This window comes from Brevibacillus borstelensis, assembly GCF_003710865.1.
In the GTDB taxonomy this organism is placed as follows: domain Bacteria; phylum Bacillota; class Bacilli; order Brevibacillales; family Brevibacillaceae; genus Brevibacillus; species Brevibacillus borstelensis.
The window spans coordinates 1-56553 of the sequence record NZ_RHHO01000016.1; the positions used below are offsets into that span (position 1 = coordinate 1).

Annotated in this window: 56 protein-coding genes, 3 pseudogenes and 1 riboswitch (1 of these 60 only partly in view); of the genes and pseudogenes, 7 read left to right on the plus strand and 52 right to left on the minus strand. The window is 51.9% G+C overall.

Features of this window, described 5'->3' with window-relative positions; all coding sequences use genetic code 11:
• Positions 1 to 153: 153 nt before the first annotated feature.
• A complete protein-coding gene (gene groL / locus EDM54_RS08035) occupies positions 154 to 1776 on the minus strand; it encodes a chaperonin GroEL (protein WP_003389756.1) in 1623 nt (540 codons plus the stop codon).
• Positions 1777 to 1841: 65 nt separating this feature from the next.
• The gene (groES, locus tag EDM54_RS08040; protein WP_003389758.1) at positions 1842 to 2126 is read right to left on the minus strand and encodes a co-chaperone GroES; all 285 of its coding nucleotides are present in this window, start codon (positions 2124 to 2126) and stop codon (positions 1842 to 1844) included.
• A gap of 263 nt (positions 2127 to 2389) precedes the next feature.
• Here groES and EDM54_RS08045 point away from each other — a divergent pair, with 263 nt between their 5' ends.
• Positions 2390 to 3724, plus strand: coding sequence for a CAP domain-containing protein (locus EDM54_RS08045; protein ID WP_122958040.1), 1335 nt, complete (start codon positions 2390 to 2392; stop codon positions 3722 to 3724).
• Between the two features lie 115 nt (positions 3725 to 3839).
• Here the strand turns inward: EDM54_RS08045 and EDM54_RS08050 are convergent, their stop codons facing one another.
• The 6 genes from EDM54_RS08050 to EDM54_RS08075 all read right to left on the minus strand — a co-directional run bounded on the left by EDM54_RS08050 (position 3840) and on the right by EDM54_RS08075 (position 7873).
• Entirely contained in the window at positions 3840 to 4388 is a 549-nt protein-coding gene (locus tag EDM54_RS08050; RefSeq protein ID WP_227278554.1) for a hypothetical protein, read from the minus strand.
• Between the two features lie 84 nt (positions 4389 to 4472).
• Complete coding sequence (gene tatC, locus EDM54_RS08055) at positions 4473 to 5246, minus strand: twin-arginine translocase subunit TatC (protein ID WP_024985082.1); 774 nt, start codon at positions 5244 to 5246, stop codon at positions 4473 to 4475.
• Between the two features lie 21 nt (positions 5247 to 5267).
• On the minus strand, positions 5268 to 5618 hold the full coding sequence (locus EDM54_RS27230) for a twin-arginine translocase TatA/TatE family subunit (RefSeq protein ID WP_003389763.1): 351 nt from the start codon (positions 5616 to 5618) through the stop codon (positions 5268 to 5270).
• A gap of 42 nt (positions 5619 to 5660) precedes the next feature.
• Positions 5661 to 6662 (minus strand): molybdopterin-binding protein, encoded by a 1002-nt coding sequence (locus tag EDM54_RS08065; protein WP_039071570.1) that lies wholly within the window; start codon positions 6660 to 6662, stop codon positions 5661 to 5663.
• Entirely contained in the window at positions 6656 to 7171 is a 516-nt protein-coding gene (locus EDM54_RS08070) for a MogA/MoaB family molybdenum cofactor biosynthesis protein (RefSeq protein ID WP_003389765.1), read from the minus strand. Before EDM54_RS08070 ends, EDM54_RS08065 begins: the two co-directional genes overlap by 7 nt.
• A gap of 105 nt (positions 7172 to 7276) precedes the next feature.
• Positions 7277 to 7873, minus strand: a complete 597-nt coding sequence (locus EDM54_RS08075; RefSeq protein ID WP_122958041.1) for a 5-formyltetrahydrofolate cyclo-ligase — start codon at positions 7871 to 7873, stop codon at positions 7277 to 7279.
• Between the two features lie 187 nt (positions 7874 to 8060).
• Between EDM54_RS08075 and EDM54_RS08080 the strand changes: the two genes are divergently transcribed.
• On the plus strand, positions 8061 to 9995 hold the full coding sequence (locus EDM54_RS08080) for an ABC-F family ATP-binding cassette domain-containing protein (RefSeq protein WP_122958042.1): 1935 nt from the start codon (positions 8061 to 8063) through the stop codon (positions 9993 to 9995).
• A 33-nt stretch (positions 9996 to 10028) separates the two neighbouring features.
• Here the strand turns inward: EDM54_RS08080 and EDM54_RS08085 are convergent, their stop codons facing one another.
• The 7 genes from EDM54_RS08085 to EDM54_RS08115 all read right to left on the minus strand — a co-directional run bounded on the left by EDM54_RS08085 (position 10029) and on the right by EDM54_RS08115 (position 16846).
• Positions 10029 to 12293 carry a hypothetical protein gene (locus tag EDM54_RS08085; protein ID WP_174768852.1) on the minus strand — a complete coding sequence of 755 codons (2265 nt, stop codon included), beginning with the start codon at positions 12291 to 12293 and terminating at the stop codon, positions 10029 to 10031.
• Positions 12294 to 12508: 215 nt separating this feature from the next.
• Positions 12509 to 13585, minus strand: a complete 1077-nt coding sequence (gene tsaD, locus EDM54_RS08090; protein WP_031932568.1) for a tRNA (adenosine(37)-N6)-threonylcarbamoyltransferase complex transferase subunit TsaD — start codon at positions 13583 to 13585, stop codon at positions 12509 to 12511.
• The gene (rimI, locus tag EDM54_RS08095; RefSeq protein WP_003389771.1) at positions 13575 to 14039 is read right to left on the minus strand and encodes a ribosomal protein S18-alanine N-acetyltransferase; all 465 of its coding nucleotides are present in this window, start codon (positions 14037 to 14039) and stop codon (positions 13575 to 13577) included. The genes tsaD and rimI overlap by 11 nt, the downstream gene beginning before the upstream one ends.
• Before the next feature lie 2 nt (positions 14040 to 14041).
• Complete coding sequence (gene tsaB / locus EDM54_RS08100; RefSeq protein ID WP_003389772.1) at positions 14042 to 14764, minus strand: tRNA (adenosine(37)-N6)-threonylcarbamoyltransferase complex dimerization subunit type 1 TsaB; 723 nt, start codon at positions 14762 to 14764, stop codon at positions 14042 to 14044.
• Positions 14764 to 15216 (minus strand): tRNA (adenosine(37)-N6)-threonylcarbamoyltransferase complex ATPase subunit type 1 TsaE, encoded by a 453-nt coding sequence (gene tsaE, locus EDM54_RS08105; RefSeq protein WP_081924360.1) that lies wholly within the window; start codon positions 15214 to 15216, stop codon positions 14764 to 14766. The genes tsaB and tsaE overlap by 1 nt, the downstream gene beginning before the upstream one ends.
• Positions 15217 to 15220: 4 nt before the next feature.
• Positions 15221 to 16246 (minus strand): thiamine-phosphate kinase, encoded by a 1026-nt coding sequence (gene thiL / locus EDM54_RS08110; protein WP_122958044.1) that lies wholly within the window; start codon positions 16244 to 16246, stop codon positions 15221 to 15223.
• 120 nt (positions 16247 to 16366) lie between these two features.
• Entirely contained in the window at positions 16367 to 16846 is a 480-nt protein-coding gene (locus EDM54_RS08115; protein WP_024985088.1) for a SprT family protein, read from the minus strand.
• A gap of 115 nt (positions 16847 to 16961) precedes the next feature.
• Here EDM54_RS08115 and EDM54_RS08120 point away from each other — a divergent pair, with 115 nt between their 5' ends.
• A complete protein-coding gene (locus EDM54_RS08120; protein ID WP_003389776.1) occupies positions 16962 to 17297 on the plus strand; it encodes a hypothetical protein in 336 nt (111 codons plus the stop codon).
• A 201-nt stretch (positions 17298 to 17498) separates the two neighbouring features.
• On the plus strand, positions 17499 to 17621 hold the full coding sequence (cmpA, locus tag EDM54_RS08125; protein WP_122958045.1) for a cortex morphogenetic protein CmpA: 123 nt from the start codon (positions 17499 to 17501) through the stop codon (positions 17619 to 17621).
• Between the two features lie 35 nt (positions 17622 to 17656).
• Here the strand turns inward: cmpA and EDM54_RS08130 are convergent, their stop codons facing one another.
• The 13 genes from EDM54_RS08130 to EDM54_RS08190 all read right to left on the minus strand — a co-directional run bounded on the left by EDM54_RS08130 (position 17657) and on the right by EDM54_RS08190 (position 28088).
• Positions 17657 to 19819, minus strand: a complete 2163-nt coding sequence (locus tag EDM54_RS08130) for a Tex family protein (protein WP_122958046.1) — start codon at positions 19817 to 19819, stop codon at positions 17657 to 17659.
• A 225-nt stretch (positions 19820 to 20044) separates the two neighbouring features.
• Positions 20045 to 20833: an RNA polymerase sigma factor SigB gene (gene sigB / locus EDM54_RS08135; protein ID WP_003389779.1), complete on the minus strand. Its 789-nt coding sequence runs from the start codon at positions 20831 to 20833 to the stop codon at positions 20045 to 20047.
• On the minus strand, positions 20808 to 21293 hold the full coding sequence (rsbW, locus tag EDM54_RS08140; protein ID WP_024985090.1) for an anti-sigma B factor RsbW: 486 nt from the start codon (positions 21291 to 21293) through the stop codon (positions 20808 to 20810). Before rsbW ends, sigB begins: the two co-directional genes overlap by 26 nt.
• The gene (locus EDM54_RS08145; protein WP_003389782.1) at positions 21293 to 21619 is read right to left on the minus strand and encodes an STAS domain-containing protein; all 327 of its coding nucleotides are present in this window, start codon (positions 21617 to 21619) and stop codon (positions 21293 to 21295) included. Before EDM54_RS08145 ends, rsbW begins: the two co-directional genes overlap by 1 nt.
• Before the next feature lie 24 nt (positions 21620 to 21643).
• Positions 21644 to 22642, minus strand: coding sequence for a PP2C family protein-serine/threonine phosphatase (locus tag EDM54_RS08150; RefSeq protein ID WP_003389783.1), 999 nt, complete (start codon positions 22640 to 22642; stop codon positions 21644 to 21646).
• Positions 22643 to 22669: 27 nt separating this feature from the next.
• On the minus strand, positions 22670 to 23074 hold the full coding sequence (locus tag EDM54_RS08155; protein WP_122958047.1) for an anti-sigma regulatory factor: 405 nt from the start codon (positions 23072 to 23074) through the stop codon (positions 22670 to 22672).
• A 186-nt stretch (positions 23075 to 23260) separates the two neighbouring features.
• Positions 23261 to 23611 (minus strand): type II toxin-antitoxin system PemK/MazF family toxin, encoded by a 351-nt coding sequence (locus EDM54_RS08160; protein WP_003389786.1) that lies wholly within the window; start codon positions 23609 to 23611, stop codon positions 23261 to 23263.
• 3 nt (positions 23612 to 23614) lie between these two features.
• Positions 23615 to 23914 (minus strand): CopG family ribbon-helix-helix protein, encoded by a 300-nt coding sequence (locus tag EDM54_RS08165; protein ID WP_024985091.1) that lies wholly within the window; start codon positions 23912 to 23914, stop codon positions 23615 to 23617.
• A 165-nt stretch (positions 23915 to 24079) separates the two neighbouring features.
• Positions 24080 to 25282, minus strand: a complete 1203-nt coding sequence (gene alr / locus EDM54_RS08170) for an alanine racemase (protein ID WP_024985092.1) — start codon at positions 25280 to 25282, stop codon at positions 24080 to 24082.
• A 3-nt stretch (positions 25283 to 25285) separates the two neighbouring features.
• Positions 25286 to 25726 carry a hypothetical protein gene (locus EDM54_RS08175; protein ID WP_003389791.1) on the minus strand — a complete coding sequence of 147 codons (441 nt, stop codon included), beginning with the start codon at positions 25724 to 25726 and terminating at the stop codon, positions 25286 to 25288.
• A 396-nt stretch (positions 25727 to 26122) separates the two neighbouring features.
• Complete coding sequence (locus EDM54_RS08180; RefSeq protein ID WP_122958048.1) at positions 26123 to 27157, minus strand: outer membrane lipoprotein-sorting protein; 1035 nt, start codon at positions 27155 to 27157, stop codon at positions 26123 to 26125.
• Positions 27158 to 27406: 249 nt separating this feature from the next.
• Positions 27407 to 27796, minus strand: a complete 390-nt coding sequence (gene acpS / locus EDM54_RS08185; RefSeq protein WP_003389793.1) for a holo-ACP synthase — start codon at positions 27794 to 27796, stop codon at positions 27407 to 27409.
• Between the two features lie 124 nt (positions 27797 to 27920).
• Positions 27921 to 28088: a gamma-type small acid-soluble spore protein gene (locus EDM54_RS08190; protein ID WP_003389794.1), complete on the minus strand. Its 168-nt coding sequence runs from the start codon at positions 28086 to 28088 to the stop codon at positions 27921 to 27923.
• Between the two features lie 214 nt (positions 28089 to 28302).
• On the opposite strand from EDM54_RS08190, the gene EDM54_RS08195 reads away from it, so the two are divergent.
• Entirely contained in the window at positions 28303 to 28554 is a 252-nt protein-coding gene (locus tag EDM54_RS08195; RefSeq protein WP_024985093.1) for a glutaredoxin family protein, read from the plus strand.
• A gap of 22 nt (positions 28555 to 28576) precedes the next feature.
• Here EDM54_RS08195 and EDM54_RS08200 read toward each other — a convergent pair whose 3' ends face one another.
• The 6 genes from EDM54_RS08200 to EDM54_RS08225 form a co-directional block, all read right to left on the minus strand.
• Positions 28577 to 28912 carry an ArsR/SmtB family transcription factor gene (locus EDM54_RS08200; protein ID WP_003389796.1) on the minus strand — a complete coding sequence of 112 codons (336 nt, stop codon included), beginning with the start codon at positions 28910 to 28912 and terminating at the stop codon, positions 28577 to 28579.
• Between the two features lie 258 nt (positions 28913 to 29170).
• The gene (locus EDM54_RS08205) at positions 29171 to 30493 is read right to left on the minus strand and encodes an arsenic transporter (protein ID WP_170208352.1); all 1323 of its coding nucleotides are present in this window, start codon (positions 30491 to 30493) and stop codon (positions 29171 to 29173) included.
• A 158-nt stretch (positions 30494 to 30651) separates the two neighbouring features.
• The gene (gene pstB, locus EDM54_RS08210) at positions 30652 to 31404 is read right to left on the minus strand and encodes a phosphate ABC transporter ATP-binding protein PstB (RefSeq protein WP_024985095.1); all 753 of its coding nucleotides are present in this window, start codon (positions 31402 to 31404) and stop codon (positions 30652 to 30654) included.
• 36 nt (positions 31405 to 31440) lie between these two features.
• On the minus strand, positions 31441 to 32298 hold the full coding sequence (gene pstA / locus EDM54_RS08215; RefSeq protein ID WP_003389799.1) for a phosphate ABC transporter permease PstA: 858 nt from the start codon (positions 32296 to 32298) through the stop codon (positions 31441 to 31443).
• Positions 32298 to 33254, minus strand: a complete 957-nt coding sequence (pstC, locus tag EDM54_RS08220; protein WP_003389801.1) for a phosphate ABC transporter permease subunit PstC — start codon at positions 33252 to 33254, stop codon at positions 32298 to 32300. Before pstC ends, pstA begins: the two co-directional genes overlap by 1 nt.
• Positions 33255 to 33335: 81 nt before the next feature.
• The gene (locus tag EDM54_RS08225) at positions 33336 to 34337 is read right to left on the minus strand and encodes a PstS family phosphate ABC transporter substrate-binding protein (protein ID WP_003389803.1); all 1002 of its coding nucleotides are present in this window, start codon (positions 34335 to 34337) and stop codon (positions 33336 to 33338) included.
• Between the two features lie 180 nt (positions 34338 to 34517).
• Between EDM54_RS08225 and EDM54_RS08230 the strand changes: the two genes are divergently transcribed.
• A complete protein-coding gene (locus EDM54_RS08230) occupies positions 34518 to 34712 on the plus strand; it encodes a DUF378 domain-containing protein (RefSeq protein ID WP_003389804.1) in 195 nt (64 codons plus the stop codon).
• 77 nt (positions 34713 to 34789) lie between these two features.
• On the opposite strand, the gene EDM54_RS08235 is transcribed toward EDM54_RS08230, so the two are convergent.
• From EDM54_RS08235 to EDM54_RS08285, 12 genes and pseudogenes are all read right to left on the minus strand, one after another.
• Positions 34790 to 35332: a GerMN domain-containing protein gene (locus EDM54_RS08235; protein ID WP_024985096.1), complete on the minus strand. Its 543-nt coding sequence runs from the start codon at positions 35330 to 35332 to the stop codon at positions 34790 to 34792.
• Between the two features lie 39 nt (positions 35333 to 35371).
• Entirely contained in the window at positions 35372 to 37111 is a 1740-nt protein-coding gene (locus EDM54_RS08240) for an N-acetylmuramoyl-L-alanine amidase (protein WP_039070421.1), read from the minus strand.
• 347 nt (positions 37112 to 37458) lie between these two features.
• Positions 37459 to 38133, minus strand: coding sequence for a hypothetical protein (locus EDM54_RS08245; protein ID WP_238986217.1), 675 nt, complete (start codon positions 38131 to 38133; stop codon positions 37459 to 37461).
• Between the two features lie 28 nt (positions 38134 to 38161).
• Positions 38162 to 38425 (minus strand): hypothetical protein, encoded by a 264-nt coding sequence (locus EDM54_RS26915; protein ID WP_255320305.1) that lies wholly within the window; start codon positions 38423 to 38425, stop codon positions 38162 to 38164.
• Positions 38426 to 38864: 439 nt separating this feature from the next.
• A complete protein-coding gene (locus tag EDM54_RS08250) occupies positions 38865 to 39641 on the minus strand; it encodes an arylamine N-acetyltransferase family protein (RefSeq protein ID WP_003389807.1) in 777 nt (258 codons plus the stop codon).
• Positions 39642 to 39889: 248 nt separating this feature from the next.
• A pseudogene (locus EDM54_RS08255) lies at positions 39890 to 41260 on the minus strand (M28 family peptidase).
• A gap of 164 nt (positions 41261 to 41424) precedes the next feature.
• Positions 41425 to 41910: a hypothetical protein gene (locus EDM54_RS08260; protein ID WP_003389809.1), complete on the minus strand. Its 486-nt coding sequence runs from the start codon at positions 41908 to 41910 to the stop codon at positions 41425 to 41427.
• A gap of 24 nt (positions 41911 to 41934) precedes the next feature.
• Entirely contained in the window at positions 41935 to 42195 is a 261-nt protein-coding gene (locus tag EDM54_RS08265) for a hypothetical protein (RefSeq protein WP_003389810.1), read from the minus strand.
• Between the two features lie 134 nt (positions 42196 to 42329).
• Positions 42330 to 43976 carry a peptide ABC transporter substrate-binding protein gene (locus tag EDM54_RS08270; protein ID WP_003389811.1) on the minus strand — a complete coding sequence of 549 codons (1647 nt, stop codon included), beginning with the start codon at positions 43974 to 43976 and terminating at the stop codon, positions 42330 to 42332.
• Positions 43977 to 44301: 325 nt separating this feature from the next.
• Positions 44302 to 45036 (minus strand): NPCBM/NEW2 domain-containing protein, encoded by a 735-nt coding sequence (locus EDM54_RS08275; protein ID WP_003389812.1) that lies wholly within the window; start codon positions 45034 to 45036, stop codon positions 44302 to 44304.
• 218 nt (positions 45037 to 45254) lie between these two features.
• A pseudogene (locus EDM54_RS08280) lies at positions 45255 to 46886 on the minus strand (peptide ABC transporter substrate-binding protein).
• A gap of 163 nt (positions 46887 to 47049) precedes the next feature.
• Positions 47050 to 48711 carry a peptide ABC transporter substrate-binding protein gene (locus tag EDM54_RS08285; protein ID WP_122958050.1) on the minus strand — a complete coding sequence of 554 codons (1662 nt, stop codon included), beginning with the start codon at positions 48709 to 48711 and terminating at the stop codon, positions 47050 to 47052.
• Between the two features lie 156 nt (positions 48712 to 48867).
• On the opposite strand from EDM54_RS08285, the gene EDM54_RS08290 reads away from it, so the two are divergent.
• Positions 48868 to 49395 (plus strand): DinB family protein, encoded by a 528-nt coding sequence (locus EDM54_RS08290; RefSeq protein ID WP_024984015.1) that lies wholly within the window; start codon positions 48868 to 48870, stop codon positions 49393 to 49395.
• A 188-nt stretch (positions 49396 to 49583) separates the two neighbouring features.
• Here the strand turns inward: EDM54_RS08290 and EDM54_RS08295 are convergent, their stop codons facing one another.
• The 6 genes and pseudogenes from EDM54_RS08295 to EDM54_RS08320 form a co-directional block, all read right to left on the minus strand.
• Positions 49584 to 51239 (minus strand): peptide ABC transporter substrate-binding protein, encoded by a 1656-nt coding sequence (locus EDM54_RS08295; RefSeq protein ID WP_122958051.1) that lies wholly within the window; start codon positions 51237 to 51239, stop codon positions 49584 to 49586.
• A 273-nt stretch (positions 51240 to 51512) separates the two neighbouring features.
• Positions 51513 to 52356, minus strand: a pseudogene (locus tag EDM54_RS08300) (pentapeptide repeat-containing protein).
• Between the two features lie 271 nt (positions 52357 to 52627).
• Positions 52628 to 53467 (minus strand): MetQ/NlpA family ABC transporter substrate-binding protein, encoded by an 840-nt coding sequence (locus EDM54_RS08305; RefSeq protein WP_003389820.1) that lies wholly within the window; start codon positions 53465 to 53467, stop codon positions 52628 to 52630.
• 46 nt (positions 53468 to 53513) lie between these two features.
• Positions 53514 to 54179 carry a methionine ABC transporter permease gene (locus EDM54_RS08310; protein WP_003389821.1) on the minus strand — a complete coding sequence of 222 codons (666 nt, stop codon included), beginning with the start codon at positions 54177 to 54179 and terminating at the stop codon, positions 53514 to 53516.
• A gap of 1 nt (position 54180) precedes the next feature.
• Positions 54181 to 55194 carry a methionine ABC transporter ATP-binding protein gene (locus EDM54_RS08315; RefSeq protein WP_003389822.1) on the minus strand — a complete coding sequence of 338 codons (1014 nt, stop codon included), beginning with the start codon at positions 55192 to 55194 and terminating at the stop codon, positions 54181 to 54183.
• 85 nt (positions 55195 to 55279) lie between these two features.
• A riboswitch (SAM riboswitch) is annotated at positions 55280 to 55396 on the minus strand.
• A 93-nt stretch (positions 55397 to 55489) separates the two neighbouring features.
• Positions 55490 to 56553, minus strand: partial view of a Ger(x)C family spore germination protein gene (locus EDM54_RS08320; RefSeq protein ID WP_003389823.1) — the 3' portion only. It continues 88 nt past the right edge of the window; the window shows 1064 of its 1152 coding nt (coding positions 89-1152); its start codon lies beyond the right edge, outside the window; the stop codon is at positions 55490 to 55492.

Below are 56553 nucleotides of genomic sequence, written 5' to 3' on the forward strand. Positions count from 1 at the left end.
CGGCCTCGCGGTCGACACCCTTGCCTTGAGCTAACGGTTGGTACAGCCAACCCCCGTTCGGGACTTTCACCCTATAGCTATCGCCCATGCTGGGCGCACCAAAAAAGAGACAGACCCGCAAGTCTGTCTCTTTGCGAAACGGATGGCCGTTTCTTACATCATGCCCATGCCGCCCATGTCAGGCATGCCGGCAGGCGCTTTGTTTTCTTCTGGTTTGTCTGCCACAACTGCTTCGGTAGTGAGCAGCATAGCCGCTACGGATGCAGCATTGGACAGAGCGGAGCGAGTAACTTTCGCAGCGTCTACGATACCTGCTTCGAGCATGTTTACCCACTCTTCAGTAGCAGCGTTGAAGCCGATGCCCACAGGTTCTTTCTTCAGGCGCTCAACGATAACGGAGCCTTCCAGACCAGCGTTGGCAGCGATTTGGCGAACTGGCTCTTCCAGAGCGCGCAGAACGATCTGAACACCAACCGCTTCTTCGCCTTCAGCTACAACTTTTTCTACCGCTTTGATAGCGTTGATCAGGGTAGTACCACCGCCAGGCACGATACCTTCTTCCACAGCAGCGCGAGTGGAGTTGAGGGCGTCCTCGATGCGGAGTTTCTTTTCTTTCAGTTCGGTTTCGGTAGCTGCACCGACCTTGATCACTGCTACACCGCCAGCCAGTTTTGCCAGGCGCTCTTGCAGTTTTTCACGATCGAACTCGGAAGTGGTGTCTTCGATTTGTTGACGGATTTGAGCAACGCGTGCATCGATATCAGCCTTGTTGCCTTCGCCTTCCACGATCGTAGTGTTTTCTTTGGTAACAACAACTTTGCCAGCGCGGCCGAGTTGCTCCAGCTTGGTGGATTTCAGTTCGAGACCCAGCTCTTCTGTGATGACTTCGCCGCCAGTGAGGGTTGCGATGTCGCCCAGCATAGCTTTGCGGCGGTCGCCGAAGCCAGGAGCTTTTACAGCAACAGCTGTGAAGGTACCGCGCAGTTTGTTTACTACGAGAGTAGCCAGCGCTTCGCCTTCTACATCTTCTGCGATGATCAGGAGCGGTTTGCCGCTTTGTACAACTTGCTCCAGAACAGGCAGAATTTCTTGGATGTTGGAGATTTTCTTGTCAGTGATCAGGATGTAAGGGTTGTTCAGAACCGCTTCCATCTTGTCGGTATCAGTGATCATGTAAGGAGAAGCATAACCGCGATCGAACTGCATACCTTCTACTACATCCAGCTCAGTAGTGAAGCCTTTGGACTCTTCAACGGTGATTACGCCGTCTTTGCCCACTTTTTCCATCGCTTCAGCAATCAGGTTGCCGACTTCTTGGTCGTCAGCGGAGATCGCTGCTACTTGTGCGATAGCGGATTTGCTCTCTACCGGCTTCGCGATGGATTTGATTTCTTCAACAGCTGCGCGAACAGCTTTCTCCATACCGCGGCGGATTACCATTGGGTTAGCGCCGGCAGTTACGTTTTTCAGACCTTCGCGAACCATGGCATAAGCCAGAACAGTTGCAGTTGTCGTACCGTCACCAGCGATATCGTTGGTTTTGGTTGCTACTTCTTTAACCAACTGCGCACCCATGTTTTCGTATGCGTCTTCCAGTTCGATTTCCTTTGCGATGGTCACACCGTCGTTGGTGATCAGCGGGGAACCGAATTTTTTCTCCAGAACCACGTTGCGGCCTTTTGGACCGAGGGTTACTTTAACGGCATTTGCCAGTGTTTCAACACCGCGAAGCATCGCGCGGCGAGCATCTTCAGAGAACTTGATTTGTTTTGCCATCAGAACTCAACCTCCTGCGTTATGTGTTTACGGTTCGTACCGGTCTTGCCTTATGTGAAAGAGCCTTAGCCGATGATCGCCAGGATATCGGATTCGCGAAGCACGAGGTATTCTTTGTTATCCACTTTCACTTCGGTGCCGGCGTATTTGGAGAAAATAACCTTGTCGCCTTCTTTTACTTCCAGAGCGATGCGCTCTCCGTTGTCGGAAACGCGACCAGAACCGACTGCGACTACACGACCTTCTTGCGGTTTTTCTTTCGCAGTGTCAGGGAGAACGATACCGCTAGCGGTCGTCTCTTCTTTGGAAATTGGTTCGAGTACTACACGGTCACCCAATGGCTTCAGCACAAAAAACACCCTCCTCAAAAATGTAGGTTCAAGAAGTTTTGCGTTGTTAGCACTCAATCAAAGGGAGTGCTAACACCCAATTCCTATAATAATGAATCGCTATGTACTTTGCAAGTATTTTCCCTCACAAATTTCCAATCTCTTGTTCCAGGCTCGTCACTAGCCAGATATGCCTGGCCCTTCTTCTTTGTTCTATCAATCCGGCTCGTTCATATAAATAGAGAGAACGTAGAATCAGATCCACTCTGAAGGAGGAATACTGCATGCGGAAATGGCTCTGGATCGGCGTGTTCGCTCTCTCTGTGGCAGGAATCGGCCGCCTCTTGTCTCCTGGCTCGCCCTTTATCCTCGCCTCGGTCCAACCGGTGAAGCTCTACTGGGATGGAAAGGAAGTAACCGATGCGGACAAGCCCGGCTACTATCGGGACAAAACCGGATACCGGCCCGCTACGCTGGAATACAAAGGCACCACCTATATCCCTTTGTCGCTTGCCGGCTATCTTGAAGGCAAGCCGGTCCACCTCGATCAAACCAATTCGGCTGCTTTTGTCGGACAAGCTCCGGCCCCAAGGGGAGCTGCTGGCAGCCGGCAGGAGGACAAGCCGCCGCAAAAGCAGCAGCCGGTTCAAACACCTCCGGGTTCTCCGGCTGCAGCGGTGCCAGCATCGGCTGCTGCTTCCGCCCAAACGGCAAACAAGTCCGCAAACAGCCTGTTTGGCATCAAATTGGGCATGCCTGTCGCCCAGGTGACAAAACTGCTCGGCCAACCGGGACGGCAGGAGCCGAGCGGCCTTGGCTATCAATGGTACATCTACAACCAAAATCCGGCTCGCTACCTCCAGGTAGGGATTGCGAACGGAAAAGTGGTCGACCTGTATTCCAATGCCCCGGAAGCAAAGCTCGGCGAGGTGGGAATCGGCACCAGCCTCTCTTCTTTGAGCCGAATGTACAAGCTGCAGCACACTGTCTCTTTCTCTTATCAAAAGGCCAGCGTCCAGATTACCAATCAAAAAAATCAGCGTCCGCTGGTAATTCAGGACGGCACTCCGCGTATCTTTTATCTGGACAACCAGAACAGCGACAAGGTAACGGCCATTCGGCTGATCGATACGCTGATGCTGCTGCGGGGCGGTTTTTACGAAACGCGCTGGACCTATTCCGGGGCAGCCCCCGACTTTGACCCGCCTCCGTTGAGCATCAAGGAGCAGGAACAGGTGGATGCAGCCAGAGAGAGACAAATACTCGACCTGGTGAATGTCATCCGTTACCGCTACAAGCTTTCCCCGCTTCGCTGGAATGAGCAGGCTGCACAGGTAGCCCGAGGCCATAGCGTCGATATGGAAAACCACGACTTTTTCGACCACGTCTCCGCTACGACCGGGATGGACCCGTTTGAACGGCTTCGCAAAGCGGGACTTTCCTACAGCATGGCGGGCGAAAACATAGCGGCTGGCTATCCCGACTCCATCGAAGCCCATGAAAGCTGGATGAACAGTCCCGGCCACCGGAAAAACGTCCTGGAAAAGAACTTTACCCAGCTTGGCGTCGGGGTCGTTGCCGACTACTACACCCAAGCGTTTGTCACTCCCAAGCAATAAAACCGGTAAAATGGCTTTTCAACGCCACAAAAACGCCCGACCAGTCCTTGCGACGGCCGGGCGTTTTGCTTCCCCTTCCGCTTCCTTTCTACTTCGCTGCTCCCCTGTACTGGCACTACGGCAGGAGAAGCAGCTTCTTCAACTTGCCGATCTCCCCCGAAAATTCAACAACCAATGTTTCCGCTTCCTTCGTATGCAGGATCATCCAGGGCCGGCGGCTGCTATCCTTTGGCATGACGACGAACATGTTGGCGATCATCGTATCGATTCCCGCCTGTTTATGAAGCAGCTTTTGCGGCGGCGCCAGCGGGATTTTGACAATCATGGCGTGGGACAGAGCAGGCTGAAGGTCCTGCACCCGCCCGCTGACGCTTTTCAGGAGACTTTGCGCTTCGGTTTGAAATTCGCTCGTATTCTCGAGAGTTTTGATGACGCGCTCCTTGTCCGTATCAAACAGCTCTACCTGCTCGGCTGCCAATGGGTCAGCAGCTTCAGTCCCCTTTTGAATCTCGCCGTTTTCCGCTTGATTCAAAGTAATGGCCCTTTTTACAGAGTCATGCAGGAATCCGATCCCTGCGCCTTCGGCAGAAGCATTTGAAGAAGCGCTTGGCATTGCCGTCAAAAAACTAAATAGCGCCACGATCAAAAAGGCAGCTTTCCACATCTTCCGTCACCTCCCAAACTTTCCCGTTTAGTATGTCCAAGCAAAAAAAAATCTCCCGCCCTGGGGGCAAGAGATTTTTCACGTTCAGCGGACAGCCTCATCCGCTTCCATGTTGTATTCGTTGTTCCACTTCTCTTCTTCCGCAAGCTGCTTACGGTACACGATCTTGGAGAGCCAGATGCTCACCTCGTACAAAAGCAGCAGCGGGACTGTGACCAGAATGTCGCTGACAATTTCCGGCGGCGTCAGGGTAATGCCGACAACCGCAAGTCCAAAGTAGGCAAATCTGCGCATTTTGGCCAAACGCATCGGATTCAATAACCGCAGCCGCGTGAGGAAGATGACGATAATCGGCAACTGGAACAAAATCCCAAACGGAATGACCAGGTTAAACAAAAAGCCGAAGTACTCTGCGATCCCGTAGCTAGGCTTGACGTCCATCCCGAGCGACATGCCTGTCACGAACAGCATGATCATCGGAAAGACGACATAGTACCCGAACAAAACCCCGATGATGAACAAGAAGAAAGCGGCAGGGATAAAATACAGCGTCACCCTGCGCTCATTTACTTGCAGGCCCGGGGAAACAAATCTCCAGATGTGAAACAATGCGACCGGCAGTGTCACCACCGCCCCCACCAGAAAGGCAAACTGCATATAGACGCGCAGCGTGTCGGACGGATGCAGGGAGATAAGCGGAACTCCTTCGGTGATCGGTTTCTCTTTCAAGTATTCGATCAGCGGGCCGGCGCAAAAAAATCCGGCGATCAAAGCAACAAAAAATACTGCCAGCACCCAAATGATCCGTGTACGAAGCTCGGTCAGGTGCTCTACTACCGTCATTTCGCGATCTTCCAACATGGCACCCACCTTGTCCGGCTACGCCTTGTGTTGTGCGTTCTCTGCTTGCAGGCGCTCCTGCTCCAGTTTTTCCCGGATTTCTTTTTCCAGGCGCTCACGTTCGAGGCGTTCGCGAATTTCCCGCTCCATTTTCTCGCGGTCAAAGGCATCCTTCTCTGTGACGACAGCTGTTTTTGCTTGCTGCTGCTGATCTTTAGGCTTAGCCTCTTCTTCCTCGTCATCGTCTCTTGTCAGGCCGCGGGTCGCATTCTTGAACTCCTTCAGGGTATGACCGACTGCCCGTCCGAGCTCCGGAAGCTTTTTGGGCCCAAACAAAACCAGCGCCAGCACCAAAATTAAAATAAGACCAGGAATTCCAATCGTACTCATGCACTTCACTCCTTTTTTCCTGTCATTTGACAGTGTAACCAGCTAACACTTGCGCAATCCGCCATATCCCAAACGGGTCATGTCCTGTTCGGCAATTTTTTCTCCGGCCAGGATGCGTGGCAGGAAGACGTCAAATGAAGTAAACGGTTCGTGCATTACCGCTCCCGGCAAACCGAGGATCGGTATGTCTCCTTTATACGCTACCATCAGCATCGAACCGGGAAGCATCGGTGTGCCGTAGCGTACGACTTTTGCACCGGTTCCCGCGATCGCTCCCGGAGTGCGGTCGTCCGGATCCACAGACATGCCGCCTGTCACCAGGATCAGATCGACTCCTTCCTCAAGAAAACGGATAATCTCTTGTTCAATCAGTTCTTTGTCATCGGGAGCAAACCGCTGTTCGACCACGACGGAACCAAGCGCTTCTACCTTGGATCGGATGGCAGGACCGAATTTGTCGGAAATTCTGCCCGAGAAGACCTCGCCACCTGTAGTCACCAAGCCGACACGCTTTTTCAGGAACGGCTTCACTTCCACGATCGGGCCGGAAAACTGGCGTGCCAGTTCCTCCAATCGCTCAATTCGCGCTTCTTCCATAATCAGCGGGATGATTCGGGTAGCGGCCACCGTTTGCCCCGGTTGCACCACCTGATCGCCGTAAATGGTGGAAAACGCGATGCCCTCCAGCTCATTCAGCTCGTGAACAGCCTCTTCATGTACTTTGGCCAACCCCAGATGCTTGGCTTTCATCGACACTTTGCCTTCGTAGGGCTCCGTCAAGACAAGCCCTCCTCCCGAAACGGCACGGGCAATCCTCAAGCCGGCTTCTTCTTCGTGGATAAACCCTTCCGGCATTTCAAGGACGTAAATATGCTCTTTGCCGATGGAAAGCAGCGGCTCGATATCCGCTTCTGTGACGACATGTCCTTTTTTAAACAAGCGTCCCTTAAACTCTCCTGGGAGAATCTGCGTCATGTCGTGCGGGAGCATCATGCCGATCGCTTCTCGAACAGGCACTTCCTTCAGCTTCGGTTTTTCTACCAACCCAATCCTCCCCAATCTTCATTGGCTCCTCCGGTTCCCTGCAAGATGTGCAAGGCGTCAGACAGCATGTCCCCGATGGCGTTGAAGCAAATCTCGACGCCCTTTGGATTGCCTGGCAGGTTGATAATCAGCGAATTTCCCCTCGTTCCGGCTACTGCACGGGTCAGCATTGCGCGGCGGGATTGCTGCAAGCCGGCGCGGCGCATTTCCTCGGCCAATCCCGGAACAGGTCTGTCGATGACCCACGCTGTCACCTCGGGAGTGACGTCCCGCGGGCTCAAACCCGTGCCTCCTGTCACAATCAACAAGTCGCATTTCTCACGATCTACGCACTCGATCATGTTTTCCTTCAAATCTTCCATATCATCAGACACAGCACGGTAGACAGATACATCAACCTGCAGCCATTCCTTTACAAGCGTGCGGATAATCGGGATGCGATCGTCTTCGCGCTCTCCCCTTGCAATGGAATCGCTTGCGGATATTACACCTATTTTCCAGTTGGTCACAGCCCATTCCTCCAATAGTTCTTGCTACTGTATTGTACACTGTTTTTTTTCACATGTAGATAGGGCAGGGGCAAATGACGCAATCTCGACACAAAGCAGTCACATTTACGATAGGTCTGGCTGGCCTGTTTCTCTGATCCCTGACTCCGTCGCAAGAAAATCGAGCGAAATGTCGTGGGGTTCCATCGGCACCGCCTTTTGTACCTGCAGGTCAAACGAACAGCCGATCAACAGCGGCCTGTGCGGGAGGGAGGTAAGAAAGCGGTCGTAATAACCGGCACCGTACCCCATGCGCCCACCCCTGCGGTCAAAAGCGACACCGGGAACAAGCACAGCGTCCAGGTCTTCGGCTTTTCCTTCCGCAGCCAGGCCGGGATCGGGTTCGAGTATGCCGTACGTTCCCCGCTTCAGCATATCAGGCCCCGTATAGATGTAGGGAACAATTCGCCGCTCCGCCGGAAGCGTCAGCGGCAGCCATATCTCCTGCCCACGCTCAAGCGCTTTTTCCAGGAACGGGACGATATCCAGTTCTTCGCGAAACGGATAGTACGCCATGACCGTACGGCAGCGGCGCAGTCTGTCAAAGGAAAGCAAATGACGGCACATTTGTTCGGAGCGGGCCTGGCGTTCTTCCGGACTGACAGATGCTCTTTGGGCGAGAATTTCTCTGCGAAGTTCCCTCTTATGATCGAGAAGCTCCATGTGATTTCCCCTCTCTTTTCTCCCGGCCACTCCCATATCGGTCGGGGTTGTCCCTTTCTGGTCTCTAAGCTACACTGATACAGACAGGAGCAGAGCATGCTTGGCCGCTTGCAGAAGCGCCAGGATCAGCAATCTGTGCCACGCAGGCCGACAGATCGTTTACGGTATTGATAAAGAGGTGGAAGCAATGATCTTACTTCAAGCTGAACATATACAAAAAACGTACGGGATTGAGACCATTTTACAGGACATTTCGTTGCAAATTCAAACAGGAGAGCGCGTCGGACTGGTCGGAGTCAATGGGGCCGGAAAATCGACACTAATGAAGATTTTGGCCGGGCAGCTCAGCTATGACAGTGGAACCGTCCGAATTCCGAAGGATGTCACGCTCGGTTACCTGGCGCAAAACGGCGGGCTGGAGTCCGAACGCTCCATTTGGGAGGAAATGCTCTCCGTCTTCACTCATTTTCAAAAGGAAGAGCAGGAGCTTCGCAAGCTGGAGACGCTGATGGGCGATCCGGCCGTTCTGGCTGACGAAAAACGGTACCAGCAGATACTGGAGGATTATTCCCGCCGCTCCGAGGCATTCAAGGAACGCGGGGGGTACGGCTATGAGGCGATGATTCGCGGCGTCCTGCATGGACTCAGATTCGCCGATATGGACTATCAGACGCCGATTTTCACCCTGAGCGGCGGGCAAAAGACCCGGCTTGCCCTGGCGAAGCTGCTTTTGCAGGCTCCTTCGATCCTGCTGCTGGATGAGCCGACTAACTACCTGGATATTGAGACGCTCACCTGGCTGGAGGGCTACCTGCAAAATTACCAGGGCGCCATCCTCGTGGTCTCCCATGACCGATACTTCCTGGACAAGCTCGTCACCGTCGTCTACGAGATCGAGCGCACCCGTGCGACCCGGTACACGGGGAACTACAGTCAGTTTCTCGACCAAAAGGCGGCCCGGCTGGAGCAGGAATTAAAGCGCTACGACAAGCAGCAGGAGGAAATTGCCAAGCTGGAGGACTTCATCGCCCGGAACATCGCTCGGGCGACAACGACCAAGCGGGCCCAAAGCCGTCGAAAAACCTTGGAGAAGATCGACCGGCTGGAGAAACCGATCATGAACAACAAGTCGGTCAACTTTTCCTTCGATGTCGCCAAAATGAGCGGCAACATCGTGATGAAGGCGGCCAATGTCAGCATCGGCTACCCGGACGCCGTGCTGTCCCGACACCTCACCTTTGAGCTGGAACGGGAGGAGCGCGTCGCTCTCGTCGGTCCCAACGGAATCGGAAAATCGACTCTCCTGAAGACGATCGTGGAGCAACTGCCAGCTATTACAGGCAGCATCCAGTTCGGCAGCAATGTCACGATCGGCTACTACGACCAGGAGCATCGGAATCTGAATGACCAAAATACGGTGCTCAATGAAATCTGGAACGACTATCCGCTGATGCTGGAGCGGGATGTCCGTACCCTGCTCGGAAACTTTTTGTTCAGCGGCGACGACGTGCAAAAGCGCATTTCCGATCTGTCGGGCGGCGAAAGAGCACGTGTTTCGTTGGCCAAGCTGATGCTGAAGCAAGCCAATTTTCTGATATTCGACGAGCCGACCAACCACCTTGATATTTTCAGCAAGGAAGTGCTGGAAAACGCCTTGTACGACTACCCGGGAACGATTCTGTTCGTCTCCCATGACCGTTACTTCCTCAATAAAATCGCCACCCGGGTACTGGAGCTCTCCCCGGATGGCGTGACCAGCTATCTCGGCAACTACGATTATTACGTAGAAAAGAAGCAGGAGCTGGCCGAGCTGGCAGCTGAACAGCAAGCGCAAAGCACGAAGAAACAAGCCTCCTCTGCTGCAGACCTGCAGGAGAAATCGAGCTATGAGCGCGACAAGGAGGCCAAGCGCCGCGAGCGCCAAAGACTGCGCCGCCTGGAGGAAATCGAAGCGGCGATACAGGAGCGGGAGGCCGCCATTTTGACCTGGCAGGAGGAGCTGTGTCTCCCGGAAATCTACAGCGACCACGTCCTGGCCAAGGAGCGCAACGACAAGATCGAGCAGACAAAGGTGGAGCTGGAGCAGTTGTACGATGAGTGGAGCGAGCTTTCAGAGAGTTAGCCTGCTCCCGGCTCCCGTAAAAGCAAGACGTTCTCAAGAGCTGGAATAGCGTTCCTCGACTGGCTCGCACAAAGCGGTGTACAGAGTCGGTACGACCAGGTAGATGATGCATGTGGCCGCGGTAATGATGCCGGAATCATTCAGGAGCAGGCCGGCCAGCGAACCGGCGATCACTCCGGAGAAGCCTTTGACCAGCAACGGATAATCGCTGGCGAAATGGCGCAGATACTTGTCACTGCGCAGCGCCAGCAGCCCCAAAACGAGCAGGGACACGACAAAAACCCGGCTCCACACGGAAATACGAATCAGCCTGAGATTCATCTCCAGCTTGCGTTCCACGATATGCATCACTTCCGTCCAGTCACCGGACAAAAGCTGGCTTGCGACTCTCGTAATATGAGTCGGCGGCTGGCTGGACAAGAGACTGACAGATGCGAGCAACGCAATACCGACCAGCATGCCTCCTGCGAGCAGCAGGAGGCTTTTTTTGCCTGGGCGCCACCCCTGCAGCCGAATGAGCACGACAGCAAAACCGATCAGTCCCGCCAAGAAACCGCCCGCGTCCGCCCCCCACGCCGGAGCGGCCATATAGGCAAGGACGAGCAGAAAGAGAGGCACGATTACCCACAGAGCAGACTTATTCTCCCGGCCTGGCGCTTTTTCGGCTGTTTTCGAATCGCTCCACTGGTACAAGGCGGCTGCAAAAAGGATGGTGCATCCGATCAGCACTCCTTCGTATTCATTCCCCAATCCGTAAAAACGAGCGCCGATTACCGGGTCATACCCCAGATACGAGCGGCGCATCGCCGGGGCGCCGCTCCAGCCATCGATCAACAGCAGGGCGACTGTCAACCCGGCCACGACCGCAAGCGCTGCCGGCAGCGGCCTTCCCTCCATCAGCCAGGCACCCGCCATCGCTGCCAAAATGAGCTCGCCGAGAATGACCGGCGGAGATACCCGCCAACCGGCCAAGCCTTCGAGCAGGAACAGCAGGGGAAACCACAGCATGGAGAGGAGAGCAAGACGCATAGCCCTGCGCCCCCATTGCAGGCTCTCTCCGCTTTTCCCCCTTCCCCAAACCCAGAGAGCGGCCGCTGCCGCCAAAATGACGATCTGCAGCATGACGTAGGTGTAAAGCACAGAACTGCGATTGGCGTAAATATGGTGGATTTGTTCCACCTCATAGGCGAGCTCGCCGATCCCTTTTCCCGTTTCCTTTTTCATGACATGTCCAGCCAGCCCATCCGGCACGGAAACCTGCAGAAAGGCAAGCACTGTCGGGAGAATATCAAGCCCGCTGACCAATCCGGATTGCCTCGTTGTCGCAGAGGTGAGCAGCCCTGCCTCTCCCCCCTTCCAAACAAACACAGGCGGCAGCAGCATTTTGGCTTGTACCGCTTTCTGGTTGGGGACCGGCGAGAGCAGCATCACCATTTGTCCGGGCTTGCGCGACGAAAGCAGCCGGTCAAGAAACCCGCCCAAGTCCTTCAGCACCTGCTCGTACTGTTTGGCAAACCGCTCCGGCGCCATATCGTCGGCTACCTGATACAAGCGCGCCAAATCAGCCAGTTGGATCGAGATCAATCCAGAGGCCGTCTCCCTGTCGATGCTCTGGAGCAAGTAATCGTAGTTCGTTTTAACCCCGTAAGGATAAGAAGGCGCTTGTATCGCCGTTTTGTCCGAAAGATTTCCAAACGGCACCCCACCGCGCTCGTCCATCGCGAACAGAACGGCGTGCCGGGTCCTGATGTCATCGTAGTCTCCGCTCCCGTAGCTGATTACAGACAGATTGTGCCGAGCCAGTGTCTCTCCCAGCAAGCCGATTCGGGAGGTAAACGGCTTGTCTCGATTCTCTGCCTGCAGCCGGTAAATGCCGGGAAAAACGATGCGATAGCGCGCTACAGGCTCCACCTCAGGCGGGCTTACTTCCACCATCCGCTCGCCGGCTGTTTCGTACTTGGAAAGATACTCTTCCGGGTGGTAGGCTGTGCCGCTCCGGTCCGTGTAAAGAGCCTGTCCGCCGCTGCCCATCAGCAAATAGGAGTTGGCTGCCGATCTCGCTCCGGGCGAACGGATAGACAGCGCTCCGGCCTCGGCTTTTCTCAGCCAATTATCCACATGTGGATACTTCCTGAGCCGCTCAACATCCTGAAAGGAGAGCCCCTCCACAAACAGCGCTATCACCTGCCGCTTTTGGAGATTCTTCTTTGACTCCACAGCAGCAGCTGCGTAATCCTGTCCGAGCTGCGACGACCATAGCAGGACAAATAGTGCGGCGAGCAGCAACCATTTTTTCATCAATCTTCCCCCACTGTTGATAAAATTTTCTGTTTATCCACATATTCCACAGATTCATCCACAGAAAAAACGTGATTTTCCCGGTAAATGCCTCGTGTTATCACCAGTATTCACAGGTGTGGGGAAGACAAACCTCAAAAATTATCCAGAAGCTGTGGATAATGATGAGGAAAAGAAAGACTGCTCCCCCAAGTGAGCAGTCAGGATTATGCGTTTTATGACAAGGGCAGGCCCGGCACACCGTTTAAGTCCAGCCGTGCAAAGCGCCCCTTTTGATACGAAATGTATCCCGCTGCGGCAATCATCGCCGCGTTGTCGGTACATAGGGAGAGCGGCGGGATGACCAGTGGAAGGCCTTCCTCCCCGCATCTTTTCGAGAGTCTTTCCCGCAGCCCGCGATTGGCTGCTACTCCCCCTGCAAGCAATACTTGCCTGGCTCCGTATTCCTTTACCGCACGGATTGTCTTTTCCACAAGCACCTCTGTCACAGAGTCCTGAAAGCTTGCAGCGAGGTCTTGCGGACTGATGCTTTCTCCGCGCTGTGACGCATTGTGCAGCGTGTTGAGTACAGCCGATTTGAGACCGCTGAAGCTGAAATCATAGGAATTCGGCTCCAGCCACGCGCGAGGAAGCGGAATGCTGGGAGTTCCTTCGTGTGCCAAGCGGTCAATGTGCGGACCGCCCGGGTACGGCAGCTGGAGGGCGCGCGCAACCTTGTCGTACGCCTCCCCGGCAGCGTCATCCCGCGTCTCACCTAAAATTTCGTAATGTCCATGCTCTTTCATCCAGACGAGCTCTGTATGCCCCCCGGACACGACCAGAGCGATCAAAGGAAACTCCATCTCCGTGACCAGCCGGTTGGCGTAAATATGGCCGGCAATGTGATGCACCCCGATCAAGGGGATTCCACGGGCATACGAGATCGCCTTTGCGGCAGCTACCCCTACCAGCAGGGCGCCAACCAGGCCCGGTCCGTAGGTGACGGCGATGGCCTGGATGTCATCCAGCGTTTTCCCCGCCTCCTGCAAGGCTTCCTCAATCGTCAGGGTAATGTTCTCCACGTGCCTGCGCGAGGCTACCTCCGGCACGACACCGCCAAACCGCTTGTGTATATCTGCCTGCGAAGCGATGATGTTGGACAGGACTGTCCGGCCGTCCTGAACGACGGAGGCCGAGGTTTCGTCGCAGCTTGTCTCGATCCCCAAAATGTTTACCGGACGACCAGACTGCTGCTGAGCCAGATACGCCTGCTGCACCCGTTCTTCATAGCGTGATGGTTTTCTATTCTTCATGCAATGTCACCCACATTATGAGAGCATCTTCATCGTTATCGGAATAATAACGCTTCCGACGTCCTTGTTCTGTAAAGCCCAGCTTGGTATACATATTCCGCGCCACGGTGTTGGACGGGCGCACTTCCAGCGTCATGCTTCTCGCTCCGAATACATAGGCGAGCCCCATCATCTGCCGCATCAACCGCTCGCCTACCTTTTGCCCGCGGCAATCGGGATGGACGGCCACGTTTGTAATGTGAGCCTCGTCCAGTACAATCCACATCCCGCAATAAGCGATGACCTGGCCATTCATCACGGCTACGACATAGCGGGCATTTGGGTTGATCGTCAGTTCATTGACAAAGGCATCACGCGGCCAAGGTGTCGGAAACGCCAAACGCTCCAATTCCCAGACCGCGTCTACGTCTTCTAGTGTCATAAAGCGGAATTCTATATCAATCTGCTCAGTCATTGCTATTCCTTCACCCCGCATGCGGGGTTTTGGGCCAGCCACTTGGCTTCGGCCTCTGCCAGCTGCAAGTATTCGGGAACCATTTCGTGCGGATGACCACCCTCTGCGAGCTTGCCCAGAGCAGCAAGACCGATGTGGGCAGCTCGCGGATGATTGTGGGTTGCAGGCGCAAAAAGGGCTTGTTCACCCAACTGCTCCGCGATCGTCTCCCGGTGAATGCGCAAATCCTCTCCCATAAACAGAACGCGCTCATTCCCAGCCTGTTCCTTTAACGAAGCGAGCCAATCGCGAAGCAGCACCAACCGCTCTTCGGCTACTACAGACAGTTCCGCCCAGTCTTTTGTCCGGAAGGCCCCTGTATAGACCTGTCCGCGCCTCGCATCGAAGAGCGGGACGATCAAGCCGGAGAAGCCTCGCGCATTCATAGCGACAGCCTCAAGGCTGGAGACGCCGATCACCGGTATTTGAAGCGACCAGGCCATGCTTTTTGCCGTGGCCACACCGATCCGTACACCCGTATAAGAGCCTGGCCCTTTTGCAACTCCGATGCCAGCCAGCTGTTCCGGCAATGTTCCCGTTTCATCCATCAACTCGGAGATCGCGTCCATCAGGCGGACAGAGTGGTTTTTCTGCTGATTCGTCGTCAATTCAGCCAAGATCCTGTCCTCTTCGACTACGGCCACGCTCAACACGAGATTGGATGTATCCATTGCAAGTACCCGCATCACCAATCAATCTCCTCACACAATTTCACATAGCGATCCCCCCGGGGAATCAGTTGAATCCGCCGGGCATCATCGCCTTCCGACCGCAGGATGACAGTCAGCCGTTCCGGCGGCAGCACGTCCTCGATCAGAGAAGCCCACTCCACCACAGTGACGCCTTCCCCAAAAAAATAATCGTCCAGCCCGAGCGAGTCCACGTCCTCTCCCACCCGGTAGACGTCCATATGATACAGCGGCAAACGCCCTTCATATTCCTTGATAATCGTAAAGGTGGGGCTGTTGACTGTTCCTTTCACCTCAAGGCCGCGAGCCAGTCCCTGGGTGAAGGTCGTCTTGCCCGCCCCCAAATCCCCCTCCAGGGCGAGAAAGTCGCCGGGGAGCAAGCGGACACCCAATTTTTCCGCAAAGCGCAAGGTCTCTTCTACGCCTGACGCATTCCATTCGTACTTCATCCTGTCACCCTTTCCTGGCATCGGCCTTGCCAAAATGGTTAAATCCCGCTTTCGCAACCGGCTCCCAGCGCGAATTGCGGTTCATCACTACCGATGGTCCGCCCGCTTCCACCCGCCCGATCACGGTAAACGGGATCCCCTGCTGCGCAAACAGCGCTCCGATCCTTTCTTCTTCCACCGCTTCAATCGTTCCTGCAAGCTGATAGTCTTCTCCTCCGTACAATGCCCAATGGAGAGGATCTTTTCCCTTGTGAGACGCATACATGCGGGTTGTTTCCGCTACCGGGATCAACTCCGCTTCGATCCGCAGACAAACACCGCTGGCTTCGGAAATCTCCCACAATTCAGAAGCAAGTCCGTCACTGACGTCGTTTAGCGCTCCTGGATTCGCAGAGGCTGCCAAAATGCGTCCTGCGGCAACCTGGGCCACCGGTCTCTGGTGAAAAGCAACCAACGGCTGCCACATCTCCTCTACAGCTTCTCCCGTTTTTGCCGTTTGCAACAACAGATCCAGGCCGGCTGCCGACCCGCCTACATGCCCTGTCACAAATACAAGCTGACCAGGCTTCGCTGCTGACCTGAGCAACGCCCGTCCCTTTTCCACCTCACCCATCACCGTGACAGACAGTGAAAGAGCGGCGGGGCTGGACACCGTATCGCCGCCAATCACACGTACGCCGTAGGCCTCGCACGCAGCGTAAATGCCGTCGTAAATCTGCTGACACTCTTTTGCTGTCCAATTTGGCGAGACGGCAATGCTGATCAACGCGTATTTGGGAATGCCCCCCATGGCGGCCACGTCGCTGATGTTGCTGATGACGGCTTTGTAGCCGATGTCGCTCGGGTTCATCGTCTCTTTGAGGAAATGGACAGTCTCTACCATGGCGTCGCAGCAGGCTACCACTTCCCTGTCTGCTGGCAGCGAAAACACCGCCGCGTCATCTCCGATCCCTACGCTGAGCCCGTCGCCTGTTTGGCCGGCGGAGCGGCTCGTCCACCGCCTGATGAGGGAAAACTCGTCGTACGTCACTACTACCGCTCCTTTAGTTTACAGTGCCTTCATTATACCGCCCTGCTTTCAAAGCACGCAAGGAAACGGGCGCACAGCCCGGACAGGCTTTTCCGTGCTGCCGCTGCTCTCCGGCTGCCATCAGCCCTGCTGCTTTGCCGCTGTTTCCAGCTCATACAGCCGCAGCTTTCCTGAACAACGGCCGCAGCGGTAACGGGCCGGATTGATTTTTCGCTTTCGTTTGTACCGCATCTGGCAGGCTTCACACACAAGCTCATAGCGATACGGAAGCCGGGTTCTTCCGCCGCCGACCTCCTGGCAGTAGCGACTTCCCCCCACTTGCTTGAGCAGCTCCTGAAAGTCGCGATCTTTATGCTGGTACCCCTTCTTTTCCAGGTGCAGATGATAGTGGCACAGCTCATGCTTTACGATCCCGATCAGCTCTTCCTCTCCGTGCTGCTCCAGATGGCGAGGGTTGATCTCGATGTCGTGGGAACGAAGCAGGTAACGTCCCCCTGTCGTCCGCAGCCTGCTGTTGAACCTGGCCTGGTGACGGAACGGCCTGGCAAAATACTGTGCAGAGACCGCTTCGACCAGTGCTTGCAACTCCTGATCTGTCATTGTTTTTCTCTCCCCAGCTGAAGCTTGTACCTCGACGATAGCAGTTTTGGTTGAAAAGTGCCAGAGCAATACAGTACACTTATTTGATGAGATCATGAGATTGGTGGGGAAACTGATGCGCTATTTAATCTTGCAGGAACAAACTGGGCTGCGCTTTGTCGCCATGCCGGAATCCCATATGTATCAACTGGTCGCTCTTCTGAAACGGCTTCAAAAGGAGATCGACAAGCTGACCATTGCAGAGCGTCCGCAGCTTCCGACGGTCATCGCGGAATGCGCCGAGCTAGAGCTTCTCTCCGATGCGTTTCAAACAGAAGATGGTCTGGCGTACGTCAGCCGGCTGGAGAGCCATTTCTCCTCTTTGCAGGAAACGGTTTATCCGCTGATCTCGTTGTTGACGGAGATTCGCGCTTTGCAGGCACAGCTTGAATTCCTGCTGGAAGATGAGTAATCTCTTTTCGAGGGCTTTGCAAAGCCTCTAGTACCCAGAGGCCGAAAGTTCCGCTTTCTCACGTGCTTTCACAGTTCTGCTTTGTAGCCATATACGAACAACTGCAAGTTGCCTTTCCGAGTCGTGCAAAGAAAATAGGTACCTCCTGTGTGTTTGCCGCATACATTGCCAATATAGGAATGACACCAGGAGGTACCCTTCATGCCACAATGGATGCGCAGGCAATTGCAGCGTGCCTTCTTCGGGAAGGACGTCCGGCAAATTCGATTGCTCAACAGCTGTTGGTTTTTATACTGGGAAAAACACGGCGGCCGCCCTCAATAGGGTGGCCGCCTTTTATATGCTTACAACAGCTTGTTCTATAAATCCTGTGGCGGGATTAAAGTCAATCCGACCCGTTGCCGTTTTTCATCGATATCGACTACCCATACATCCACAATGTCTCCGACGGTCACCACGTCCAACGGGTGTTTGACAAACCCTTTCCGCAAGCGGGAAATGTGGGCCAGGCCGTCATTTTTCAAACCGATATCGATAAACGCCCCGAAATCGACCACGTTTCTTACCGTTCCCTGCAGCTTCATCCCCGGGCTGAGGTCAGAGAGCTGAAGCACGTCGCTGCGCAAAAGCGGCTTGGGCAGCTCGTCGCGCGGGTCACGGCCCGGGCGCAGCAGACTGTCGACGATATCTCGCAGCGTCGGTTCCCCGATTTCCAGCTGCCGGGCAACCGTCGGCACATCGAGTCCCTGCAGCCGTTCTCGGCAGGCTTCGCTGCCAATCTCTTCGGCAGACAGCCCGATCAGGTCCAGCAGCTTGTGTGTAGCCGGGTATGATTCCGGGTGAATCGGCGTTTTGTCCAGCGGATTTTCCCCGTCCATAATCCGCAAGAAGCCTACGCATTGCTCGTAGGTTTTCGCTCCCAGTCTGGGAACTTCCTTGAGTCCGGCCCGGCTCGTAAATTTTCCGGTCTCTTCCCGCTTTTTGACGATGTTCGCCGCCACCTGCTTGCTGATGCCGGACACGTATTGCAGAAGCTGCGGCGACGCCGTATTGACGTCTACGCCTACGTGGTTGACCGCCGACTCGACGACGAATTGCAGGCTTTCCGCCAGGCGCGACTGGGAAACGTCGTGCTGGTACTGTCCGACGCCGACCGACTTGGGATCGATTTTGACCAGTTCGGCCAGCGGGTCCTGCAGTCTGCGGGCGATGGAAATCGCGCTTCGTTCCGCGACGTCCAGATCGGGGAACTCCTCCTTGGCAAGGGCAGAAGCGGAGTACACGGAGGCCCCTGCCTCATTCACGATGATATAGGACAGTTCGCCCTTCACTTCCTTCAACACGCCGGCGATAAACTGTTCCGTCTCGCGAGACGCCGTTCCATTTCCAATCGTAATGATCTGTACCCCGTACCGATTGATCAGTTCCTTTACCTTGGCAGAAGCTTCGGCTACCTTGTTTAACGGAGGAGTCGGATAAATGACGCCTACCTCCAAAAGCTTGCCTGTCTCATCGACGACAGCCAGCTTGCAGCCTGTTCGATAGGCCGGGTCTACCCCAAGCACAACCTTGCCCTTCACAGGCGGCTGCAGGAGCAGATTGCGCAGGTTTTCCGCAAAAATGTGGATCGCCCGCTCTTCGGCGACTTCTGTCAGCTCGTTTCTTACCTCCCGCTCGACAGAAGGCTGGATCAAGCGCTTGTAGGCATCCTCCGCCGCTGTCTCCAGCCACGGCCGCGCTACCGTCTCCCGCGGAATCAGCTTCCTTTTCAGATAGAGCAGAATCTCATCGACAGGAGCCTCAACTGATACCTTCAGGATACCTTCGTTTTCTCCGCGGTTAATTGCCAACACGCGATGAGGCGCGGCCTTTTTCAACGGTTCACTGTATGCGTAATACATCTGGTAAATGTTCTTCTCGTCTGCTTCGACCGCCTTCTGCTCCGATATGATCGTCCCCTTTTGAAAGGTACGCTCGCGGGTCCACTGGCGAATCTGGGGATCATCCGACACCTGCTCGGCGATGATGTCCATCGCTCCTTGCAGCGCCTGCTCCGCCGACTCCACCCCTTTTTCCGCGTTTATGTACGCTTCCGCTTCCGCCGCCGGATCTCCTGATTTCGGAAGGGTCAAAAGGTAGGCAGCCAATGGCTCCAACCCCTTCTCTTTGGCCATCGTCGCTCGGGTCCTGCGCTTTTGGCGATACGGCCGGTACAGGTCTTCCACTTCCTGCAGCTTTGCCGCCCGTTCGATCGATGCCTTTAGCTCTTCAGTCAGCTTGCCCTGCTCCTCGATCAGCCGGATTACCTCTTCTTTTCGCACTGACAGGTTGCGCAAGTAGCGAACGCGCTCCTCAATCGCCCGTATCTGGGTCTCATCCAATTGTCCGGTCATTTCCTTGCGGTAACGGGCAATAAACGGCACTGTATTTCCTTCGTCCAAAAGGGCGATGGTCCGCTCTACCTGATGCCTCTTGATTTCCGTCTCCTGAGCGATCGTCTGGATCATCAACGTTAGGTCCATATTCTACCTCCTGCGCTCATCTACGTGGTTATTGTACCACAACACCCATCTCGCCACCGGCAAAAATATGTCTGGAACCAAGCGGGCATCTCCGCTCTTCCCGGCTCTCGGGAGGACAGGTGCCCCTTTTACATTCACCGGCTATTCCGGGCAGCGCAATGCAAAAAATCCCGGGATGTGAAGCTGACAAAAAAAGCGGAGGATGCATGCACCCCCGCTTGTCATTTACGTTGTATATTCCTGCTGATCGGTCCGAAGAACTTCCCGAAGCTTGCCCAGCGCTCTCCGCTGCAGCCTGGAGACGTGCATCTGGGACATCCCGAGCAGTTCTCCCGCCTGCTTTTGACTCAAATTTTGATAAAAAGTAAGATGTATGATTTCTTTTTCCCGATGGTCGAGTGCATGAAGCGCCCGGTCGAGCAGCATGTGCTGATCGATGCGATCATAGCCGCTGTCTTCCGAACCGATCAAATCAAACAGGGTAATGGTATTGCCGTCGCTATCCGCCTCCAGTTCGCTGTCCATGGAAAGGGAATGATAGCTCCGTCCCATCTCCAGCGTTTCCAGAACCTCTTCTTCGCTGACGCCCAAATACGCCGAAATATCTGCAATCTGCGGGGAGCGCTGGAGCTTGATGGTCAATTCGTCCACCACCCGCTTGATTTTCGGGCTCAGCTCTTTTACCCTGCGGGGAACATGGACACTCCAGGTCTTGTCCCGTATGAATCGTTTCATTTCTCCGACAATAGTCGGAACAGCAAAGCTCTCAAAGGAGCGGCCAAATGCGGGATCAAACCGCCTGAGAGAAGCTAAAAGTCCGATCATCCCTACCTGAACCAGATCTTCATAAGGGATCTGTCCCCGAACAAACTTTTTGGCAAGGGACTCTACCAAAGACGTATAGGCTTCGACCAATTCTCCTTGAAGGACACTGTCTCCCGTCTCGCGATATTCATTGACCAGCCTGACCAACTCATCTCGACTATGCTTAGGCTTCCGAGACTGCCCGGTCATCGCAAGACACCTCATCCCGCTGCAAGTACTTGGTCATTGTCACTGTCACTCCATCATTGCTGCTCACTTGCACTTCGTCCATTACGGAGTGAATCAGATACAGTCCCAAGCCTCCCTCCCTCACTTCGTCAATATCCACGTCAGGACGGATCGGTGCCGGCGCTTCCTGTCTATCCTCCAACGGGAGGCCCTTTCCTTTATCCCTTACTTCCACCACAAGCCGATCAGCAAGGAGCCAGCATGAAAGGCGCAGTTGGTCATTTCCTTGCGGGCAATCGTAGGCGTGTTCGACTACATTGGTGCACGCTTCCGCCACCGCGAGCTTGATGTCTTCGATATCTTCATACGGGAATCCCATCCGGTTGGCAATCCCCGAAACAGTTAGGCGGGCAATGCTGACATACTCCGCTCGAGCTGGCAGCGTCAATGTAATCACATCTGCCTCCGGTCTCTGACCCATTATTCGCTCTCTCCTTTGTGAGGCACCATTCTTTCATACAAGCCGGTTATACGAAAAAGCCGTTCCACACGAGGCGACAGATTCTGCACAGCAAGCTCACAGCCTGTCTGCTTGCAGGCCTTCATTGCAGCAACAAAGGTACCGATTCCCGTGCTGTCGATATACTCTACCGCACTCAGATCAACAGCAACCCGCTTTACCTCTGGCCGATTTACCAAACAGAGCAGCAAGTCCCTCAGCTTCGATACGGTATACGCATCGATTTCCCCTTCCAGGTACAGCAAATGTTGGCCGTCCTGGCTGTTCTCTCTGATCATAAGCTCCATTCTGTTTCTCCTCCCTTGCTTGCCTTACGTTCTCCGAAGCACAATCATGGTGTAATCATCCGGCAGTTCAAATTGAGAGAGAAGCAACAGTCTGCGGTACAGATGGTTAGCCATCTCCTGTGCAGACGCACTCGTTTCCTCCTCCAGGAGAGAGACGAGTTCTTCTCTTTGTATGTAATATCGGCCAATCTTTCGTTCCGTTACACCATCTGTCAGAAGGATCAGAAAATCTCCGGGCTCCAAATAAATCTCACGTTCTTCGTATTCGCTGCCCGCCGCAATGCCTAAAGCCGTCCCGCAACCCTCCAGATCGAAAAATCGGTTCTCCCGAGCCCGATACAAAAATCCGGGCTCCTGGCCCGCTGTAGCGTAGCGAAACACGTGCTGAGCCGTGTTATAGCGGCCAAATTGCATGGTTACAAACATGCATGGGTCGATATTTCGTTCAACAACGCTGTTTAAATGTCTCAGCATGTTGCCCGGAGCAAGCTTCATCTCTCCCAGGCTGTCCATCGCGTACCTGAGCATCGACATACACATCGCAGCGGGGATGCCTTTTCCGGTGATATCCGCAATGGCAACAGTGAACTCACTTTTGCTTTCACAGAGGAAATGATAAAAATCTCCGCTCATTTCCTTGGCCGGAATACTGATCATGCCAATGTCTACATTCGGATATTGCGGAAGCGTTTCTGGCAGCAGCGTCTGCTGCATTGCGGTCGCGATGGCGATTTCAGCCTGCAGCTGTTGATGGCGGCTTCGCCAGCTGTCAAAGGAGCGGTAGGCATTGCCGTACTCGATCATGATTTCGGTGAGAATTTGAAAGGAATCTTGTATAAACTCCGGTACATCTCCCAAATGCTCCAGAACGTTTGCGTGCATATCGGTTACTTCCTCAGGAGAAATATTCCGTGAGAGCAGCCACTTTCCCAGTTGTTGAGCCAGGTATAGCTGGTCTTCTCGCTTTCCTTTCAGATAATCGCGCACGATCCGCGTGTATATGTCCTCATTTTCCTGACTCATGAACAGGCGTCATCTCCCCTCGTTCCCTTACCGCCATTTAATGACGACAACCTGTGTCCCCTCTCCCGGACTGCTCTCCAAAGAAAACTCGTCCATCATACGTTTCACGCCTGGCAATCCTGCTCCAAGCGCCCCGGAAGTGGAGTACCCGTCCTCCAGCGCTTTTCGCACGTCTTCTATGCCAGGTCCAGAGTCAGATGCGATGATCCTAAGTCCGACACGTTCGCCCTCCTCGAGAGGCTCTATCAATACGTTTCCGTGACCGGCATAAAGGAAAATGTTCCGTGCCAGCTCGGAAATCGTAGTGGCAATCCGCGATTGCATGATCGTCCCAAACCCCAGGTTTTTCGACAAGTTTCGACCTATTTGTCTAGCTGTGACTATATCTGCCTCTGAATATATCGTTATGTTATATGAATGAAGCCCTGTCACAACAAGAAACTCCTTCCATCGACGAGCTTTTCAGCAGTCGGCTAAACATGCAAAACGTGTCACTTTTTGTCTTTTTTCTTGTACACCATTCGATGCCAGGGCGCAAAATCCCTGCAATCACAGCAAAAAAACCACTGGCTATCCAAGTGGTTTTTCTTTCCTGCTCGTAATATTACCATTCCTTATTTAAAAGTCAATGATTCCCAGGCTAATTTGCAGCGATTCATTGACTCGATCCATCATCTCGTCGTCCAGATGAGTGATCTTATCGGTCAGTCTTTGCTTGTCAATGGTTCTAATCTGTTCTAACAAGATGACGGAGTCACGATCAAATCCATACATTTTTGCGTCAATCTCTACATGCGTCGGCAGTTTTGCTTTTTGAATCTGCGCTGTGATGGCAGCGACGATGACCGTCGGACTAAATCGATTGCCAATATCGTTTTGGATGACTAATACGGGTCGCACGCCTCCCTGCTCGGAGCCGACGACCGGTGACAGGTCAGCGAAAAATACATCGCCCCGTTTGACAATCACATGTCACACCCCGCTAACTAAGCGGACAAGAGTATGGTCAGCCTCTTCTTCAGCGCCGAATGCCTCCGATGCCATTTTCAAGTTGATTTTCGCCATTTCCATGTACCCTTTTTGCATGGTTTCGCGAATGACGCGCTTTTTGCGCTCCTTCAGATACAGGTGCATCGCTTGGCGAATAAACTCGCTGCGATTGGATTTTTCTTTTTGAATTACGCCGTCCACTTCCTGAAGCAAGTGTTGTGGCAGGCTGATCATGATGCGTTTCGTGTTTGACTTGGACAAGACAAATCCACCTCCAACCATGACCGTAACATCCGCAGTGCTTGTTACCACTTACCAGTATGGGTCACTACCATTATGTCGAACCATTTGCAAAAATATACCTGTCCGGTCGCTTCGGGAATAACCCGATTTTGCGCTTTACTAGTATTCGTGCTTTGCTCCGAAATTCCTGCCTGCTTTTTGCTGCTAGTTATTGACACTTTGTGCTGGCGCATGTGTCATCGTCAACGGATGAAACACCTCCGACACTTTCCCGTCTTTGCGATAAACACGCGGAAGCCGGTAATTCAGCATGCACGGAATCTCATAATTGATGGTCCCCACGAGCTCAGCTACTTCGTCCAATGAAATTTCTTCCGTTCCCAGGCGACCGTAGAGCACTACTTCGTCGCCTACCTTCGCGGAAGCGCCATTCAGCCTGACCATGATCTGGTCCATGCACACCCTGCCGACAATGGGAGAACGTCTGCCCTCGTGCAGAACAAAGCCGCGATTGGACAACGACCTGGAGAAGCCGTCTGCATAGCCGATCGGGAGCGTGGCGATTGTTTCACCTGGCTTGGCGGTGTACGTAGCTCCATAGCTTACCGTCATTGCTTCCGCTGCCGTTTTCACATGGGAAATGCGAGTTTTCAGGGACAACGCCGGCACCAGCTTCACCTGTGCCCGCTGCTTCAAAAACGGAGAAGGATATAACCCGTATAAACCTATGCCCAAACGGATCGTATCATACCCCCATTCAGGAAAGACAATCGCGGCGGCCGTATTGCAGCAGTGCACGCGCGGAAGCGTTTTTCCCGCCTCGCGAAGGGCGGCCAGCAGCTCCTGAAATTGCTGGTGCTGACGTCTGACATGTGTTGTATCTTCTTCATCCGCACAGGCGAAGTGGGTAAATATTCCTGTCCAATCAAGGAACGGACTTTGCTCCAAGGCTCTCACGACGTGAAGAAGCTCCTCGGCTGTACGCACTCCGAGTCTTCCCATGCCGGTATCCGTTTTGATATGGATCCCGATCGGCTTTGCACCGGCTTGCTCGATCCGCTCGTTCGCCTGTATGATCCAGTCGGCATGGTAAGCGGTCAGTTCAATTCCGAGCCGGCTGGCAGTTTCGACAGAGTCGACCGGGGTATAGCCGAGAACAAGGACAGGGGCAGTAATTCCCGCCTCGCGCAACACGACTGCCTCGTCCAGCATGGCTACCGCCAGTGAATCGGCGCCGCTCCGCAATGCCTGCTGGCCTACATGCACGGCCCCGTGCCCGTATCCATCCGCTTTGACTACGGCCATAATCCCCGTTGTTTCAGGAATATGCCGACGAAAGCTTGCTACATTGGCCGAAATGGCGTCCAGATCTACCTCTACCCACGTGTCGCGACAAAACGGTTTCATTTGCTATCTCCTCTTTTTGCCCTTTTGGTATAGATACAAGCGTTCATTCAAGTGATTGAGAAACTGCCTGGAAACCATCAGCGACTGGCGCTTTCCGCCCACTCTGTACAGATGGCGCCCTTCAAAAATCGGTTCCACCTCGGAAAGCGGATAACTGGTTTCCTGTCCGCTCATCCGAATGATCAGGTGAGTCTTTGTCAGTGTATACGAGGGACGCAGCGTGAATTTGTACAGGAACGGGGCCAAGCCAACCACCGCAATCGCGATGGCAAAAGCAAAGATCTTGAATGCGTCCGTTCTGGAGTCAAAGAACTGCGACAACAAAAGCATTCCGATGACAAAGGCTAGCGTTTCCATAATCCGCATCTTCATGCTTTTCCGCAAAAGAAGGTCTTTATACCCCGATTCCTCTTGATACAAAATGTCGTTCGACTGTTTCTTCATGAATACCGCTTCACCTCATAGCATAGTTACTCTGACTTTATCTCTTTTGGACAGAAGGTGTCAATTCGTTAAGCACAAATGTATGGTTTTTTTCATATAATACGGACACTTTGCGATTTGGAAAGGGGCCCAATAACGTCAGGCGAAGAGGCCCCTGTCCCTTCCCCTGCCCCGCTGAAAATCCATAGAACTAGGCTGTGATCACAATCGGATACAGGGACTTTCCTAGGAAAACACTACCGTAAGAATTTAAACAAAAACACGCCTGATCCTGCATAGGACCGGGCGTGTTTGTTGCAACATCTTTGATTTGCGAGAAAGGAAAACGGAATCTCAGTGTGATGCGGACATTTCTCTTGCGCTCAAAGCTGAAACTGCGGCGGCTTGGATTCGTCCTTATTTTCCGCCCAAACCGTATGTGGATTGAGCTACCTGAACCATTTCAACCTCCGGCAGGTCTCCCGTCAGCGTAAACTCGACGCCGTCCAGCTCCCAGGTCAGATAACGCTGATTATCTGCCGTTTGGGTCAGCACCCCGATCGTAAATCCGAGGTCGACAGGCATTCCCTGTTCATATGAAACGGTGGCCTCGGTCGGACGGGACTCGATCAGCTTGTAGTTATACGCTCCGTTGTACTGCAGGACGATCGTCTTTTGACCATTCCGGGTAACCGGCTCAATGTCTCCCTGTTTCACACCTTCAGGCATGTACGTTGGAACGATGACCCCGAACTGGCTGTTCGGCTGCTGGCTTGGCTGAGATACCTGTGCCATCGTCGGGATGACAGACATCGAGCTGGTTGTCATGTTGCGATCTTTGTCAAAGGCATCTTGATCAAATGTCGGATTAAACACAAATTCCGTGAAGTTGATCTTGACCAGCGTATCCAGATTGGAATCCATGATCTCTGCGCGTTTTGGTTTCAAGTCTTCTGTCAGCCAAATTTTTTGTTTCGTGAGCGAGCGGTTTCCACTGTAATTCGCTTTTACTTCAAACACGTAGTCTTTGTTGTCCATGTTCATTTTACGCTCGGTATCGTCGATAATGCTGCGGGCGAGCGTTTCGTAGAGATACAGCGGCCCATTGTTTTCCGGCCATCCGCTTTGGAAACGGAAGCTTTTTTTCAAATGGGGCGTAAGCACAAACACACCTTCGTTATTTCGCAGGATGATCTGTGTGATTCCCCGCTGCTTGGAGGTGAGGGCTACCCGGTAGTTGGTCGGCTTCTCGTACCAGACCTCCACATCGTACTCCATGGGAGTCGAGCTGGTTTGCATGGTCAAAACTGCTTGTGATTTGTAGCCCCCCATTTTGTCCAGCGTACTGCCTAGATCATCGACAATGTCCTCCGGTGTCTTTTGACCGAAGCAGCCGCCGAGCAGCAGAGAAAAGACCAACAAGAGCGCCAATGGAAGTGCTGCCCGTTTCATTCAAAGAACTCCTCCTTGTCTGCATTTTTCGACGAAGAAGGGCTCCCCTGTCTATTTCCTGGGAAATCTGTCATTCTTTCATCCGATCAGCGCATATCTTGTCATCCTCTGATGGGCCGCAGGTGTTAGTCTATCGCTGATTTTCAGCAAACTTCCCATTCTGGCTAGAGCAGGTAGTCCCTCCTAATCTACGCGATATAAATCTATGTCCCATCTCGTCCCAATATGCAGACAAGTTGCAGTTGTCCTCTATTCTTTCGATTCGATGACCACCTGCGCTACTGCGTACTCTTTGCTGTGGGAAATGCTTACATGGATTCGCAGCTTGGAGGGGTCATGTCCGATCCGGTTGCATGCCGCCTCGGTAATCGTCAGTTCCGGTTTTCCTGTCGTCCCTGGGGCGATCTGAAGGTCATGCAGACCTACAGCCCCACCGATGCCGGTCCCGAGCGCCTTGGCTCCTGCTTCTTTGGCTGCAAAGCGCCCTGCTACGTACTCAGCCAGCCTTCCCTCTGGTTTCCCCTCTAGCAGCTTCCTTTCCGCTTCCGAAAAAATCCGGTGAAGCAGCTGCGGCTGGCGCTTTAAAATCGCTTGAATGCGATGAATTTCAACGATGTCAATGCCGATGCCAACTATCATACCAATCATTTCTCCCCGACTTATTTTGCTGCCAACATAACACTTACGATCCATTATTGGCAAGCACACAAATAAAACACCCCCCGCAATCGCTGCGGGGGGAGAGGCGCTCTTAAAGGGTTTGTTATTCAGTCGGTTGTTGCTGCGCTTGTTGAGCCGCATTCGCAGCGGATTGCTGGTTTTGGCGGCGTACTTCCGACACGTTGGTTTCGCTCGCAAACTCAGTTGCGTTCGTAGCGGTTTGGTTGCGCATCGCTTGGTTCATACCTGCTTGCTTGTTTTGTTTCGGCATGGTCTTTTCACCTCCTCGACGTCACTGAATATAATGTGTGCTGAGCAATGCCCCCGTATCCCCGCCTGTTTTTTCCTCACCTCGACAACAGGGGGTTAAATCCCAGCCGCTAATCAAGCCGCGTTTGGTTATGCTATAACGAGAAGCAGGAAGAGCTGCCGCCTGCCGCGAATATGTACGTTCAATGTAAAAGCATGAGAGGAGCAAATGGACTATGGCTCAAACCGTTATTATTTATACACAAAAAACCTGCGGCCCTTGCCAGGAAGAAAAAATGTGGCTGTCGCAACAAAACGTTGCCTTTGAGGATCGCGACATACGTGAAAATGACGCTTATTTTCAGGAAGCGATTGGACTTGGGGCCAGCATGACACCGGTTACTCTGATCGAAAAAGATAGCGGCGACCGTATTGTCATCCACGGATTTGACAAGGAACAACTAAAAAAAGCGTTGGATCTTTCCTGATCCAACGCTTTTTTCCTATACGTCAACCTAGCGAATGCGCTGCTGTAGCCTTTTTGTCCTTTACGATTGGCGACATATCCGGCAAATGCTGCAAAATCTGCCGAATGGCGGGTGAACACTCCGTGTTAAGGGAATAAAACACCCAAGGTCCCTTGCGTTTTTCTTTAACCAAACCGTGTGTCTTCAGTTTGGCCAAGTGTTGAGAGACAGATGGTTGGGACGTTTGCAGAATCTCCACGAGATCTCGTACACAAAAGGATTGTACCTGCAAGAGAGCCATGATCGTCAAGCGTGTTTTGTCGCCGAGCAGTTTGTAAATCTCAGACAAATACAACACCTGCATCAAATCTGTGTCCATAAAAACCCACCCTTTGCCTTGCGTTTCTGATTACAAGTATACTACACGGACATAAGGCAGGGAAGATATGATGTCGACAGATCGGTGAACGCTTGTCTTTTTCCCGGTCAATTCTCCCCTGCCATGATCCGCGCAAGCTCTTAAAATCAGCGCCATTCCTGTGTTTATCCGGCTGTTTACTGCAGCTTAAGAAGCAAAGCGCTCTCCTGCAAGTGATTTTTGAAGTTTTTCCCATTCCCCGACGTTCATTTCCATTTCTTATCCAAACATCCGCAACGTCAGATACAGGCCAGTCAATGTAATGAACAGCGTAGGAACAGTCAGGATGATGCCCGTGCGAAAATACTGCCCCCACGTAATCCTGACACCTTTGTTTCTCAAGACGTGAAGCCACAGGAGCGTCGCGAGCGAGCCGATAGGGGTGATTTTCGGTCCCAGATCGCAGCCGATGACATTGGCGTAAATCAGGGCTTCCTGAACGATTCCTTCCACCCCTGTTCCTTGAATAGCCAGAGCGTCGAACATGACTGTCGGCAAATTGTTCATGAGCGAAGAAAGTGCCGCGGCAATAAAACCCATACCCAATGTGGCGGCGTACAGTCCTTGCGCCGCAAACAGTTCCAGCCATCCTCTAACGACTTCGGTCAGCTGCGCATTGTGCAGCCCCCAGACGACCACATACATGCCGATGGAGAAGATGACCACCACCCAAGGGGCCCCTTTCAAGATACGTCCTGTCTCGATGGCGGGACTTCTCCTCGCCATCAGGTAAAAAACAAGGGCGGCACCGGTAATGATCAGCGATACGGGAATATCCAGCCACTCGCTCGCGAAGAAACCGGCCAGAAGCACAGCCAAAATCAGCCAGGACAGCCGAAACATCCACTCGTCCCTGATCGCTTCTCGCGGCTCCCTTAGCTGACTTGTCTCATAGCGACGCGGGATGCTTTTGCGAAAATAAAGAAACAGAACAAGCAAGCTGCCGGCGACAGAAAACAGATTGGGCAGCAGCATCCTGGCGGCGTATTCGGCAAAGCCGATCCCGAAGTAGTCGGCGGAGACGATATTGACCAGATTGCTTACCACAAAAGGAAGAGAGCTGGTATCGGCGATAAAGCCGCTCGCCATGACAAAAGCAAGCACCATTTGCGGCTGCAGCTTCAACGCTCTCACCTGGGCCAGCACAATCGGCGTCAAAATCAGCGCGGTCCCGTCATTGGTAAACAGCGCGGAGACGAGCGTACCGAGCAAAATCACGTACATAAACATCAGACGGCCATTTCCTTTGGCCAGCCTCGCCATGTGCAAGGCTGACCACTCGAAAAAGCCGATTTCGTCCAAAATCAGGGAAATAACGATGATGCCTACAAGGGAAATCGTGGCGTTCCAGACAATTCCCGTCACCTCGCCGACATCCGCCATCGTGACGATACCTGTCGCCAATGCGAGCAGCGCACCTCCCACTGCCGGGTAACCGATCGACAATCCCCGGGGCTGCCAGATCACGAGGATGAGTGTCCCTGCAAAAATGAGTAATGAAAGCCAGACCACGGTTGTGTTTCTCCTCTCTGTTCTGCACATGCTAAAGTCGTGTATTCATTACATGACGAAAAGCTCTCAGCTCTCCTCTTTTGGCGAACAAGGCTGGCAGAAGCAGCCGCCAAAGAACCTCCCTGCCAGGAACACACCAAAAAGAGCGGACCTTTGTGTCCGCTCTCTTACGATACTACAGATTCTCTTTAACCGAAACGTCCTGTAATGTAATCCTCGGTTCTCTTGTCACACGGATTTTGAAAAATGACCGGTGTGGAATCGAATTCAACCAGCTCTCCATTCAGGAAAAAGGCAGTCTTGTCGGAGATGCGGGCTGCCTGCTGCATGTTGTGCGTAACGATGACGATGGTGTAGGTCGTTTTCAGCTCATCGAGCAGTTCCTCGATCTTTGCCGTAGAAATCGGGTCCAGGGCCGATGTCGGTTCATCCATGAGCAAAATTTGCGGATTCACGGCCAGAGCGCGAGCAATGCAGAGGCGTTGCTGCTGGCCCCCGGACAAGCCATAGGCCGGTTTCTTCAAAACATCCTTTACTTCCCCCCACAGGGCTGCTGCTTTCAAGCTGCTCTCCACGATCTCGTCAAGCTTGTTGCGGTCTGTAATGCCGTGCAATCTGGGGCCGAAGGTAATATTTTCGTAAATGCTTTTTGGGAACGGATTGGGCTGCTGAAAAACCATGCCGATATTTTTGCGCAAAATCTCTACGTCCACCCTGGACTCGTAGATGTCCTCGCCGACGACCTTCACACTGCCGTCGATTCGCACGCCCTGAATCATGTCATTCATCCGGTTCAACGTCCGCAGGAACGTCGATTTACCGCAGCCGGAAGGTCCGATAAAAGCAGTGATGCTGTTCGCTTCAATCTCCATATTGATATTGTGCAGGGCTTGGTGTTGTCCATAATACAGGTTCAGATCGCGTACCTCGATGATACTCACGGTTGCCAGACCCCTCTCTTTGTAAAAGTTCCTCTATTAATAGCGCTTCTGATATTTATTGCGAAGGTAAACCGCGGTCGCATTCAGTGTAAACAGCACGATCAACAGCACGATAATACCGGCGGCGGCAATCGCCCTAAACTCATCCTGCGGCTTGGATGTCCAGCTGTAGATCTGGATCGGCAGGACCGTAAACTGGTCGAGCGGAGAGCTCGGTACAAAAGCGATAAACGTAACCGCTCCGACTACGATCAAAGGCGCCGTCTCTCCGATCGCACGGGACAGGGCCAGAATAAAGCCGGTCAAAATGCTCGGAAATGCAGCGGGAATCACGACGCCCCGAATGGTCTGCCATTTGGACGCCCCCAGCGCATAAGAAGCATTTCGCAAATGCTGCGGCACGCTCCTGATCGCTTCCTGGGAAGCGACGACGATGATCGGCAAGACCAGGAGAGCCATCGTCAGCGCACCGGACAGAATCGTGCGGCCAAACAGAAAGCCTTCCACGAACAAACCGAGACCCAAAATCCCGAAGACAATCGACGGTACGCCGGCCAAATTGTTGATATTGACCTGAATCAGGTTGGTGAACCAGCCCTTTTTCGCGTACTCTTCCAAATACAGCGCCGTTCCAATCCCCAAAATAAAGGCGACTGGCGCGGTTATGCCAATGATCCACAAGCTGCCGAACAGCGCGGACAAGATACCCGCCTTTTCCGGAAAACGGGAGGCAAAACTGGAGATAAACTGCCAGTCCAGCCAGCCAAGACCATCTGAAAGGATGCGATATAGCAATATGCCCAGGGCAGCTACACCTAGCAGCGTAGCGAGCAAAAACACTACGCGGGAGGCCCTGTCATAGATTTTTCGACGAGTCAGATTTCCTGCCGACATCAATACTCCTCCTTGTAGCGGCGCGTAATCCACTGCGCAATGATGTTAATGCCAAGAGTAAGAAGGAACAGAGTCATGCCAACAGCAAAAATGGTGCTGTACTCAATCGAGCCATGCTCGATGTCTCCGCCGCTGACCTGAACGATAAAGGATGTCATCGTCTGGATGCTTTCCAGCGGATTGAGCGTCAGCTTGGGCGTAGCTCCGGCCGCAATCGTCACGATCATCGTCTCTCCGATCGCGCGGGAGCAAGCAAGTACAAATGATGAAATAATCCCCGACAGGCCTGCAGGCACGACGACTTTGGTCGCTACCTCCAGCTTGGTCGCTCCCAGCGCGTAGGCGGCATCCCGAAGCGAACGGGGAACGGCCACCATCGCGTCCTCACTCAAGGAAGCAACCATGGGGAGAATCATGATACCGACCACGATACTGGCGGAAAGGGCGTTGAACACCCCGGTATCGGGAAAAATGCTGCGGATGAGCGGCGTGACAAACGTCAAGGCAAAGTAGCCGTAAACGATTGTCGGAACACCCGCGAGAACCTCCAAAATCGGTTTAATCGTTCGACGCACTTTTTCATGCGCATATTCGCTTAAATAAATCGCTGTCATCAGCCCAAACGGCAGGGCAACGAGACAAGCCCCCAGCGTAATCAGCAAAGACCCGGACAAGAGGGGCAAAATGCCAAAGTGCTGCGGTATAAACAACGGCGTCCACTTGGTGTCCGTTAAAAAGGAAAAGAGCGACACTTCTTTGAAAAAGCTGATCGTTTCAAACAAAAGCACCATGACGATGCCGACTGTAGTCAAAACGGATACGAAGGCACACGCGATCAAAAACGTGCGGATGCCGAATTCTCTATTTTTCTTCTCGTTTTTGACGACAATCTGGCTTTTTTTCGAGCGTACTTCCTGATTTAATGTTAGTATTTCTTGTCTACCCAACGTGAACATCCCCTTTCCTCTCGCGGACAGAGGGAAAAGTGGCGTTATCTCGATCATAACGCCACATTCCTCGTGCACCCGCTGTCAGGATTACTGGATCTTGGCAAGCGATTCTTTGTATTTGTCATCGGTCAGCGGTACGTAGAATACCGATTTGACCAGTTCAGGAGCGTTTTCCAGATAGAACTTCACAAACTCTTTTACTTCCGGTTTTTCCAGGGACTTTTTGTTTGCATAGATAAAGATCGGGCGAGCCAAAGGCTTGTAGGTACCGTCTTTGATCGTGTCAAAAGTAGGCGTTACCGCATTGCCATCGCCGTTGTCGATCGGAACCAGCTTCAGCTTGTCTGCATTTTCTTCGAAGTACGCATAACCGAAGTAGCCCAAGCTGTTTTTGTCGCCGGCAATACCTTGTACCAGCACGTTGTCATCTTCACTGGCGGTGTAGTCAGGACGGCTCTTTTTAGCCTCGCCTACAATCGCTTCTGTGAAGTATTCGAATGTTCCGGAATCCGTTCCCGGCCCGTACAGCTTGATTTCTTCAGCTGGCCATTCCGGACGAACGTCTTTCCATGTTTTCACCTTGCTGTCCGGCTCCCAAATCTTTTTCAGTTCATCGACTGTCAGCTTGTCAACAAAGCTGTTTTCCTTGCTGACGACGACGGAGATACCGTCATAGGCAACCGGGATTTCAACGAAATCAATTCCTTTTTCCTTCGCTGCTGCCGCTTCTTTTTCTTTAATGGGACGGGAGGCATTGCTGATGTCCGTTTCGCCGGCTGCAAACTTCTTGAAGCCGCCGCCTGTACCCGATACCCCGACCGTTACCTGTACGCCAGGGTTTGCTATTTGGAACTCCTCCGCAGCCGCTTCCGTGATCGGGAATACGGTGGAAGAACCATCTACTTTAACAGTTCCCGACAGATTGCTGGCTGTTTTGTTATCAGCTGCAGGAGTCGTTGCCTCCGTGCCGCCGGTAGAACCTGTAGCGCCATTGGAGCTTGGAGCAGATGTTGCGCTGTTGCTGCCGCATCCGGCGAGAATGGAACCTGCGAGAGATAGTGCCAGCATCAAACTACCGAGTTTTTTCACGATGAAAATCCTCCTTAAAATCGGTTTGTTTTCCTCTTTCCACTTACAGATGATACAGGCGGAATGTTGTTCTATTGTTTTGGCTTTGTAAAGCTTTCTTAAAGATTGGCCATTTCGTTGAGTAATCGCTTGATAAAGTGGGCAGACTATTACTACTTTTTTCAAGGAGTGAAACATACGATGGATAAACTGGCATTGATTCTCGTTATTATCGGTGCTCTCAACTGGGGATTGATCGGCTTGTTCCAGTTTGACCTCGTCGCTACCCTGTTTGGCGGAGAGAATTCGCTTGTCAGCCGAATCGTATATACTCTGGTTGGGCTTGCTGGCATCTACTCGATCAAGTTTTTGGTAGGCGACCGGGAACGGGCTTGACAGAGTGAAGCTTTCCGGAACAATAAAAAAGGCACATCCTGACCATCCAGGACGTGCCTTTTTTACGATTTATCGGTTTATTGTCTGGTTAACGGCTCATCGATGCTTACATGACCCATCAGCGATTCAGTCGGTTTTCCATCGACCAGGATGACGATTTTCTGTACCTCGTCAAACTGGAAGAGCGTATCCTTCAACGCATCAATCGCCATTCCTTCCCCGCTGGAGCCAAGGTTGTAGACGTTTTTGCCGTCTGCATCAATCGTCAGCGTGCCTTTGTCGAATGTGACAGAGTGGTAGTGAAAGTCCTTCCACAACGGCGCGTGAGCTTCATCCTTTGGCTTTTCCAAAAGGGCTATCGCCTGCTTGTACTTGTCCAGATCATCTGTGTAAGCAATCTCCTGCTCTTCTTTCTTCAATTCCATCAGATTGTCATCGGTGTAATAAAGAGCGATCGTTTGCTTCGTTTTCTGCTGCTCTGTTTCCGGCTGAGCAGCGGAGCCGGGCGTCTCCGTTTGTTCCGCGGGCGGCTGCGCTTGCGGCGCCTTTCCCTGACCACATCCTGTGACCAGAAGGATCGCTGCAGCTGCTGTCACCCAAAACGTCATGCGTCTTTTCATCGGAAACCTCCCTTTCTCATCCATGCCCTTCGCAATTTCTTAGTGGTAGGACTGATAGTATTCACGGATGGCTGCCGCGAGTGCTTCCGCCACCTTTTGCTGGAACGCCGGGGACGTCAATTTGGCATTCTCCCCCGGATTTGAGAGGAACCCTGTCTCCGTCAAAACGGCAGGCATCGTCGTATGCTTGATGACATAGAAGCCTGTCTGTTTCACCCCGCGATTCGGGAACTGTGTCGCCCCTTGCAGGTGACGGTGAACGACCTCGGCCAGATTCTTGCTGTTGGCGTTATAGTAAAAGGTTTCCGTCCCGCCGGTGGTCGGCTTCGTAAATGAATTGGCGTGGACCGACAGGAACAGATCGGCGTGCCGCTCATTGGCAAAAACAACGCGCTCGTCAAGTGTCAAATACACATCTGTAGAGCGTGTTGCTTCTACCTGAAACTCCGGATACTGCTTCAAAAGCTGTACCAGCTTGTTGGCGACAGCCAGCGTGAAGTCTTTTTCGATATTTCCGTTCACGCCCTTGGCGCCTTGATCCTTGCCTCCGTGACCGGCATCCACTACGATGAGGAATCCCGTCTTTTTCGGAACAGGCGAAAGCTTTACTTCAATGCCGTCTTCCGTATACTCCAGATTATACTTGCTCTTCTGGTTGAGCTCAATGACGACACGCACAGTTTGCGGCGATGCGCTGTACTGACTGTAGCGCACGTCTTGCACCAGAGTGTCCTTTTTGCTTTTTTCTTCGTCTTCGTGCTCAGCAGCTGCGGATTGGTCATCTGCTTCGTCCGACTCCCGTGAAGCGTCCGTGTGGCGATTTTCTTTGTCGTCGTCATCCTGATCGCTGCCTTTCTTTTTCTCGTCAGCGTCAGCATCCTGATCTTCATCGTCCACACTTGTTTCCCCGCCCTCGTAGTCATCAGAGTTGCTGCTTTTCTTCAGCTTGTCCAACAAATCCTGATCCAGCTCTGTCTGGGGCAGGTCCAGGACAATCCGATGCGGTCCTTGCAGGACGAACGCATTGGCCGTCACAGGAAGGCTTGTTTCAATGCGCACAACCTCATCATCATGGGTAACTCCCGTGAAGTATGCGAGCCGTTCAATCTCCACCCGGTTTTTCCCCTGATCCCAGGTGAAACGTCCACCCAGCTCAGCCTCCAGCTCTTCCAATGGCAGAGCCAATTCGCCGTCGATGGTGAGTCCGCGGTCCGGATGCTTCCATACCTGTCCCTTTTTCCCTACCTGTTCGGCTGCGGCTTGGGCAGATATGTACAGCTTGTCCCCGTACTGGAAGCCTTTGAGAGACAGTGTTGGCTTATTGCCATTGTAGCGCATTTCCGGCGTTTCATTGGCAATGACCGTACGCGAAGCGTTGTCCCACCCTACCGTCACTCCAAGCGATTCCCCGACGAATCGCAGCGGCAGCAGCATTCGCTGATTCCGCATGACAGGAGGAGTATCCAGCTGCACTTTTTTTCCGTTCACCAGTGCATTTTTGGATCCGACCGTAAGCTGCAATGTTTGCGGGCCTCTTGTTATCACGGCCGTTCGCGTGGCCTGATTCCAGTCCACCTTGGCTCCGAGACCTTCCGCTATGACTCTGACTGGCACCAGAGTACGGCCTTTTTCAATGATCGGCGGTACATCCGGCTGTACGGCTTGTCCCCCAATCATCAGATGAACCGATGGGGCCGCAGAGCTTCCTGCAGCTGACGCCCACCCGGGGATGATGAGCAGGAACAACAATACAAACAGCGGTAACAAACGTGTTTTCATCCTGACCTCCTTCATGTTGTGTTTTCCTCTGGCAAAAGAAGCCGAGCGAATGAATTGCCCCGTATAGTTAGACGCAGCACCACCTGCAAAGTTTGTAGTCTTTTGGTACTAAATTCGGTCGAATACTGAAAAAAAGTGCCGAAATTCGGCACTTAAATACACAAATAGCCTTCGCATGATGTTTCCAAGTAATAAATGTCAGCTTTTTTAACAGGGGGATTTGACCTTGTCAATAAAACGATTCGATTTGTTTCCACATTTCCTATCCGAATATTGTCAACTACCAGCTCCTCAGTACTTGAAACCCTATCATCTTGCCTTTTACAGACTTTCGTTTCATACTCGTTTCAACTTAAGAAATAGCTGTTCCTACCTTTACCGTCTAGTTCATCTATATAGCCTTGTATCATTTTTAACTGGCTATTCTTATACCCCATGGCTTCTCGATATAACTTAGTGGTCTGCCTTGGATATTCGTTTCTGAATTTTTCAAGACGAATCATTTCTTTAATATCAAACTGTGTTTTATAAGCCATAAATTCTGATATGTAGTCACCTAAGTTCACTTCTGAAACGTGTTCTTCGTTTCCTTCCCATTTGTAAAGATTGACCTTGCGTTGAATTTTGTTTATGTTATCGTCTTGAATAAGAAAACGATAAATTAAATCACTCTTTACTTTAAGAGTAACATCATCTTCTTTTTCATTCACGTTTTTATAACGTTTCTCCATTAAAAAAACAATTATCCCCATAAACACATCGATGATTTGTAATGGTATTGAGTCATCTGATGTTTGAGGAATAACAGTATCCACTCGATAGCCTTTGTTTCTGTAAGCAGAGTGAGCATTCATTTGTTCCTCTAACCTATTGTATACCTCCAAATCACTATATTCTTGGTTATTGTCCACGAAAATCTTTACTGTCTCGCCATTATTCAAATAACGTGTCATACCATAAAAGAGGCGCTCAGGTATCTTTACGTAAAATAACTTTCGCAGTTCTGTAATGGTCAGAGCCATTTGGCTACCAATACGTTTTGCATCTTCATTAATTTACAATAAAAATGTTTATATGGATATCATAGTTTATGACACAGTTCATCGATTCAAAGTATTTTCCAAAGTCCTTATCGTTTGTATACTCTGCAAAATGCATTTCTCTGGTAGTTCCAAGTTGTGTTTTTATTCGTTCGATCTGCTCAACAACCTCATTCATTGTCGCTTCATTAGTCCCAAATGCCCCGTAATAAGAGTAAGCACCATTAGGTTGATCGAGCTTGTTAGATTCGTCAAAATAAATATAGTATCCCATTTCTTCTCCCCCCTACTGATACATTTCATCTATTTGGAAATGTCAACTTGACGTTATTCCTCAAGGATATTATAATTGATTTAAGCTTAAAATACGGATGAGTGTTCACTTTCTCCGCCACCATTACGCAGGGCTGGTGTCACTCAAAAAGAAAGCCTTTCCCCGCCACCATTGTGCAGGGCTGGGCTTTTTTCGTTTACCCTTGAAATCTTTTTTAGCGGTCAGCTTGTTTATTCTTGACGATGCATCTCAATCGCCTCTTTTCATCTAAAAAACTACGCGCTTCAAACTTTTGTCCTTTTTTCACAAAAAAACACTCTTTAAAGTATTCATCGTTTTTTAACAGCAGAGCGTTTTCCGATGGCTACTTTTAAAAGAGTGCAAACTAAGTATTTTCGTGGTCCCGAGTGATGTTTTGGACGAATACGTGATTCGTTCGTTATAGTCCAAAATACTGTTTCAACAGCTCTTTGAATCTCGCATCGTCAATCTTCTCCTTCGTCACGACTCCATCCCGCCATTGTGTAAATGAGGTATTGGTTAAGGTTATATTTCCTTGATCTGTAATCTTTGTGATCAACGGAGATTTGTTAAACGGGGAATCCTCGTGCTCGGCGATGATCCTTTGAATCTCATTCCATTCCGATACGTCGGTGACAGGATGCTTGGAATCGAAAGCGTATCCGATCCTCCAGTCGGCATCCTTATGCTTCAATTTCATCTCAAGAACGTAGTCTCCGTGTTCGCTATCTACTTGTCTGATCCGAAACTCTCCATTGTCGGAGGCTACAGTCTCTCCGGTCAAAGGAACCGGTGTTAACGGCAAATTCGCTCCAAAGCCCGTATCCACCAGATACGTCTGTTCCTCGTGAACGACCAGGATGGTTACATGCGTTCTTCCAATCGTCTGGTACTCTCGCGTCTCGTTTTTGTAAACAACTCCGCGGGCCAGGACTGCATCAAAGCCATTTTCAAGCAAAAAGAAGTACAGAATCGAATTGAGCTCGTAACAAAGGCCGCCTTCTTTTTTTACGAGCATTTTGTTTACCAGGCTTTCTCTCGTAATCTCGCTCGTTTTATTTCCAATGATGCAAAAGTTTTCAAAAGGGATGTTTTTTGCCGTTTTTTCGAGAACGGTGTCCAAGTGTTCAAATGTAATCTGTTCGTCCTCCGGAATACCGATTCTTTTGCGAAACAAAGCATTTAGCCCACTCATTGTGTATTCCTCCAAATAGTAGTTGTTCCTTGATTATTTTTCCACCTGGTTGTCCCGCAAATATTTGAAGCCAAAAACGTGTTATTCTTCTATTCATATTCCCGAAACGGGAACAGATCCCTTTTCGGAAAGAGACGAACAAATCCTCTCCATCGTCAATTCGACTGCTGAACGGCAAAAGCAGTCATCGATTAGACGAAACAAGGCTGCCGAAAGATTCCGGCAGCCTGATGCGACGAGTCATCTACCTATTCGAGCTCTCTTTCCTCGAAATCATACTCAACCTTTTTCGGAGCGACCCGGGCGTTTTCCAGGGCAGGCGTATCTGGGCGGGCAATCTGGTAAACGGCTGCTCCCACGATTTCCGCTACCTCCTGGAGCTTGTCCTTGCTGATCTTGTCAATGCTGTCCTCTGGCGTATGATACCATGGCTCAACCGGAGCGTGGATGAAGAGCGCTGCCGGGATGCCTACCTAAGCAAACGGAACGTGGTCGCTGCGGCCTTCCCGTCCATAGTTAACGGTTTCCGACAGGCGTGATCCGGCCGCTGCACCCAGGTCGGTGACGATGTTTTTCTCGCCATCCACTGTGTACATGATCAGCTTGCCTGCATCGCGGCTGCCGACCATGTCCATCTGGAACATGCCGACCGTGCTTTCGATCTCTTCTTCTGACAGAGACTCCACGTAGGCGTAAGACCCGAGCAGCCCATTCTCCTCCGCTCCAAACGTAACAAAACGGAGTTCCGTATCGATCGGCATGTTGGCCATCACTCTGGCGAGCTCCAGTGTAGTCGCCGTACCGGAGGCATCGTCATTGGCTCCAGGGGCACCCTCAACAGAATCGTGATGGGCTCCCACCACAATGATCTGACCCGTGCTTTTCTTCTTGTCCGGCTTTTTCGTGGCGATTACATTGTAGGAGGTGCTGTCCTCGATCCTTGCTCCCTCTACCTCGACAGCAGCGGTCAAGGACTCGCCCGCTTCCAATTTTGCAAGCAGCTCCTCCCCCTGTGCCTTGGTCAGGGCCAACACAGGAACGAAGTCGTCGTTTGGACCTCCAAGCGTGCCGTTGATCACCCCTGAGCTGTTGTTAAACAGGAGTACGGCCTCAGCTCCTGCCCGAGCGGCATTCAACACCTTGTCACCGAAGCTGATTTCGCCGCGCTGGATGAGAGCGATTTTCCCGGTCAAGTCCACGCCTTCCAGATCGCTCTCGCGGCCCAAGCCTGCATACACCAATTCCCCGGAGGCTTGTCCGCTCACTCCGTATGTAAAGTTGCCCAATTCCCATTCGGTATCTTCATAGCCGCTGACAGACAAGGATACCCGGTCCGGCTCCTTGTAGCTGGAAAACTCAAATGGCTGCAGTTCGGTATCATACCCATAAGATTTGAACTGTTTCTCGATGTATTTGGCAGCATCATGCTCCGCTTTTGTCCCGGCTACCCGGGGCTGCTTGGAAAGGTAGTCGATTGTCTCATAAATGTTGTCAACCTTGATTCGCTTTACAATTTTGTTGTCAAAAGCGCCATCAGACGGATGCGGTGCCGCATAAACAGGGAGACTGCATGCCAAACTTGCCAGTAAAGCAATCGGAATGACCTTGTGTTTCAGCATAATTCTCCTCCTTGTGGTAATGAATTCACGAACTATGTCCATTATCTTGGCTATTGCGCAAAATGTGTAGACTGAATCGTCAGACAATTTCACGCAACATCCGACATAAAAATAGCCGCTTTTTGCAAAAAAAAGAGACGTTCTTAGTTCGAACGTCTCTTTCGCTATCCCCAAATTCTTCTTTCCCTGCGACTTACGGGTGTGACAGTCCTGCCTTTTAAACCGCCGTTTGCCAGAAATTGTTGAATCATGGCGATTACAGCCGGGTTGGACAACACCTTCACCGATTCGGCCACCTTGGGATTCTTCAGCTGGGGAATAACATTTCCCAATTGGGGCAAGAGCGGCAGCAGGTCTTCCAAAGGCAGTGCGGGCTTTGGCTTTGGCGGTTCCAGTTCAACGGGAATGGAACGTCTCCTGCCAAACAGTCCCCCTCTTCGCCTCTGTGAGGGCTGCCTCACTTTCAAACGGTCCAGCGTAGCTTTCATTTCCTGGATTTCCTGGCGTACCTGATGCATCTCGCGCATCACTTGCTCGTTGCTTGTCGTATGAGCTTCAGCGATTCGATGGATCGCTTCTGCCATTTTCGCTTGTGAAAAGCTGTTCTTTGGTTTTTGCTTTGCCTTTGTTTTTGCAGCGATCGTACCCACCTCCCCCTTCCTTTTGCACCGTCGTTATTTCTTGAATTTCTTCTTTAAGGCACCGAGATCGTTGGGATTGACGCCTTTTTGCGCCAGCTTGTTCATCAGGCTGCCGACGTTCTCCGTTTTGGCCATTTTCCGGAACTGGGACACGTAGCTGTTCAGCTCCTGGTCGGAAAATTTCTTGCCCGACTTTTTGCCGAGTTCACGGATGACCTCCTTCAGACCTGCGTCTGTCTTGAGCTTATCTTTTGGAATCGATTTGACAATGCCAAGCAGTTTTCCAATATCCACGCGCTTTTCCCTCCCAAAGTGGTGGTACTCCTTTTTACTCTATGTTTGCGGAGGGCTGGGGGTTTGGTCATTTGTCCATGGTTGCAAAAAAAAGAAGAGAGCACGCCTGTGCCCTCTTTTTATTTGGAAATCTTTTATTCGACATCTGCCCATTTCCAGTCGACGTCGCCGAGACCGGAAATAACTACGCCTTTGACGTTGTCCTTTTGTACCCAGGATTGGGTATAGAAGTAGATCGGCATGATCGGCATTTCGTCCATCAGGATTTTTTCAGCTTCGCCGAGAACCTTCAAACGTTCCTCGTGATTTTGGATGGTTGCGGATTTGTTCAGCAGTTCCTTGTACTGCGCATTTTCCCAACGAGTATCGTTGTTGCCGCCGTCTTTTTCCTTGTACAGCTCCAGGAAGTTGATCGGATCGTTGAAGTCACCCAGCCAGCCCATGCGGCCTACCTGGTAGTTTCCTTGATGCAAGTCTTCGATATATACTTTCCACTCTTTGTTTTCCAGTTTGACATCTACGCCGAGATTCTTTTTCCATTGGTCCTGGATTGCCTCTGCAATCTTCTTGTGACCTTCGGACGTATTGTAGGACAGGGTGATCGGTGGCAGCTTGCTCATGCCGAGCTCTTTCAGACCTTCTTCGAGCAGCTTTTTCGCTGTCTCTACATCGTTGTCTTTGAAGTAGCCGTCTTTGTTGACAGCCATCGACATTGGCAGAGCGCCCATCGCCGGAAGCTGACCGGTTTGCAGGATGTTATCGATCAGTGATTGACGGTCGATCGCGTAAGCAAACGCTTTACGGATTTTTACGTTGTTAAACGGCGGCTTTTCCGTGTTGAACTTGTACCAGTACGTACCCGCGATCGGCTGGGTTTTCATTTTGCCAGACTCTTTCAATGCAGGAATCGCATCGGTAGGCAGAGCGCTGGTCGGAGAACCTGCCCAGTCAATTTCACCGTTGTCAAACATGGACAACTCGGTATTCTCGTCCTCTACCATCGCAAACTCGATTTTGTCCAGTTTTACGCTGTCTTTATCCCAGTAGTTTTCGTTTTTCACGAGAACCAGCTTGTTCTTGTGCTCCCAGGATTCCATTTTGTACGGACCGTTACCCACGTGGGTTTTTGCTTCTCCAGCCCATTTTGCATCCGCTTCGACTACTTTCTGGTTAACCGGGAAGTAGGTCGGGAATGCCGTCAGCTCCAGGAAGAACGGAGTCGGGTTCTCCAGCTTTACTTCCAGTGTTTTTTCGTCGAGCGCTTTTACGCCTACTTCATCGGCGCCAACTTTTCCTTTGTTGAACGCTTCCCCGTTTTTCACATAGTAGAGCTGGTATGCGTAGTTGGAAGCAGTCTTCGGATCGAGCGCTCGTTTCCACGCGTATTCAAAATCCTTTGCGGTCAATGGATCGCCATTGCTCCACTTGGAATCGCGAAGTTTAAATGTATAGGTCAAGCCATCCTCAGATATTTCAATCTTTTCTGCCACTGATTCATGAGGTTGTCCGTCTGCGCCAACACGAGTCAGACCGTCAAAGGTCGCACGGATGATCGCTGCGGAAGTCGTATCCTCAGAGAGGCCAGGGTCAGCCGTAGGCGGTTCGGAATGAAGGTTCAATTTCAGAACTTTCGGACCGGTTTTTTCCGGAGCAGCCGCTTGCGGGTTTTCTGCTGGCTTTTGTCCGTCAGCCGGTTGAGCGGTATTTCCGCCGCCGCAGCCTGCAAGTGCAGCGCCAAGCACGAGAATGGAACTCATTGCTACAAAAATATTCTTTTTCATGCCACTTGTCCCCCTTGTCTAAATCTTTAATCAATATACATCCTTTTATATTCTTTTTAAATAAGTTTTAGATTGATTTAATAAAATTTTATTTGTTTATAAAGAAATTTATAAATTAATAAAAAAATATTTATTGATCAAAAATGAACGATCCGAAGCAGCAACGGTATCGGCTGGGAATATTTCCGTGAAAACAGCCAATGAATTGGCAAATCTATTGAGAAAAAGCTGAAGATACAGAAAAAAGCAGACCGCTTTCGCTGCGATTTGCACGCAACAAAAGAGTCTGCTTTTTAGCAGCAATTGCTGTGTTGTCGTAAACCCTCTACTTTAACAGCGCGTTGCCGATAAAGGCGTGAATTTCTTTTTTATCATTGCCGGCTACCTTGCGAATTTCCAACTCCAAGGTTTTGACGCCCGCTACATTTACATTGATTAACTGGCTCTGTCCAGCCTTCATTCTTTCGCTGTCGAAAAGAACTTTTCCGTCTCCCTTGATCCTCCAGATGATCAAATCCGTTTTATTCGGCGAATTGTCATCTGCTGCTACAACACCGGACAGCGCTTTGTATTTTCCATTCAGCTCGATTTTAAACACTTGTCTGGTCGTGTTGGGCAGCTTGTCATTTGCGATCTTATCGACATTCGTATAACCCAATCCGTGATCGTAAACCGTTCCCCCTGCTGAAAAAGAGCCCTTATCCCAGTTGTCGACATAGGATTTTGTGTTAATCAGTCCATACGGCATGGAATACTTCAGTGAGGACAATCTCGTCTCGCTTCCGACTGATGCCGCGGGGCCGCCGATCGTCACCGTACTTGCATTTGCATCCCATGAGACATTTTTGCCTGCGGCTGTACCTACAAATGCGACCGGCGCATAAGGTACTCCCTTATATAAAAACGCGTCGTTGGTCTCACGCAGCTTGCCGTCTACCATGAACTTGATCGGCTTGAAATCGACCGGAATAGATTGCGTAGCTGCATAGGTCAGGCTGGAAAAGAAGATGGACCCCAACAGAAATCCTGACAAAAATCCCAATTTCGACTTTTTCTTCACGATTACTTTCTCCCCCTATATCTTGCCAAATCTACCCAGATCATAACACTACTTGCTGTATTTGGCGGTGAGTCAAAGGATGGATTTTTTCGACATTTTTTCAATGCTTTCCCGAGACTATCCTCCTAAAACGACAAATTGCCGCTTTGGACAATAAAAAAGAAGGACGCTCGGCCCTTCTTTTTTGATCCCAGACCAGACAGATCCAGTCGGAGCGATTATTCGATTGTTGCCCACTTGTAGTCGACAAAGCCGAGACCGTCGAGTACGACACCTTTTACCTTGTCGTTTTTCACGTAGGAGTGTGTGTAGTAGTAAATCGGTGCTGCCGGCATTTCGTCCATGAAGATTTTCTCGGCATCTGCAAGGATTTGCTTGCGTTTCGCTTCGTCCTTCTCCAGTGCGGATTGGTTCAGCAGCTCTTGGAACTTCGGATTTTCCCATTTCGTATCGTTGTTTCCGCCGTTTTTGAACTTGAACAGCTCCAGGAAGTTGATCGGGTCGTTGAAGTCTCCGCTCCAGCTGGAACGTCCGATCATGAACTTTCCTTGGTGCAGGTCGTCCAGGTATACTTTCCACTCTTTGTTTTCCAGTTTGACATCGATGCCAAACGCTTTTTTCCACTGGTCTTGAACAGCTTCCGCGATCTTTTTGTGACCTTCGGAGGTGTTGTAAGAGAGCGTGATAGTCGGCAGCTTGGTCAGGCCTTCTTCTTTCATGCCTTCTTCCAGCAGCTTTTTCGCAGTTTCGATGTCGTTGTCCTTGAAGTAAGGCTCAGACGCTACAGCCATTGTCGGCGGCACGAGACCCATAGCCGGTTGTTGGTTTGCCTGAGTCACGTTGTCAACGATGGATTGACGATCGATCGCATAGGCAAACGCTTTACGGATTTTTGCATTGTTAAATGGCGCTTGCTCCGTATTGAATTTGTACAAATAGGTACCGGCGATGGCATGCACTTGCATCTTGCCGGATTCTTTCAGCGCAGGGATCGCGTCTGTCGGAAGCGCGCTCAGCGGTGCGCCGGCCCAGTCGAGATCGCCGTTGTCAAACATGGACAGCTCGGTATTTTCGTCCTCAACCATGGAGAAGTCGATCTTGTCCAGCTTTACTGCATCTTTATCCCAGTAGTTTTCGTTTTTCACGAGAACCAGCTTGCTCTTGTGCTCCCACGTTTCCATTTTGAACGGACCGTTGCCCACGTGAGTCTTCGCTTCGGTCGCCCATTTCGGATCTGCCTCGGCTACTTTCTTGTTAACCGGGTAGTATGTGTAGAAAGCGGTCAGCTCCAGGAAGAACGGAGTCGGGTTCTCCAGCTTCACTTCCAGCGTTTTGTCATCCAGCGCTTTTACGCCGACATCTTCCGCTTTTGCTTTATTGGTGTTAAATGCTTGAGCATTTTTGATGTAGTACAGTTGGTAGGCGTAGTTGGCTGCTACGGAAGGCTCCAGCGCGTGCTTCCAAGCGTACTCGAAGTCGTGGGCGGTAACCGGGTCGCCATTGCTCTACTTGGAGTCGCGCAGGTGGAATGTATAGGTAAGTCCATCTTCGGAAATGTCGATTTTTTCTGCTACGGATTCATGCGGCTTTCCGTCTTCGCCGATACGGGTCAGACCGTCGAAGGTAGCGCGCAGCAGTGCACCAGAGGTAGAATCTTCAGCCAATGCAGGATCTGCTGTAGGCGGCTCAGAGTGGAGGTTCAAGCGCAGAACCTTTGGACCTGTGCTCTCTTCTTTCGTTGTTGTATTTCCTTGGGCATTGTCAGCTGCCTTGTCGCCGCCGCCGCAACCGGCCAGCGCCGCACTCAGTACGAGAATAGAACTCATTGCTGCAAATACACTTTTCTTCATACGATTTGTTACCCCCTTATAACCTATAACTCACCTCATTTAATATACCGTACTTTTAGTAATATTGAAGCGATTTTAACTAAGTTTAATTTTACTTTATTTAAACATTTATTTACGTAAAAGAAAATAAAAACCGTCCCATTTTTGGAACGGTTCTGACATTTCACGTCACGATTTCAGCCCATTTCAGGTCGATAAAACCAAGCGGATCAACCTGGACGCCTTTTACCTTGTCGTTTTGCACCCAGACATCCACATCCGTGAACATCGGTATGACCGGCATCTCATCCATAATAATTTGTTCAGCCTCAGCAAACATTTGCTTCCGCTTCTCCGGGTCCAGCTCCGCTGCAGCCTGCTTGATCAGCTGTTTGTATCTGGCATTCTCCCACCCGGTGTCGTTGTTCCCGCCGTCTTTGTCGCGATACATTTCCATGTAGTTGATCGGGTCATTGAAGTCGGCGCTCCAGCCAATTCGCCCGATTTCAAAATTGAGCTCGTGCAAGTCCTGCTGGTGGACCTTAAACTCCTTGTTTTGCAGCCTGACCTCGATCCCCAGCCCTTTCTTCCATTGATCCTGAAGGGCCTCGGCGATTTTCTTGTGACGATCGGTCGTATTGTAGGAAAGTGTCAGAACAGGAAGCTTGCTTAGCCCCAGTTCTTGCAGTCCTTCTGCCAACAGCTTTTTGGCCGTTTCTACATCATTGTCCTTGAAGTACCCATCCGGCTTCAAGATCATGGTCTGTGGCAGTATTCCCATCGTCGGCACCTGTCCTACCTGGGTGACGTTATCCACGATATCCTGCCGATTGATCGCATAGGCGAGCGCTTTGCGGATTTTGGCGTTATTGAGCGGCGGCTTGGTCGTATTCAGTTTGTACCAGTACATCGATGCCTGCGGATGGATCACCAGTTTGCCGGATTCTTTCAACGAGGGAATCGCATCGGTCGGGAGTCCGCCGAGTGGCTGCCCTGCCCAGTCGAGCTCGCCCTTTTCAAACATTGCCAGCTCCGTGTTGTCATCCTCGATCATGGCAAATTCGATGCGGTCCAGCTTCACCGCTTCTTTGTCCCAGTAGTTTTCGTTCTTTTCGAGCACCATTTTGCTCTTGTGCTCCCAGGCTGTCATTTTAAAAGGGCCGTTTCCAACGTGCGTGGCTGCTTCCAGCGCCCAATCCGGATTTGCCTCCACCACCTTTTGATTGACTGGATAATAGGTGTAAAAGGCTGTCAGCTCCAGAAAAAAAGGAGTCGGATTTTCCAGCGTGACCTGCAGTGTCTTGTCGTCCAAAGCTTTTGCGCCCAGCTCATCCGGCGAAGCCTGCCCTGCATTTATCTTTTGCGCATTTTTGATGTAGTAGAGCTGATAGGCGTACTCGGAAGCCAGCTTCGGATCGAGCGCCCGCTTCCAGGCGAAAGCAAAGTCGCTTGCCTTGACTGGATCGCCGTTGCTCCAGAGGGCATCGCGCAGCGTAAAGGTGTACGTCAGGCCATCCTCCGAGATTTTCACCTCTTCGGCCATGGAGTTCATCGGCTTGGCATTTTGATCCAGACGAGTCAACCCGTCAAATGTCGCCCGTACCACGGTACCCGATGTCGTATCCTTTGCCAGCCCCGGATCGGCTGTCGACGGTTCGCTGTGCAGGTTCGCACGAAAAACGCTAGGTTCAGTTGATGGAGCAGGTGTATTCTGGTTGGTCTGACCTGCAGATGGCTGCGGCTGCCCGGTGTCAGCGGATTCTCCCCCTCCGCCAGTACAGCCTGCGAGCACTGTCGTCAATACCAGGACCATGCCGGTCAAAAGAGCGCCTATCCTTTTTTTCATGATGGACTTCCCCCTAATCGTTATCTTTTGCTTAAACGATACGCAAGCGATAGTAAATTCGAGACCGGTATCGCGTTTATTTAATGAATTTTTAGAATATTTTATATAAAATGGAAGTGCAAAGGATGTTACTCTGCCGTTTGGAGGATGAATTACATGCTGGAGAAAGAAGAACTGATCTCCCATTTTGAAGGCGTGCGGAAGCGAACTTTGAAGTATCTGGGACAGTTGCCTGAAGGGGTAATCGACTGGCGTCCCGACGAGGGCAAGTTTTCGATCGGCGATATCATTCGGCATCTGGGCTCAGCCGAGCTCATGTTTTTCCATGCAATCACGCAAAATGAATGGAAGTACGATGGGCATGGGCCTGAGAAAGGCAAAACGTTAGCGGAAGCAATTCACTATTTGGAGCAGTGTCATGCTACTGTACTTGCCGGTCTTCGCCAGTTGGAGCCAGAGATGCTGAAGGGAAAAGTGAAAAATGTCCTCGGCTACGAAGTCAGTGCATGGAGAATGATCATGGCCATGACAGAACACGAGATTCATCACCGGGGCCAACTCTCTGCCTATATGCAAGCCAACCACATTGACCCTCCGCAAATTTTCGGCTTGAAGATTGAGCAAATCCCGAAGGACGAAAGCCGCCGGTACGGGGAAGCCGAGGAGGATGCCAGGCATCAATAGGGTGAGATCATATCTGGAAAGTCTGTGATGGGCGGACAAAATGGCAGCAGAATGGCAGACAGAATGGTGGGCGGAATGCTGGGCAGAAGGTGGGCAGAATGGCAGTCTGGAACCCGCTTTCCCTGTTCTGGACTGCCATTCTTAGTTTTCTGACCGGGACGCTGATCTGGCAGTAAGGCCCTTTTTCTTTATTCGCTAATCTCTGCCCATTTCAGGTCGACAAATCCGAGACCGTCCACCTGCACGCCCTTCACCTTTTCTTTTTGCACCCAGACGTCTACGTCAGTGAACAGCGGAATGATCGGCATTTCATCCATAAAGATTTGCTCCGCTTCCGCAAACATTTGCTTGCGGGTCTCGGCGTCCTTCGCTGTAGCAGATTGGATCAACAGCTCCTTGTAGCGGCTATTTTCCCAGCCTGTATCGTTGTTTCCGGTATCCTTTTCGCGGAACATCTCCAGGTAGTTGATCGGATCGTTGAAGTCGGCATTCCAGCCGAGGCGGCCAATGTCGTAATTGAGCTCGTGCAGGTCTTGCAGATAGACCTTGAATTCCTTGTTCAACAGCTTCACATCGATGCCCAGCGCCTGTTTCCACTGATCCTGAACGGCCTCGGCGATTTTTTTATGGCGGTCAGACGTGTTGTAGGAAAGGGTGATCGGCGGGAGCTTTGTCACGCCCAGCTCCTTCATGCCTTCTTCCAGCAGTTTCTTCGCGGTTTCAACATCATTGTCTTTGAAATAGCCATCCGGCTTCAGAATCATCGATTGCGGCAACAGACCCATCGTCGGGACCTGGCCAACCTGTGTCACGTTGTCCACGATGGCCTGCCGATTCACTGCGAGCGCCAAGGCTTTGCGGATCTTCACGTTGTTAAGCGGAGGTTTCGTGGTGTTGATCTTGTACCAGTACATGGTCGCTTTCGGATGGACGACCAGTTGGCCCGATTCCTTCAGTGCCGGAATGGCGTCCGTCGGCAGTCCGTTGAACGGCTGACCCGCCCAATCCAGTTCATCGTTTTCGAACATGGAGAGCGCCGTATTGTCGTCTTCGATCATGAAGAACTCGATTTTATCCAGCTTGACGACGTCCTTCTCCCAGTAGTTTTCGTTTTTCTCCAGCACAATTTTGGCCTTGTGCTCCCAAGCGGTCATTTTGAACGGTCCGTTCCCCACATGCGTCGCCGCTTCCATGGCCCACTTCGGATTGGCTTCCACGACCTTTTTATTGACCGGATAGTAGGTATAAAAAGCGGTCAGCTCCAGGAAGTACGGAGTCGGATTCTCCAATGTGACCTGCAGCGTTTTGTCGTCCAAGGCTTTTACGCCCAATTCCTCAGGGCCAAGTTTGTTGGCGTGCACCTTTTCCGCATTTTTGATGTAGTAGAGCTGGTAGGCATACTCCGCTGCCAGCTTAGGGTCGAGAACGCGCTTCCAGGCGAATTCGAAGTCGTGTGCGGTGACAGGGTCGCCATTGCTCCATTTCGCATCTCGCAGGGTAAACGTATACGTCAGCCTGTCATCGGATATTTTTACATCCTCTGCGATCGAATTCATCGGCTTGGAGTCTTTGTCCAGGCGGGTCAAGCCGTCAAAGGTGGCGCGAACGATCGCCCCGGAGGTTGCATCCTTGGCCAGGCCCGGGTCCGCTGTGGACGGCTCGCTGGTCAAATTGGCCCGAAACACTTGCGGTCCTGATTTGGCCGCCGGTGCCGGTTCCTGGGAAGCATTCGGGGCCGACTTGTTCCCGGATGCTGACTGGCCGCCGCCTGCCGAACACCCGGCGAGAGCCGCGCCGACTACAAGCGACAACCCCAGTGCCAGTACTGAGATTTGCTTCTTCATCTGAAAATTCCCCCTTGTCTATCAATAGCAATGCAACCAAAATATACCTGCAAAATACCGTGTTGGGAATGGGTTTTGTTTAGATTTAATTAAATTTTACGAATATTTTATCTATTAGTAAAAAAATATAAAGATAGATATGAAAAAGAAAAAATACCGGTAATTCTGTATGCCAGATTCCCGGTATTCTTGTTTGCACGGAATAAAACGGGTTCATATACTTCGCATTGCGAACCTTTGCCACAGCACTTAAATGAACGTCGCCCTCCCGCTTCACGCCTCAGGTGAGGACCAGTGCATCGGATGGGAAAGGGACGGCGGCAGCTTTGTACTGGCATCACCCTTTGCCGCATTGATCTGAGGCTGCGTCAGAAAGATGCTTTCCGTCAGATCGGCTCCCCTGATGTCAGCGTCCCGAAAGTCAGCCCCGATCAGATCGGCTCCTCTCAGGTCAGCTCCTCTGAGATCGGCGGCAATCAGGTAGGCTCCTCTCAAATTGGCGGCTCTCAGATCGGCTCCTCTCAGTTTGGCTCCGATCAGATCGGCTCCCCGGCTGTACGTCTTGCGCTTGCCTGCGGATCCCCTCTGCGAGCGCAAAAAATCGGCTCGCACAAGTTCGCTGGTCCGCAAGAGCAGCTTGTTGACATCGGCACGGTGTGCTGCCACGTCCAGCTTCAAGATCGAGTCTGGATCGAGGTTCGTGAGGCGCTCTGTCTTGTCGAGAGCCTGGCTCAGCTCATCCCGGATGGGACGGGCTGGCCGAAGCGTCAGCGCCTCGGTCAAATACCAGAGCAGCTCATGGAGCTGCCACATGATCGGAAACACTTCAAACATTTCCTTCGCGGACTTAGGGGACTTGCGCCAGTCGAGTCCTCCGTAAGTGACCTGGGAGACCTTTTGTCCCGCGCCAAAGCAGTCATAAACCGTGCAGCCTCGAAAGCCCATCTGTCTGAGGCTGTTGTGAACGCCGCAGCGGAAGTCCGCCTGCAGGTTTTGACAGGGCTGTCCGGCATGTTTGTCAATCGCAAAATCTGCCGAAGCAGTTCTCGCAGTCAGCTTGCAGACTGAGGCGACTACTGCCGTGGGGCGCTTTTGCATATTCGAGATCCTCGGACATTGCGTTGTCTCCTTCCGCTTCTTTGTATGTCCATGCTTGCATCGTCCTGCCTGAAGACAAGGCTGTGGTTATGATAGTACTGAACGATCCTCTCCGTCAATCCTGGTTCGGACAGGAGGAGAGCCAGGGGGATGAGCAGGTACGGTGTTCACGTTCCGTATTTTCCGCTTGTTTTCTCCTAAAAAAGGAAGGTGCCCCACGTCTAAATGACTGTGGGGCACCCTCTCGATATCTTGAGCAAGAAGCCTATCGTAGAGCTTGAAGCCTGGCATTAGAATGCAGGCACAATTGCTCCTTTATACGTATCTTCGATGAACTTTTTCACTTCTGGCGTATTCAGCTCTTTCGCCAGCTTCTGGATCGCTTCGGAATCCTTGTTGTCCGGACGAGCTACCAGGTAGTTTGCATATGGAGAATCCTTGTCTTCGATGAACAGGGCGTCTTTGGTCGGTACCAGCTTCGCTTCCAGCGCATAGTTGGTGTTGATCAGAGCCAGGTCTACTTCATCCAGGACGCGTGGCAGCATCGCAGCTTCTACCTCTTTGAACTGCAGGTTTTTCTTGTTTTCTACGATGTCTTTTACAGTACCGCTGATGCCTGCGCCGTCTTTCAGCTTGATCAGGCCTTGCTTTTCGAGCAGAGCAAGTGCGCGGCCGTTGTTCGTTGCATCGTTTGGCAGAGCAACGGTTGCACCGTCAGCGAGTTCATCCACGCTTTTTACTTTTTTGGAATATGCGCCAAACGGCTCGATATGAACAGGTACTACTTCTACCAGGTTCATGTTTTGTCCTTTGTTGAAATCATCGAGGTACGGCTTGTGCTGGAAGAAATTGGCGTCCAGCTGCTTTTCATTTACTTGCACGTTAGGTTGAACGTAGTCGGTAAATTCTTTGACTTCCAGAATTACGCCCTGCTCCTTCAGCTTCGGCGCGACGAACTTCAAAATCTCAGCCTGCGGGACCGGCGTTGCGCCCACTTTCAGCGTTACTTCTTTTTGCTCGCCTTGGGAACCGCCGGCAGACGGCGCGGGAGCCGATTCATTTTGGCTGCCGCAAGCAGCCAGAGACAGTGCCAGTACAGTGGACAGTACAGATACGACCAATTTCTTCACAGATGATTTCCCCTTTCTATTTTGAACATTCTCTATGGACAAGATCCTACTTCCGGCTGAACTTGATGACGAGCCTGTCGCCCACCATCTGCAGGATCTGAACCAACACAAGCAAAATACATACCGTCACGACCATGACGTCTGTCTGGAAGCGCTGATACCCGTACCGGATCGCCAGGTCTCCCAAGCCTCCGCCGCCGATGACCCCGGACATCGCCGTGTAGGACACGAGCGACACCGTGGTAATCGTAATCCCGGCGATCAGCCCCGAACGGGATTCCGGCAAGAGCACGCTGCGGATAATTTGCCAGTTGGAAGCACCCATCGATTGCGCCGCTTCAATCACGCCGCGATCAACCTCGCGCAGGGAGGTCTCCACCAGTCTGGCGAAAAAGGGAGCCGCCCCGATCACCAACGGAGGAATCGAGCCCTTTACCCCGAGTGAGGTGCCGACGAGCATTTTGGTAACAGGAATCAGCAGGATCATCAGGATGATGAATGGCACCGAACGCAAAACGTTTACGACAAAGGATGAGATCGAATAAAACGCGCGATTCTCCAAAAGCTGGCCTCTGGATGTGAGAAACAGCAAAATGCCCAGCGGCAGCCCGATAACGACGGTAAACAAGGTGGAAAAGCCAAGCATCGTCAACGTATCCTGCGTTCCCTTCCAAATTTCCGCCCAGTCTATATTTTTAAGCGTGAATCCCATTTTAAATCACCTCCACTTCCAGGCCGCGCTGACGAAGCGTATCGACAGCTTTCCTGTTCTGCTGCGCATCCCCGCCCAACTCGATCACGAGCTGGCCATATGGGGTGTCTTTCATACGCGAAATGGTTCCTTGCAGGATACTGAACACCGTACCTGTTTCCTGCATCGTTTGGAACAGAATCGGCTGGTAGGTTTGTTCTCCGAGGAACGTGACCCGCAGGATCGTCCGTTCGCCTGACGCCTTTTCATGAGCAACGGCAGCCCGCAGCTCGCTGGAGTCTGCTACTTGCTCCACGAACTCCTGTGTCGTCGGATGCTGCGGCTTCAAGAACACATCCAGAACATTGCCCATTTCTACGATGTGCCCTCCGTCAATGACACCGACCCGGTCGCAAATGGAGCGGATGACGTGCATTTCGTGCGTAATGAGGACGATCGTCAAGCCCAGCTTCCGGTTGATGTCCAAAAGAAGCGCCAGAATGGAGTTGGTCGTCTGCGGGTCCAAAGCGGATGTCGCTTCGTCGCACAGCAGCACCTTGGGGTCGCTCGCCAGCGCCCGGGCAATGCCGACACGCTGCTTTTGTCCGCCTGACAATTGTGCTGGATACTTGTCGCGGTGCTGTTCCAGCCCTACCAACGCCAGCATTTCCTTCACCTTTTTGTCGATCTCCGCCTTGGGCCGCTTGGCCAGCTTGAGCGGAAACGCGACGTTCTCCCCGACTGTAGCCGACGAGAGCAGGTTGAAGTGTTGAAAAATCATTCCGATATGCCGCCGCTGTTCCTGGAGCTTGCCTTCATCCAGCTTGGTCAGATCAACCCCGTCTACAATGACGCTGCCTGCTGTCGGACGTTCCAACAGGTTGATGCAGCGAATCAGCGTACTTTTGCCGGCACCGGAATGTCCGATGATGCCGAAAATTTCCCCCTTCTCGATCGAGAGGTCAATTCCGCGCAGCGCAGGTGTTTTATGGCCTTTTACAATGTAGTCTTTTTTCAGATTCTGCAACCGAATCATCCGGTTCACCTCCCATTACAATCAACAGCCCCTTTTTCATCAGGCGAAAAAGGGGCTGCACCGCATTATACGATCGCATTCACCCTTCTCATCTGTCAAGATTCTACAATCTTGTAGGAATTGGCACCGCGCCACCCATCAGAATCGATGAGCCGGTTGCCGGGCTTCATAGGGCCTGTCCCTCCGCCGCTCTGGATAAGAAGAATTCTACGTATATTTAGTTTGAAGAACTTTATTTCTTTTTATGATACAAAACGGATTATATGCTATACCAAAATAGAAAGTCAATGGGCAATTAATCCAACACGCCGTTGCGGACAATTTCTACATCGATGTTGTAATCGAAGCGGGACTTCCTGTACATCTCATGCCACTGATCGTGAGACAGCTTCCGCGCCCCGCGGAATTTTGCCCGGTATAATTCCCCGAACCCAAAGGGGTCTACCTCCCATTTTTGCATTTTGGCGACGACCTTGGCCAAATCCTGCTTCATGTTTTCAGACAAGGCCTGCTCCATTTTTCTGAGTACCTCCGGTTGTTCTATTTTTAACGGTATTGACATTTCCAGAATGCGTGTCCGTACTTTCACATCGACCTTGTAGGTCAGTGGATTCGTACTGACAATATCGACGTGGGCCTTGCTGCTCAGCGTATCAAATACCATTTGGATGTCAGGGCCGGTTGTGTTCTTCTTTTTCGGCTTTACCCCCATCCTCTCCGGATCTACCGACGTTTCGTACGTTCCCGCTCGATAAGCATCATGAACTAGCTTGATGTGAAAGGCTTCCTTTGGAGGAATCCAGCCGACATATTTGTCCTTGTGAAACAGAGCCACGCCTTTGATCCTCACCTCATCCCCTTTCCTCTCAAGAAAAGGGACGTAAGGGTCGATTCCCTCGCTGAAGTAGGAGCGGTAAAACTCATGGAGAGTAGGAGACGGAATTTTGTCATCCTCTACGTTGTGCCGGATCAATTGGTAGAGGTAAATGCCAATATTGCCTTCCTCTTTGAATTTGTACGTCAGCAAATCGTAGGTTTGGCCCTCAATGACACTTAAATAAACCCGGCTTCCAATCGAGGGGTCGCGGTACAGAGTGTCCACAATGCTGCCTATCCCTTTTCTGGCCAGCTCCTCGCTGTACATCGCGACCCGAAGCTGCCCGCCCAGCACTTCTTTGTCTGACTGCAGGTTGGCCTTGTCGCGAATGCCCTTGCTCGTCAGACTGATGCCGGACATCACCTGCACTTTTTCTTCAGCCTCGGGATTGATGGAGGGCATCACCACCGTTCCGCGTATGTTCCCGTCCTTTAACAGGTCATATCCCGCCACCGTAATCATTCCAAGCTCATCAAAAATTT

What these genes read in the sequence shown, in the direction of transcription:
- EDM54_RS08120 (WP_003389776.1), top strand. Translation starts at nt 16,962, where the DNA reads ATGCGCTATTTAATCTTGCAGGAACAAACTGGGCTGCGCTTTGTCGCC.
- EDM54_RS08270 (WP_003389811.1), bottom strand. Translation starts at nt 43,976, where the DNA reads ATGAAAAAGAATATTTTTGTAGCAATGAGTTCCATTCTCGTGCTTGGC.
- pstA (WP_003389799.1), bottom strand. Translation starts at nt 32,298, where the DNA reads ATGTCGGCAGGAAATCTGACTCGTCGAAAAATCTATGACAGGGCCTCC.
- EDM54_RS08075 (WP_122958041.1), bottom strand. Translation starts at nt 7,873, where the DNA reads ATGGAGCTTCTCGATCATAAGAGGGAACTTCGCAGAGAAATTCTCGCC.
- EDM54_RS08115 (WP_024985088.1), bottom strand. Translation starts at nt 16,846, where the DNA reads ATGACAGATCAGGAGTTGCAAGCACTGGTCGAAGCGGTCTCTGCACAG.
- EDM54_RS08285 (WP_122958050.1), bottom strand. Translation starts at nt 48,711, where the DNA reads ATGAAAAAAAGGATAGGCGCTCTTTTGACCGGCATGGTCCTGGTATTG.
- cmpA (WP_122958045.1), top strand. Translation starts at nt 17,499, where the DNA reads ATGCCACAATGGATGCGCAGGCAATTGCAGCGTGCCTTCTTCGGGAAG.
- EDM54_RS08245 (WP_238986217.1), bottom strand. Translation starts at nt 38,133, where the DNA reads ATGGCTCTGACCATTACAGAACTGCGAAAGTTATTTTACGTAAAGATA.
- EDM54_RS08315 (WP_003389822.1), bottom strand. Translation starts at nt 55,194, where the DNA reads ATGATTCGGTTGCAGAATCTGAAAAAAGACTACATTGTAAAAGGCCAT.
- rsbW (WP_024985090.1), bottom strand. Translation starts at nt 21,293, where the DNA reads ATGGGTCAGAGACCGGAGGCAGATGTGATTACATTGACGCTGCCAGCT.
- EDM54_RS08250 (WP_003389807.1), bottom strand. Translation starts at nt 39,641, where the DNA reads ATGAGTGGGCTAAATGCTTTGTTTCGCAAAAGAATCGGTATTCCGGAG.
- EDM54_RS08180 (WP_122958048.1), bottom strand. Translation starts at nt 27,157, where the DNA reads ATGAAACGGGCAGCACTTCCATTGGCGCTCTTGTTGGTCTTTTCTCTG.
- tsaB (WP_003389772.1), bottom strand. Translation starts at nt 14,764, where the DNA reads ATGCGGGTACTTGCAATGGATACATCCAATCTCGTGTTGAGCGTGGCC.
- rimI (WP_003389771.1), bottom strand. Translation starts at nt 14,039, where the DNA reads ATGACTGAGCAGATTGATATAGAATTCCGCTTTATGACACTAGAAGAC.
- tsaE (WP_081924360.1), bottom strand. Translation starts at nt 15,216, where the DNA reads ATGAAGTACGAATGGAATGCGTCAGGCGTAGAAGAGACCTTGCGCTTT.
- EDM54_RS08190 (WP_003389794.1), bottom strand. Translation starts at nt 28,088, where the DNA reads ATGCCGAAACAAAACAAGCAAGCAGGTATGAACCAAGCGATGCGCAAC.
- EDM54_RS08130 (WP_122958046.1), bottom strand. Translation starts at nt 19,819, where the DNA reads ATGGACCTAACGTTGATGATCCAGACGATCGCTCAGGAGACGGAAATC.
- EDM54_RS08310 (WP_003389821.1), bottom strand. Translation starts at nt 54,179, where the DNA reads ATGGGATTCACGCTTAAAAATATAGACTGGGCGGAAATTTGGAAGGGA.
- EDM54_RS08050 (WP_227278554.1), bottom strand. Translation starts at nt 4,388, where the DNA reads ATGTGGAAAGCTGCCTTTTTGATCGTGGCGCTATTTAGTTTTTTGACG.
- EDM54_RS26915 (WP_255320305.1), bottom strand. Translation starts at nt 38,425, where the DNA reads ATGGGATACTATATTTATTTTGACGAATCTAACAAGCTCGATCAACCT.
- EDM54_RS08290 (WP_024984015.1), top strand. Translation starts at nt 48,868, where the DNA reads ATGCTGGAGAAAGAAGAACTGATCTCCCATTTTGAAGGCGTGCGGAAG.
- groL (WP_003389756.1), bottom strand. Translation starts at nt 1,776, where the DNA reads ATGGCAAAACAAATCAAGTTCTCTGAAGATGCTCGCCGCGCGATGCTT.
- EDM54_RS08145 (WP_003389782.1), bottom strand. Translation starts at nt 21,619, where the DNA reads ATGGAGCTTATGATCAGAGAGAACAGCCAGGACGGCCAACATTTGCTG.
- EDM54_RS08175 (WP_003389791.1), bottom strand. Translation starts at nt 25,726, where the DNA reads ATGAAGAAACAGTCGAACGACATTTTGTATCAAGAGGAATCGGGGTAT.
- EDM54_RS08240 (WP_039070421.1), bottom strand. Translation starts at nt 37,111, where the DNA reads ATGAAAACACGTTTGTTACCGCTGTTTGTATTGTTGTTCCTGCTCATC.
- sigB (WP_003389779.1), bottom strand. Translation starts at nt 20,833, where the DNA reads ATGACCGGGCAGTCTCGGAAGCCTAAGCATAGTCGAGATGAGTTGGTC.
- alr (WP_024985092.1), bottom strand. Translation starts at nt 25,282, where the DNA reads ATGAAACCGTTTTGTCGCGACACGTGGGTAGAGGTAGATCTGGACGCC.
- EDM54_RS08200 (WP_003389796.1), bottom strand. Translation starts at nt 28,912, where the DNA reads ATGGACACAGATTTGATGCAGGTGTTGTATTTGTCTGAGATTTACAAA.
- EDM54_RS08230 (WP_003389804.1), top strand. Translation starts at nt 34,518, where the DNA reads ATGGATAAACTGGCATTGATTCTCGTTATTATCGGTGCTCTCAACTGG.
- EDM54_RS08085 (WP_174768852.1), bottom strand. Translation starts at nt 12,293, where the DNA reads ATGAAAAAATGGTTGCTGCTCGCCGCACTATTTGTCCTGCTATGGTCG.
- acpS (WP_003389793.1), bottom strand. Translation starts at nt 27,796, where the DNA reads ATGATAGTTGGCATCGGCATTGACATCGTTGAAATTCATCGCATTCAA.
- EDM54_RS08150 (WP_003389783.1), bottom strand. Translation starts at nt 22,642, where the DNA reads ATGAGTCAGGAAAATGAGGACATATACACGCGGATCGTGCGCGATTAT.
- EDM54_RS27230 (WP_003389763.1), bottom strand. Translation starts at nt 5,618, where the DNA reads ATGAGTACGATTGGAATTCCTGGTCTTATTTTAATTTTGGTGCTGGCG.
- pstC (WP_003389801.1), bottom strand. Translation starts at nt 33,254, where the DNA reads ATGTTCACGTTGGGTAGACAAGAAATACTAACATTAAATCAGGAAGTA.
- EDM54_RS08080 (WP_122958042.1), top strand. Translation starts at nt 8,061, where the DNA reads ATGATCTTACTTCAAGCTGAACATATACAAAAAACGTACGGGATTGAG.
- EDM54_RS08205 (WP_170208352.1), bottom strand. Translation starts at nt 30,493, where the DNA reads ATGTGCAGAACAGAGAGGAGAAACACAACCGTGGTCTGGCTTTCATTA.
- EDM54_RS08045 (WP_122958040.1), top strand. Translation starts at nt 2,390, where the DNA reads ATGCGGAAATGGCTCTGGATCGGCGTGTTCGCTCTCTCTGTGGCAGGA.
- EDM54_RS08235 (WP_024985096.1), bottom strand. Translation starts at nt 35,332, where the DNA reads ATGAAAAGACGCATGACGTTTTGGGTGACAGCAGCTGCAGCGATCCTT.
- tsaD (WP_031932568.1), bottom strand. Translation starts at nt 13,585, where the DNA reads ATGAAGAATAGAAAACCATCACGCTATGAAGAACGGGTGCAGCAGGCG.
- EDM54_RS08195 (WP_024985093.1), top strand. Translation starts at nt 28,303, where the DNA reads ATGGCTCAAACCGTTATTATTTATACACAAAAAACCTGCGGCCCTTGC.
- EDM54_RS08295 (WP_122958051.1), bottom strand. Translation starts at nt 51,239, where the DNA reads ATGAAGAAGCAAATCTCAGTACTGGCACTGGGGTTGTCGCTTGTAGTC.
- EDM54_RS08165 (WP_024985091.1), bottom strand. Translation starts at nt 23,914, where the DNA reads ATGGTTGGAGGTGGATTTGTCTTGTCCAAGTCAAACACGAAACGCATC.